The 57,671-nt window shown below is 70.5% G+C and carries 44 protein-coding genes and 1 tRNA gene (1 of these 45 only partly in view); 16 read left to right on the top strand and 29 right to left on the bottom strand.

The genetic code is table 11. The features are described from left to right. The first annotated feature begins 115 nt into the window (after window positions 1-115). Window positions 116-203: transfer RNA gene (locus tag ACF1DX_RS21020), tRNA-Leu, on the top strand. An 89-nt stretch (window positions 204-292) separates the two neighbouring features. Here the strand turns inward: ACF1DX_RS21020 and ACF1DX_RS21015 are convergent. The 9 genes from ACF1DX_RS21015 to ACF1DX_RS20975 all read right to left on the bottom strand — a co-directional run bounded on the left by ACF1DX_RS21015 (window position 293) and on the right by ACF1DX_RS20975 (window position 21,554). After that, on the bottom strand, window positions 293-844 hold the full coding sequence (locus ACF1DX_RS21015) for an HNH endonuclease (protein ID WP_391792672.1): 552 nt from the start codon (window positions 842-844) through the stop codon (window positions 293-295). Between the two features lie 191 nt (window positions 845-1,035). After that, window positions 1,036-2,412 (bottom strand): AAA family ATPase, encoded by a 1,377-nt coding sequence (locus tag ACF1DX_RS21010; RefSeq protein WP_391792671.1) that lies wholly within the window; start codon window positions 2,410-2,412, stop codon window positions 1,036-1,038. Between the two features lie 94 nt (window positions 2,413-2,506). Continuing rightward, window positions 2,507-4,651, bottom strand: coding sequence for a UvrD-helicase domain-containing protein (locus ACF1DX_RS21005; RefSeq protein ID WP_391792670.1), 2,145 nt, complete (start codon window positions 4,649-4,651; stop codon window positions 2,507-2,509). Beyond that, the gene (locus ACF1DX_RS21000; RefSeq protein ID WP_391792669.1) at window positions 4,651-11,295 is read right to left on the bottom strand and encodes a DEAD/DEAH box helicase; all 6,645 of its coding nucleotides are present in this window, start codon (window positions 11,293-11,295) and stop codon (window positions 4,651-4,653) included. The genes ACF1DX_RS21005 and ACF1DX_RS21000 overlap by 1 nt, the downstream gene beginning before the upstream one ends. 8 nt (window positions 11,296-11,303) lie before the next feature. After that, complete coding sequence (locus ACF1DX_RS20995) at window positions 11,304-16,217, bottom strand: Eco57I restriction-modification methylase domain-containing protein (protein ID WP_391792668.1); 4,914 nt, start codon at window positions 16,215-16,217, stop codon at window positions 11,304-11,306. A 4-nt stretch (window positions 16,218-16,221) separates the two neighbouring features. Next, entirely contained in the window at window positions 16,222-19,203 is a 2,982-nt protein-coding gene (locus ACF1DX_RS20990; protein ID WP_391792667.1) for a DEAD/DEAH box helicase, read from the bottom strand. 94 nt (window positions 19,204-19,297) lie between these two features. Beyond that, window positions 19,298-20,383, bottom strand: a complete 1,086-nt coding sequence (locus ACF1DX_RS20985; RefSeq protein ID WP_391792666.1) for a protein kinase — start codon at window positions 20,381-20,383, stop codon at window positions 19,298-19,300. 143 nt (window positions 20,384-20,526) lie between these two features. Then, the gene (locus ACF1DX_RS20980) at window positions 20,527-20,721 is read right to left on the bottom strand and encodes a DUF397 domain-containing protein (protein WP_391792665.1); all 195 of its coding nucleotides are present in this window, start codon (window positions 20,719-20,721) and stop codon (window positions 20,527-20,529) included. Window positions 20,722-20,741: 20 nt separating this feature from the next. Beyond that, window positions 20,742-21,554, bottom strand: a complete 813-nt coding sequence (locus ACF1DX_RS20975) for a helix-turn-helix domain-containing protein (RefSeq protein WP_391792905.1) — start codon at window positions 21,552-21,554, stop codon at window positions 20,742-20,744. 245 nt (window positions 21,555-21,799) lie between these two features. On the opposite strand from ACF1DX_RS20975, the gene ACF1DX_RS20970 reads away from it, so the two are divergent. Further along, entirely contained in the window at window positions 21,800-22,315 is a 516-nt protein-coding gene (locus ACF1DX_RS20970) for an ATP-binding protein (RefSeq protein ID WP_391792664.1), read from the top strand. On the opposite strand, the gene ACF1DX_RS20965 is transcribed toward ACF1DX_RS20970, so the two are convergent. The 6 genes from ACF1DX_RS20965 to ACF1DX_RS20940 form a co-directional block, all read right to left on the bottom strand. Then, the gene (locus ACF1DX_RS20965; RefSeq protein WP_391792663.1) at window positions 22,275-24,773 is read right to left on the bottom strand and encodes an Hsp70 family protein; all 2,499 of its coding nucleotides are present in this window, start codon (window positions 24,771-24,773) and stop codon (window positions 22,275-22,277) included. The genes ACF1DX_RS20970 and ACF1DX_RS20965 overlap by 41 nt on opposite strands. Before the next feature lie 56 nt (window positions 24,774-24,829). Further along, the gene (grpE, locus tag ACF1DX_RS20960; protein ID WP_391792662.1) at window positions 24,830-25,444 is read right to left on the bottom strand and encodes a nucleotide exchange factor GrpE; all 615 of its coding nucleotides are present in this window, start codon (window positions 25,442-25,444) and stop codon (window positions 24,830-24,832) included. A 47-nt stretch (window positions 25,445-25,491) separates the two neighbouring features. Next, the gene (locus tag ACF1DX_RS20955) at window positions 25,492-25,803 is read right to left on the bottom strand and encodes a hypothetical protein (RefSeq protein WP_391792661.1); all 312 of its coding nucleotides are present in this window, start codon (window positions 25,801-25,803) and stop codon (window positions 25,492-25,494) included. Between the two features lie 26 nt (window positions 25,804-25,829). Continuing rightward, window positions 25,830-28,355: a hypothetical protein gene (locus ACF1DX_RS20950; protein ID WP_391792660.1), complete on the bottom strand. Its 2,526-nt coding sequence runs from the start codon at window positions 28,353-28,355 to the stop codon at window positions 25,830-25,832. Window positions 28,356-28,451: 96 nt separating this feature from the next. Further along, window positions 28,452-31,118 (bottom strand): hypothetical protein, encoded by a 2,667-nt coding sequence (locus ACF1DX_RS20945; RefSeq protein WP_391792659.1) that lies wholly within the window; start codon window positions 31,116-31,118, stop codon window positions 28,452-28,454. Continuing rightward, window positions 31,115-32,581, bottom strand: a complete 1,467-nt coding sequence (locus ACF1DX_RS20940) for a hypothetical protein (protein WP_391792904.1) — start codon at window positions 32,579-32,581, stop codon at window positions 31,115-31,117. Before ACF1DX_RS20940 ends, ACF1DX_RS20945 begins: the two co-directional genes overlap by 4 nt. A 280-nt stretch (window positions 32,582-32,861) precedes the next feature. On the opposite strand from ACF1DX_RS20940, the gene ACF1DX_RS20935 reads away from it, so the two are divergent. Next, window positions 32,862-33,245 (top strand): YchJ family protein, encoded by a 384-nt coding sequence (locus tag ACF1DX_RS20935; RefSeq protein ID WP_391792658.1) that lies wholly within the window; start codon window positions 32,862-32,864, stop codon window positions 33,243-33,245. 20 nt (window positions 33,246-33,265) lie between these two features. Here the strand turns inward: ACF1DX_RS20935 and ACF1DX_RS20930 are convergent, their stop codons facing one another. Together ACF1DX_RS20930 and ACF1DX_RS20925 are read right to left on the bottom strand one after the other, a co-directional pair. Further along, entirely contained in the window at window positions 33,266-34,087 is an 822-nt protein-coding gene (locus ACF1DX_RS20930; protein WP_391792657.1) for a DUF1963 domain-containing protein, read from the bottom strand. Window positions 34,088-34,126: 39 nt separating this feature from the next. Then, window positions 34,127-34,828: a FadR/GntR family transcriptional regulator gene (locus ACF1DX_RS20925; protein WP_391792656.1), complete on the bottom strand. Its 702-nt coding sequence runs from the start codon at window positions 34,826-34,828 to the stop codon at window positions 34,127-34,129. 137 nt (window positions 34,829-34,965) lie between these two features. Between ACF1DX_RS20925 and ACF1DX_RS20920 the strand changes: the two genes are divergently transcribed. Both ACF1DX_RS20920 and ACF1DX_RS20915 read left to right on the top strand, forming a co-directional pair. Next, entirely contained in the window at window positions 34,966-35,484 is a 519-nt protein-coding gene (locus tag ACF1DX_RS20920) for a gluconokinase (protein WP_391792655.1), read from the top strand. Between the two features lie 83 nt (window positions 35,485-35,567). Beyond that, a complete protein-coding gene (locus tag ACF1DX_RS20915) occupies window positions 35,568-36,965 on the top strand; it encodes a gluconate:H+ symporter (RefSeq protein ID WP_391792654.1) in 1,398 nt (465 codons plus the stop codon). 99 nt (window positions 36,966-37,064) lie between these two features. Here ACF1DX_RS20915 and ACF1DX_RS20910 read toward each other — a convergent pair whose 3' ends face one another. The 4 genes from ACF1DX_RS20910 to ACF1DX_RS20895 form a co-directional block, all read right to left on the bottom strand. Beyond that, window positions 37,065-37,688, bottom strand: a complete 624-nt coding sequence (locus tag ACF1DX_RS20910) for a cytochrome b/b6 domain-containing protein (RefSeq protein ID WP_391792653.1) — start codon at window positions 37,686-37,688, stop codon at window positions 37,065-37,067. Next, window positions 37,672-38,418, bottom strand: a complete 747-nt coding sequence (locus ACF1DX_RS20905; protein WP_391792652.1) for a molybdopterin-dependent oxidoreductase — start codon at window positions 38,416-38,418, stop codon at window positions 37,672-37,674. Before ACF1DX_RS20905 ends, ACF1DX_RS20910 begins: the two co-directional genes overlap by 17 nt. 75 nt (window positions 38,419-38,493) lie before the next feature. Further along, window positions 38,494-40,044, bottom strand: a complete 1,551-nt coding sequence (locus ACF1DX_RS20900; RefSeq protein ID WP_391792651.1) for an APC family permease — start codon at window positions 40,042-40,044, stop codon at window positions 38,494-38,496. 55 nt (window positions 40,045-40,099) lie between these two features. After that, a complete protein-coding gene (locus ACF1DX_RS20895; RefSeq protein WP_391792650.1) occupies window positions 40,100-41,050 on the bottom strand; it encodes a hypothetical protein in 951 nt (316 codons plus the stop codon). A gap of 255 nt (window positions 41,051-41,305) precedes the next feature. Between ACF1DX_RS20895 and ACF1DX_RS20890 the strand changes: the two genes are divergently transcribed. The 3 genes from ACF1DX_RS20890 to ACF1DX_RS20880 all read left to right on the top strand — a co-directional run bounded on the left by ACF1DX_RS20890 (window position 41,306) and on the right by ACF1DX_RS20880 (window position 42,622). Further along, a complete protein-coding gene (locus ACF1DX_RS20890) occupies window positions 41,306-41,827 on the top strand; it encodes an NUDIX hydrolase (RefSeq protein WP_391792649.1) in 522 nt (173 codons plus the stop codon). Between the two features lie 64 nt (window positions 41,828-41,891). After that, window positions 41,892-42,284, top strand: a complete 393-nt coding sequence (locus ACF1DX_RS20885) for a YidH family protein (protein WP_391792648.1) — start codon at window positions 41,892-41,894, stop codon at window positions 42,282-42,284. Continuing rightward, window positions 42,281-42,622: a DUF202 domain-containing protein gene (locus ACF1DX_RS20880; RefSeq protein ID WP_391792647.1), complete on the top strand. Its 342-nt coding sequence runs from the start codon at window positions 42,281-42,283 to the stop codon at window positions 42,620-42,622. The genes ACF1DX_RS20885 and ACF1DX_RS20880 overlap by 4 nt, the downstream gene beginning before the upstream one ends. 122 nt (window positions 42,623-42,744) lie before the next feature. Here ACF1DX_RS20880 and ACF1DX_RS20875 read toward each other — a convergent pair whose 3' ends face one another. Beyond that, window positions 42,745-43,671: an NADP-dependent oxidoreductase gene (locus tag ACF1DX_RS20875; RefSeq protein WP_391792646.1), complete on the bottom strand. Its 927-nt coding sequence runs from the start codon at window positions 43,669-43,671 to the stop codon at window positions 42,745-42,747. 198 nt (window positions 43,672-43,869) lie between these two features. On the opposite strand from ACF1DX_RS20875, the gene ACF1DX_RS20870 reads away from it, so the two are divergent. Both ACF1DX_RS20870 and ACF1DX_RS20865 read left to right on the top strand, forming a co-directional pair. Continuing rightward, window positions 43,870-44,892 carry a phosphotransferase family protein gene (locus tag ACF1DX_RS20870; RefSeq protein WP_391792645.1) on the top strand — a complete coding sequence of 341 codons (1,023 nt, stop codon included), beginning with the start codon at window positions 43,870-43,872 and terminating at the stop codon, window positions 44,890-44,892. Between the two features lie 6 nt (window positions 44,893-44,898). Then, the gene (locus tag ACF1DX_RS20865) at window positions 44,899-46,113 is read left to right on the top strand and encodes an acyl-CoA dehydrogenase family protein (RefSeq protein ID WP_391792644.1); all 1,215 of its coding nucleotides are present in this window, start codon (window positions 44,899-44,901) and stop codon (window positions 46,111-46,113) included. 60 nt (window positions 46,114-46,173) lie between these two features. On the opposite strand, the gene ACF1DX_RS20860 is transcribed toward ACF1DX_RS20865, so the two are convergent. Genes ACF1DX_RS20860 through ACF1DX_RS20850 form a run of 3 tightly spaced genes read right to left on the bottom strand, consistent with a single transcriptional unit; the run spans window position 46,174 to window position 49,230 of the window. After that, window positions 46,174-46,767: a TetR/AcrR family transcriptional regulator gene (locus tag ACF1DX_RS20860; RefSeq protein ID WP_391792643.1), complete on the bottom strand. Its 594-nt coding sequence runs from the start codon at window positions 46,765-46,767 to the stop codon at window positions 46,174-46,176. Window positions 46,768-46,795: 28 nt separating this feature from the next. Then, window positions 46,796-48,460 carry a class I adenylate-forming enzyme family protein gene (locus ACF1DX_RS20855; protein ID WP_391792642.1) on the bottom strand — a complete coding sequence of 555 codons (1,665 nt, stop codon included), beginning with the start codon at window positions 48,458-48,460 and terminating at the stop codon, window positions 46,796-46,798. Continuing rightward, window positions 48,457-49,230 carry an SDR family oxidoreductase gene (locus ACF1DX_RS20850; protein WP_391792641.1) on the bottom strand — a complete coding sequence of 258 codons (774 nt, stop codon included), beginning with the start codon at window positions 49,228-49,230 and terminating at the stop codon, window positions 48,457-48,459. Before ACF1DX_RS20850 ends, ACF1DX_RS20855 begins: the two co-directional genes overlap by 4 nt. A gap of 167 nt (window positions 49,231-49,397) precedes the next feature. On the opposite strand from ACF1DX_RS20850, the gene ACF1DX_RS20845 reads away from it, so the two are divergent. Both ACF1DX_RS20845 and ACF1DX_RS20840 read left to right on the top strand, forming a co-directional pair. Then, entirely contained in the window at window positions 49,398-50,648 is a 1,251-nt protein-coding gene (locus tag ACF1DX_RS20845; RefSeq protein ID WP_391792640.1) for an exo-beta-N-acetylmuramidase NamZ domain-containing protein, read from the top strand. Between the two features lie 356 nt (window positions 50,649-51,004). Beyond that, window positions 51,005-51,607 (top strand): hypothetical protein, encoded by a 603-nt coding sequence (locus tag ACF1DX_RS20840; protein ID WP_030867158.1) that lies wholly within the window; start codon window positions 51,005-51,007, stop codon window positions 51,605-51,607. Between the two features lie 300 nt (window positions 51,608-51,907). Here ACF1DX_RS20840 and soxR read toward each other — a convergent pair whose 3' ends face one another. Continuing rightward, window positions 51,908-52,390 (bottom strand): redox-sensitive transcriptional activator SoxR, encoded by a 483-nt coding sequence (gene soxR, locus ACF1DX_RS20835; protein WP_391792639.1) that lies wholly within the window; start codon window positions 52,388-52,390, stop codon window positions 51,908-51,910. Window positions 52,391-52,521: 131 nt separating this feature from the next. On the opposite strand from soxR, the gene ACF1DX_RS20830 reads away from it, so the two are divergent. After that, on the top strand, window positions 52,522-52,983 hold the full coding sequence (locus ACF1DX_RS20830; protein ID WP_030867150.1) for a MaoC family dehydratase: 462 nt from the start codon (window positions 52,522-52,524) through the stop codon (window positions 52,981-52,983). Here the strand turns inward: ACF1DX_RS20830 and ACF1DX_RS20825 are convergent. The 3 genes from ACF1DX_RS20825 to ACF1DX_RS20815 form a co-directional block, all read right to left on the bottom strand. Beyond that, a complete protein-coding gene (locus ACF1DX_RS20825) occupies window positions 52,974-53,618 on the bottom strand; it encodes a TetR/AcrR family transcriptional regulator (protein WP_344560463.1) in 645 nt (214 codons plus the stop codon). The genes ACF1DX_RS20830 and ACF1DX_RS20825 overlap by 10 nt on opposite strands. A gap of 71 nt (window positions 53,619-53,689) precedes the next feature. Beyond that, window positions 53,690-53,977, bottom strand: coding sequence for a YiaA/YiaB family inner membrane protein (locus ACF1DX_RS20820; RefSeq protein WP_391792638.1), 288 nt, complete (start codon window positions 53,975-53,977; stop codon window positions 53,690-53,692). A gap of 60 nt (window positions 53,978-54,037) precedes the next feature. Beyond that, a complete protein-coding gene (locus ACF1DX_RS20815) occupies window positions 54,038-55,189 on the bottom strand; it encodes an acyl-CoA dehydrogenase family protein (protein ID WP_391792637.1) in 1,152 nt (383 codons plus the stop codon). A gap of 88 nt (window positions 55,190-55,277) precedes the next feature. Between ACF1DX_RS20815 and ACF1DX_RS20810 the strand changes: the two genes are divergently transcribed. The 3 genes from ACF1DX_RS20810 to ACF1DX_RS20800 all read left to right on the top strand — a co-directional run. Beyond that, the gene (locus tag ACF1DX_RS20810; RefSeq protein WP_030867137.1) at window positions 55,278-55,919 is read left to right on the top strand and encodes a TetR/AcrR family transcriptional regulator; all 642 of its coding nucleotides are present in this window, start codon (window positions 55,278-55,280) and stop codon (window positions 55,917-55,919) included. A 224-nt stretch (window positions 55,920-56,143) separates the two neighbouring features. Beyond that, window positions 56,144-56,854, top strand: a complete 711-nt coding sequence (locus tag ACF1DX_RS20805) for an ArsR/SmtB family transcription factor (protein WP_391792636.1) — start codon at window positions 56,144-56,146, stop codon at window positions 56,852-56,854. A 63-nt stretch (window positions 56,855-56,917) separates the two neighbouring features. Then, window positions 56,918-57,671: the 5' portion of a DMT family transporter gene (locus tag ACF1DX_RS20800; RefSeq protein WP_391792635.1), read on the top strand. 194 nt of this gene lie beyond the right edge of the window; the window shows 754 of its 948 coding nt (coding positions 1-754); it begins with the start codon at window positions 56,918-56,920; the stop codon falls past the right edge of the window.

The raw sequence follows: 57,671 nt of genomic DNA, 5'->3' as shown, positions 1-57,671 counted from the left end.
CCGTCACACGCCGTTCACGCGACGGCGCGGCCGGGCGGGGGTGATCGGCCACCCCGGAACACCTGGTAATGTTTACGTCGTCGCCACGGGGGAAACCCCGCGCGACAGACACCTTGTCCGGGTGGCGGAATGGCAGACGCGCTAGCTTGAGGTGCTAGTGCCCTTTATCGGGCGTGGGGGTTCAAGTCCCCCCTCGGACACCAGCGAGATTGATGAAGGACCCTTGGTCACCAAGGGTCCTTCATCATTTCCCGTCGAGTCGACAGCTTCCCGCAAGCCGACGTGGCCCAGGTCAGGCCCCGGACAGAAGAGCTGTACGAACGTCCGGGTCCTGCAGCAGAGTAAGGGCTTCGGACTCGTCCACGAAGATGTCTTCGGCACCAGGGGCGAGCGCCTGGTGGAACATGGCATGGACGACGTCGGCGGTCGGCTGCTCCCAGATGGTGGCCGCGCAGTCCGCAGCGTCCTCAAGATCACCCTTGTCGACGGCGGCGCGCCATTCCCTCAGCAGGAGCGGGGTGATCCGGTAGGCGTTGAGACGTCCTCGGACAAGAATGCCTCGGTTGAGGCCGAAAACTTTGATCGTCTCCTCACCCTTGTCCGTGAGGTGCACGTACACGCCGGCGGCAAGCGAGAGGTGCAGGTGTGCGGCGGGGTCCTCGCTGCTCGGGTCGATGAGCAGGGGCGTGCCGTCGGCGGCGAGCGGGAAGACGTCGCGCTTCAGGTGGCTGTTGCACAGGGAGCAGGCCAGGAGGTGGTTGCTCCAGTCGAAGGTCCGTAACGGGTTCTCGCGGACGGGCTCGAAGTGGTCGATGTCCGTGCCCTGGTTGTCTCCGCAGTACATGCAGCGTTCCAGGCCCGGCGCCATCTCCGCCAGGGCTGTGCGCAGGGCCGGGTGTACGTGCCTCCGTACAGTCGTGTGCTTCCATAACTGCTTCGCCCGCTGCCGTGGGACGGGGGCCTGCCTGATGTCGTCCGTGTGACCGGACATGGCCGTCAGGGTCTGCTGCGGGAGGGCCCCTCGGGTGATGCGGATCACGAATCACCCCGCGTGCGGCCCGAGTGGCGCCGGACTGTGATCTCGTCGACGCGAGTCGCCGGGGAGCTGGTCAGCTTGCGCTGCAGAGCCCTGTAACGGGCCTTCTCCTGCTCATTGGCGCGGCCGCGCACCACGTCCAGTTCCAGGGCGATGAGCTCCTCCCGCTTCTGCTCGGCCTTCTCCGAGTAAGGAGTGTCGAGCCCGAACAGGTCGGAGAGGACCGCGTCGTCCCCGCTGCCGAAGATGATGCGGTCGTAGAGGTGCTCGGGCACGACTTCCACCGGGCTGTCCTCGTCCGGGCCCGGGAGCCGGATCAGACCGCCCGGGTCGGCCGCCTGGCAGATGTACGGGCTGTGCGTGGTGACGATGAACTGGATGTTCGGGAAGTGGGCCTTCAGCCAGCCGCCGATCCGCTTCTGCCAGGAGACGTGCAGATGGGCGTCGATCTCGTCGATGATGACGACTCCCGAACTCGGCACGTTCGGCACACCGTCCGTCGTGTCGAGGACGAGTTCGCCATAGGCGTCGTGAAGCTGTTTGAGGATGTCCACGACCAGGGCGGCCACCGTACGGTAACCGTCGCTCATCTCCCTCAGCGGAAACTTGTGGTTCCGGTTGATGACCCAGAGGCCTTCGGAGTCGACGCTGTCGACGCGGTAGTCGTCGGGGAGCAGATCGTCACCGAGGATGGCCAGCGCGGCAGCCTTCAGGTCCCGGGCACCCTCGCGGTCCTCGAAGGCGCGCAGATGCTGCTCGATGAGCCAGCTCACGCCCTCCGCCAGGGAGGCGTCCTCGTGGAAGAGACTGGTCAGCCGGGCGACCGGGCCCGAGGTGGACATCAGCCGCTGGATGTCGCTGGAGCCGCCGGCCAGCCTGCGGAAGGGGCCGTACCCCGCGCAGAACCATCCCACGGGGTTGTCGGCCCACGGGCCGCGCAGGGCGACGGGGCGTTCCTTCTGGTAGCCGATGGGCATCAGTGACGGCTGGCCGGTCCTGCTGGAGCCCGGTTTGCCGGACAGCGACCCTTCATTGGAGGCGGTCCACCGCAGCCCGGCCCAGACGGGCAGGGCCGGGCGCCTCCCCGCCGTGAACTCGTCGTCCTCGGCGTCGTGTACCAGGCACACCTCCGCCTTCGCCACCCGTTCGTCCCGGGCGACCCAGGTCTCGAACCCGGGAACGAGACTTCGGGCGACCCCTGGCCCGCTGACCGCGAGAGCGAGTGCGCGCAGCAGCGTCGTCTTCCCCGAGCCGTTACGGCCCGCCAGCACCGTCCAGCCGGCGTACGAGCCGTCGGGCCGGGTCAGGTCCAGGTCGACCGTGCGCGCACCGTGGAACGACCTGATGTTCCGTAGGCGCAGATTCTTGAGGTACATATCTCGTCCGCCCGCATCCCGTTCTGAGGTGAGAGCCGCACAGCAGTCGGCTCCGCGGCGACTGTAACGTGCTGCTCCGACAAATCACCCCAGGTCAGTGGCTGCCCTCCAGGAAAGGGCTGGGTTTACCCGCCCAGGTGATGGCGAGTTGTTCGCGCGCCCTGGTGGCTGCCACGAACAGCAGGGAGCGCTCGCGCTGCAGGTCACGCTCGTGCTGCAGACGGTCCTCGGACACGGGAGTCATCGCACCGGGCTGGGGCACGTGGTCCGCGCCCACGCCGATGATCGCGACCGCTCGGTACTCCAGCCCCTTGATCCGGTGCATCGTCATCACGTGCACTCCGGCACCGATCTCCGGGGTCTGCCGTGACATCACCTGGACGGCCTTGATGCCCGCGCCGTTCAGCGCTTCCACCGCCGCCTTGACGAGCTTGTTGGTCCGGGCGGTGACGACGATCTCGTCCTCCTTCAGCCCTTCGCCCAGCCAGCCCTCGATCCGGGTGATCAGGCCGGCGAGCTCGGCGGCCGTGGAGGAGTGCTCGACGAGCTCCGGCCTGGCTCCCCCGAGGACGGAGCGGTAGCCCGCCAGGTCCTCGGTCGAGTCGTCGAGGTCGTCGAACTTCGCGTCACCCAGCAGGCTCAGGGAGGTGCCGAGGATCTGCCGGGTCGTGCGGTAGTTCAGGGTGAGCCGCTTGGAGCGTCCGCCTCGCACGTTGATGCCGTGGGCGCTCAGCGGGGTCTGGTTGCCGTAGATCCTCTGGTGGGCGTCGCCGACGATGAACAGGTCGTCCTCGCCGTCCGGGACCAGTGCCCGCAGCAGCTTCCAGTGCGCGGCGTGCAGGTCCTGGGCCTCGTCCACGACGATGTGCCGGTACGGGCGCGTCTCGTCGTTCCAGCCGGAGGCGATCCGGGCGGCCTGGGCGGCGAGCTGGGTGACGCCGACCTCGCCGGCCGCGTCCAGGCGGTGTTCGAAGGCTTCGATCAGCCCCCACACCTGGGCGCGTTCGGGGCGGTTGAGGCGTCGGCCGCGGCCGGCCCGGCTGGCGGCGAAGTACTCGTCGCGGCTGCGTACGTCCTGGGCCAGGACGACCTGCTTCCATTCCGCTTCGAGGAAGCGTGCGTCCCAGCGGTGTGACTGCTGCTCGTCGGCGACTTCCTCCCAGCGCTTGCGGATCTCGTCGTCACCGAGCGGCTTCGGGGTCTTGGTGCCGAAGATGTCCTTGGCTATGCCGTAGGAGACCTTGTCGATGTTGCGGACGTCGACCTTCGCCGTGAGCTGTGCGCCGCCGAGGTCCTCCAGCAGGGAGCGCAGCAGTTCGGCGAGGGTGGTGGTGTAGGTGGTGAGCAGGATCGCCTGGCCCGGCGGCATCCGTTCGGCGAGGGCCTTGACCCGGTGGAGGGCCACGACGGTCTTGCCCGTGCCGGGGCCGCCGGTGACGCGCACGGACCCCTTGTTGGGGGTCTTGCGCTCGGCCAGGGCGCGCTGTGCCGGGTGCAGGAAGATCCGCCAGGCCGACAGCGGCTCGGACATGATCTGCTTGAACTCGGCGACGTCGCCGGTGATGACGAACGACTCCTTGGTCGCGGGGCGTTCGTTGGCGGCCTCGTAGTCCTCCGGGTCGACGGTGTCGCTGGTGGCGGCCACCGAGCTGACCTGTTCCCAGACCTGCTCGACGGTCATGCCGTCGGCGAGGCAGAGGATCACGTCCCGGGCGAGTTTCGGCAGGTGCTCGACGAAGCCGAGGATGGCGTCGACGCTGCGGATCTCCCGCAGGGCGGGGACGACCGAGGGGTGGACGCCGAGCCGGTCGAAGTCCGCGTCGGAGACCTCGGCGAAGACCGACGGCTCGGTCTGCTCGGTGGTGGTCTTGGCGGACTGTCCGGTGAGGGTGCCCTCGACGCTCGCCAGGTTGATCAGCTCGACGCCGCCGGTGACCTTGTTGATGTCGAAGATGATGTGGGAGGCGAGGGTGTAGGCGTCGTCGTGCGGCAGTACCGCGACCAGGTAGTAGATCCGGTCGGCGTAGTGCATGAGCACGGCCCGGAAGTTGTCGTTGATCCTGGCCGTGCGGACCCGCTTGTCCCGGCCGCCCTTCGGCGGCTTGAGGTTGAGGCCGTTGGCGTCCGGGTCGCGCTGCATCTTCATGATGAACTGCAGCACCTGCGCCTGGACGGCCCCGTCCAGGGCGTCGTAGTACTTGCCGAAGACGTCAGCCATGACGACCTGGGCCTTGGACATCAGCGGTTCTCCAAACGCTCGGCCAGCTCGGCCACATCAACAGTTTCCGCGTGGGCGACGTGCCAGCCGGCCGCCGCGAACGCCGCGTCCCGGTCCTCGTTCGTGTCGAGGAAGACCGCCACCCTGGCGTCGGGCCAGGCGAGTTCCGCCTGGTCCGGCATCCGCTCGTCGAGCTCGAAGCCGACCTCCGGAGCGCCGTAGCGGCGCGTGTGCGCTTCCTTGACCAGGGCGAACAGCAGCTCCTCGACCTGCGGGGCGGCCCACTCGACCGCTTCCGCCCAGGGCTGCGGCAGTTGCTCGGGTACACCGCTCGTGGTGGGCAGCGCGCCCGCGAGCAGGGCGACCGCGTGCGCGTCCACCTGTGCGGCCGTGGACACGGCCACCTGGTGGAACGAGCGCGGGAGTGCGGGGCCGTGGGCGCCGGTCAGCAGTTGCAGCAGGTTGGACCAGCGCAGCCAGTCGGCCCAGCGCCGGCGATGGGCGGGTTCAGCCATGGCCTCGTCGCGGTCGTCCAGGACGGTGAAGGCCGACCAGGCGGACATGCCGGGCTGTCCGGTCGAGGGCTCGGCCCGCCGGTCGAGCAGGCCGATGACACGCAGCCCGCCCGGTGTGCGGGCGTCCAGTGCCATGGCGTCGGGGGCTGCCTGGCCGGCAGGGGTGGGCAGGGGGTCGCCGACCAGTATCTGCGGCAGTCGTTCGCCTGCGGCCTGCCGGTCGACCGGCTGCCTCGACGCCCCGCCCCCGGCGAAGCCGCCGATGAGGGCGGCGGCCTTGCGGGACCACTTCTCCGCGTCGGGGTCGGCGAGTACCGCCAGCAGGGTCTCGATCGGGTTGCGCAGCACCGGGTCCAGGGTGTCCTCCGAGCGCGGACCGCCGATCAGGGACTGGTGGATCTGCCGGGCCGTCTTCAGCGCGTTGTCACCGAGGAGCGGCTCCGCGGGCGTGCGCACCTCGCGGTCGGCCGAGGTCCCCTCCACGGCCGTCTTCCAGGCCATGACGTCGGCGTGGGTGAACTGCCACACCTGCGTGCCGTCGGCGCGCAGCGCCTCGCGCTTGGCCGCGTCGTCGGCGATCCGGTTGATGCCGACGCTGGCGTGGTAGGCGTAGCCGTCGAGGAAGACCGCGATGCGGGTGGAGGGCCCGTCGATCCGGGTCAGCAGGTAGTCCGGTTCGCTGGGCGCGGACGTCAGCTGGCGTACGTGGTCCTGGAAGAGCCAGCGGGTGGTGCCGCCGTCGGGCCGGGTGAAGCGCAGCTCGTACTCCATGCCGCGTTCACCGGCGCGGGGCGTCACCGTGCCGGTCTCCTGCGGGCGGCTGCCCCACTCGACGAGGGTGCGGACGAACTGGGCCTCCAGTTCGCTGTCGGCGAGCTGGTCGATGCGCACGCCGGACAGGGTGTCGACGTCCTCGGTGTCCCAGTCGGTGAGGATCTCGTCCAGGAGTTCCCTGGCGACGCGCAGCGACGCGTGGGGGTGCTCGTCGCTTCTGACGTGCGGGAGCAGGCACCGGTGACAGGGGGTGCGGACATTCTCCTTGCCGCAGGGGCAGTCCCGCAGCGCGGTCTGGGCGAGGGTCAGCACCCGGTGCAGCACGGTGCGGTCGGCGAGGTGTTCCAGGTAGCCCGTGCCGCCGGGCATGGAGTCGTGCAGGACGAGGAACCGGCGGCGCAGTTCCTGCGTGCCGCCCGGCATGGTGGCGGTGACGACCCGCAGGTGGTCGGGGGCGCCTCCGAAGTGCTTGGTGATGCCCAGCAGCAGCGCCGCCTTGAACGACACCAGCCGGGTCTCCAGGTGCAGGGTCGAGAAGGGCAGCAGGATGCGCAGCGCCTGGGTCGTCAGCTCGTGGGCGAGGACGAGCCGCTGTACCGGTTCGGCGTCGATCCCGTCGTCCTTGTGTCCGCACCAGTACGCGTGCCGGGTGCCGATCCGCTGGGCGTTGCGGTCCCACGCCTGCGGGTGCACGCCGCGTACGGCCCCGCACTCCAGGCAGGTCTCGAAGCCGGGGACCTGGACCTGCTCCCCCGCGATCTGGTGCTCGGGTCCCGCGACGGCGGCCGGACCAAGGTTCAGAGTGCGGATGGTCGCCTCCCGCGCAAACTCCACACCGAACGGCAGGTCCCCCTTCCGCTTCCAGGCTCGCAGCCCCTGCGGCTGGTCCGGGTCGATGTCCACCAACGTGAGGTCGGCGAACCGGCGCCGCTCGCGCTCGTCGCGCTCGTCGGTGAGCCGCGCGTCCTCGCGGCGCTCGCGGGCGGTGACGCGTTCGGGCACGAGGACGGTGTGGAGGGCGCCCGGGTCGCCGATCTGCGCGGCCTGGCAGCGCGGGCAGGCGGTCAGGTCGGATCCGGTCTCGGCGGTGGCGACGTAGCCGCACTCCGGGCACAGCCGCCACTGGGCGTAAGCGGTGTCGCCCTCGCCGGCGCCCAGGTCCACGCCGTTGACGATGTACTTGTAGCCGTCGCTGTGGAAGGTGTTGCCGGGCGCGAGTTCCAGCAGGCCGGTGCGCGAGCCTCGCCCGTACTCGGTGAGTTTCTCCTGGAACTCGCCGTCGGCGTCCTTCCACCACAGGGTGGCGTCCAGGAGCGTGGCGTCGTCGTGGAGCGTGTAGTTGGGCAGCAGGCCGAGCCGGACCATGGCGTTGACCGAGTTCTCGCCGACCAGGGCGTCCCGGCGCTTGTTGACGGACCTGCGCTCCGCGTAGAGCTGGCGGCGCTGTTCGTCGCGTTCGCGGTCGCCGGAGGCGGTGGACAGGGCGTCGAAGGCGCGGCCGATCTGCCGGGAGCGGGAGCGCAGTGCCTCCAGACGCTTACGCCAGGCGGTGGCAGCCTTGCCCACCGACTCCTCCAGCTTCAGCGCGGCGAACTGCCGCAGCCCCTGTTCGGCCTCCGGCGACATGGCGGGGAAGAGCGCGATGAAGGCGGAGGCGAGTTCGGCGTGGCGGGCCTGGGCGACGTCCAGGAAGCGGCGGAACCAGCCGCCTTCGGCCAGCCCGCGGGTGAAGAGCGCGCCGATGCGGTGCGGCATGGGCTCCTCGGGCATCGCCGTCCCCTGCCACAGGCTGCGGTCCGCGGCCCGGTCCAGCAGGTACGCCAGGTACTGGCGGTGCAGGATCTCGGAGGCGTCGAGGTAGCAGTCCGGAGGGATGATCCGCCCGGCGAGCATCTGCTCGGGTGCGTGCAGGTAGTACTGGTTGCGGGCGCCGCGGGGGACGAAGGTGACGGTGAGCGAGTTGCCTGTGCTGCGTCCAGCGCGGCCGATGCGCTGCGCGTAGTTGGCGGGCGCGGGAGGCAGGGAGGCCAGCAGTACGGCGGACAGGTCGCCGATGTCGATGCCAAGTTCGAGGGTGGGCGTGCAGGTCAGCACGTTCGGGTCGAAGGGCGCGCGGCGCAGTTTGAAGGCCTGCTCGACCTCCTCGCGGCGGGCCCGGCTCAGGGCGCCCGTGTGCTCGGCGGTGAGGACGTCCCCGGGCCGGTCGACGGTGTAGAGGCGGCGGTAGTAGTCGTCGCGGTAGTCGCGGTCGTCGGTGGTGAAGGTGCCGGTGCACTGGAAGCGCAGGCAGGGGGTGCCGAGCCAGTCGTCGCGCCGACCGGGCGGCACGGTGTGGCGCCATGTGCAGCTGTCGCAGCGGACGCCGTAGTCGTTGACGGCGGCGCCGTAGGCGTCGTCGGGCGACGACGGGTCGGTGGCGAGGCTGTGCACCATGATGGTGCGCGGCCGGAGCGCGAAGACGGTCGAGCCGCCGTCGCCGGGGTAGGTGGCCAGGACCTCGCGCTGGGCCAGCAACTTCATCGCCTGCTCGGCGACGGCGCGGGCCTCGTGTCGCGTGCAGCCGAGAGTCCGGTGGCCCCAGTCGGCGAACCAGGTGTTGTCGCGGTTGAGCGAGTCGAAGTCGGACGTCCCGAGTTTTCCGAGGATCGGGAAGGCCGGTGCGGCGAGGCCGCGCGGGAAGGCGGGCATCCCGGTGGGCCGTCCGCCCCAGATCGGCCAGCGGCGGGCGCCGGCCTGCGCGATGTACTCCTTCAGCCAGGGGTGGAACAGCGCGCCGCGCAGCCGCATCCGCTCAAGGAGCCCGCGCAGGTAGACCTGGTACGCGGTGTCGTCGGCGGGGAGCATGATCTGTCCGGGGAGACGCTGGTGGGCCTCCCGCAGCAGCGCGGCGACGGTGGCGGCGTCGGGCAGTTCCACCTCGACGGCGGTGGTGCGGGTCAGTTCGAGGGTGCGGCCGAGGCGGGAGCGCAGGCCGAACTCCATCAGGGTCTGGAAGACCATGCGGTCCTGCAGCATGTACGCGCCCGCGTCGCTGAACCCCTCGCCGGTGAGGAGGGTGCGGATCTCCGGGTTGTCCCGCAGGTCGGGCGGGACGATCGAGGCGAGCTTGCTCCGCTCGCCCTTCTCGGCGGCCGTCACGACGGCTTCGGCCGCGTCGGTGGCGAGGTCGTGCACGGCAACGGGGACGCCCGGCTTGAGCTGCTCGGCGAGCAGCCCGCGGAAGGTGAAGCCGAAGCTGCGGTTCGCGATGAACGCGGCCCGGTGCGTGGCGTCCTGCACGGAGTCGGTGAAGACGAGCAGTTTGCGTTCGTCGTCGGTCAGGCCCCGGTCGGAGAAGAGCTGGGTGGTGGTGACGGAGGCGAGGGTGGCGGTGCCCGCGCCGAGGAAGCGCATGCCGTCGGCGAGGTCGCAGGACGGGCACCGGTCGCCCGCGCCGGCGGGGATCGGCCCGGGGACGGTGAGCACGGGCACGGTCTCGCTGCCGGCCACGGTCCGCAGCTCGCCTTCCTCGGCGTGCAGGAAGACGGGGGTGTGCTCGCCGGGCCTGGCGCGGATCATCCAGCGCACGGCACGGTTGTTCTGGGCGGAGGCCCGGTAGATCTCCAGCGGCTTGGTCTTGAGCTGCTGCCACTCCAGGTCCGTGGAGAGCGCCGCCCAGCCCGAACGTCCGCAGTGGCGGCAGTACACGGCGGGGAGGTGGGCCCGGTAGGCCGGGCCGACGGGCCGGACGAACGGGGCCGGGGCGCCGGGGCCGGTGTCCTTCTCCGCTTCGGCGTCGGCGGTGCCGTCCACCTCGGCGGCGGGGTAGACGGCGAGGTTGGCCGGGTTGGGCTGGGTGTCCCCGGTGGGGCCGTCGTCGTCGAACCAGCGGAAGTGCGGGGTCGCCGTCGCGGCGCGGATGACACGGCGTACCTCGCGCACCCAGAGCTGCGCCTCGACGCGCAGGAACGGGCCGATGCGGCCGGTGTCCGGGTCCTCGGCGCGGGCGGTCGACACGAGGGCGAGCAGCCGGGCGAGGCCGGTCGCGACCAGGTCGACGTCCGCACGGGCCGCCTCGTCCCAGGCCGCGCCACCGCCGCGCTTGGCGAACTCCCGGGCGATGTCGGGGACGGTGACGGGGAGGTCTCCGGCGACGTCGAGGAGGGCCCGGATGAGGTTGTGCTGGCGGAGTTTCCTGCCGAGTCCGATGGGGTCGGCGAAGTCCATGCCGACGACGAGTTCCGCCAGTCGGTGGATGGCGGTGGGGTCGTCGAGGGGGTCGGGGACCGCGGCGAGGGCGGCCGGTGAGGGGACGGGGAGGAGGAAGTCCGGTTCGGCGACGAAGTCGGCGGGTGACTGGCGGTCCTCGCCGATGAGGGCGGTGTCGGGGAAGGGCGTTCCGAAGACCTTCTCGGCGAATTCGAGGAGGAGTTCGCGGTCCGACTTCTGCGGGCCGTCGGCGTCCGGGGCGACCTCGTCGGCGGGGGCGCCGCCGCCGAGGGTGGCGGAGGTGGCGACGGGGGTGATCGTGCCGAGCGGGCGGCCCGGTTCCGCCTTGCCGGTGGCCGCGCCGAGGCGGCGCAGCAGCATGGCGACGTCGGTGCCCTGGGCGCCGTCGTAGGTGTGGAACTCGTCCAGGACGACGTAGGTCAGCCCGCCGTCCTTCCAGAGCGGGACGTCCGGGACACGCTGGAGGAGGAGGTCCAGCATCTTGTAGTTGGTGAGGAGGAGGTCCGGCGGGTTGGCCCGGATCGCCTCGCGGTCGGTGATCAGGCGGCTGTCGGGCGACAGCTGGGCGGGGGTGATCGTGCTCGCGCCGGCCTCGCGGGCGTAGGAGCCGGGCGCGTCCTCGTCCTCGTCCTCCGGGGGGCGGTTGCCGGCGGTTCCCCCGATGTAGACGCCGGCGGTGACGGAGGAGAGAGCGGGGTTCTTGGCGAGCAGGTCGTCGATACGGCGGGCCTGGTCGTCGGCCAGCGCGTTCATCGGGTACAGCAGGAGCGCCTTGACGCCCTTCACTCCGGCGGCTCGGGCGCGGGCGCAGTGGTCCAGGATCGGGATGAGGAACGACTCCGTCTTGCCGGAGCCGGTGCCGGTGGTGACGATTGTCGGCTCGGGGGCGTGGCCCGACTTGCTGGAGAGGCGTTGCCAGGCGGTGGCCTGGTGGGTATAGGGGCGGAAGCCGTCGGGGTACCAGTCGAGGGCCTGCTCCCAGCCCCGGGGGGCCTCCCGGAAGGGGGTGCGAACACGGAGGTACGGGCCCCGGAAGAGCCTGCTCTCCGGCCGCTCCAGGAACGCCTCGAGCTCCTCGCGGACGTCGTCGTCGGCGAGCGCGAAGCTCGTCGTCAGGTACGCGGCGAGGGCACGACGCAGATCCTCGGCGGCCAGAGAGGGAAGCATGGCGGTGACTACTTGCCTTCCGGGGCGGGGGTGGGCGTGGGCGTGGTGAGGGGGTGCTCGGCGAGGTAGGCGGCGTAGTCGCCGTATTCGCCGGCGTGGAGGCGGGCGGTGAAGTCCGCGTGGGCGCGGGTCATCTCGGCCTCGCGGTTCGGCTTTACCCAGCCCTCGGGGATGGCGGGGGTGGGGTCGCCGGCGCGGGCGGCCTTGGCCCAGGCTTTTACGAAGGCGGTCTCTTCGGGGGTTTGACGGATGCCGACGTTGTGCGTCGCCGCGCCGATCTTGTGACCGTCGGGGGCGAAGAACATCTCCCACTCGTACTTCCGGAGCACGGCGAACTGGGAGCGGTACATCGCGCAGAGCTGCTCGGCGGTGAGGCCGAGCATGACGGCTACGAGGGCGTCGATCTCGACCAGGGCCATGCGGCGGTCATACTCCGTGCGGAGGGGGGTTGCCATCGACCAGGTGGGCTCGACGGCCTGAATCGGCGGGCGGGGAGAATTGCGGTCAGTCCAGCGGTCGGTGAGCCATGCAGGCTCAAAGAGCTCTTCCCAGATAGGGGCGTAGTCGCGGGTGAGGCAGTTGAGGCGAAGAGTACGAAGGAGAAGCGGTGTCGCGACTGGATGATTTAGCGGAGCAGGGAACCTGTAAATCGCCTCACCTTGAACATCCGCTTTCCCGGAAATTTTCACCAAGTAGTCAAATGGCAACCCAACCCATAGGCCACTCAGCACCGCAGTCTGATGGGTGGTAGACATAGCCATCGTATGCACGGTATTTACATGAGTAGGACCAGGAGGAAGGAGCGCAGCCTGGAGGGTCCTCTCTGTGATTGGGTCAACCATGCGACGCCACGCGACGCGATAGTAGGAACTGGGAGCACGCCCGGACCAGTCCCCTTGAGCACCGGCAAATTCGACGATCGAACACACGCGCTGATAATTCGTGCGCGGCAAGACAGAGGCAGCAAGAGATTCTAGCGATTGAGCCGAGTAGTCTTTATTCGACTTGCACCCCGGATTGGGCTCCTTAGAAAATGGCGTTGCAACCGAAAAATGAGGACCTTGCAGAACTACATCAGACCAGCTTGAGGGAGTCTCTGTTCGGCGCTCAATAATCCCGTCCTCCTTCGCCCCCTTTTCATGCAGAGCAGAAGTCCACCAGAACTCATAGTCCCCTAGACGCAGAGGAAAAGAAGAGAGCGCAATCGATGCTTCATTGTCCCTCTTCGTCAAAGTACGAAGCATCCTGGCCTCCACCTCCGGTGTCCCCTCAGGGTCTACCAGCGCCGCCCATGCACCTAGAGTCAGGACATCAACGTTAATTAGGCGATTACGGTGCGGCCGAAGATCCCAGCCGCCAGACTCAAACTGCCTTCCAGGCTCCTCCCCGAACCCATTATGCGCGATCGATTCGTCAACAGTAGACGGATGGAGAAGACCTGAAGAATTAATGAAGGAAACATCCCTAGCTTCACCGTAAACGTGAATCGCGTAATCTCTCGTATTGCCGATCTCGAACAGCTTTAGTTCATTTCGAAACTGGAAATGTCGCCTTAGCCTCCGATATGCCGCACTACGCAGTGCGCCACCCTTCGGATCGGTGAAGTGCGTATCTGGATGAACGAGGCCAGAAATTCCTGAACTGCCCAAATTCCGCCACACTTGAGAAACGAAATTAGTGTAAAAGTTTGTCTGCAACCCAGCCAAGACAGGGTTCTCGATTGCGGACCCAAGGTGCGCACTCGCACCAGCCCATGAATTAAGTTCCGTCAAGTAACCACGAAGGTTCGACGAATCCCTTAGGACTACATCACGATGCGTAGATTTCACCTTCTCGCTTGCAGTGCCCGCTAGACCGAACCACGGATCATATTCGGCGAGAGTCAGGTCATCGTCCCATGTAGGCCTATGCCAAGGCGGATTCCCCACTTGCAAATCAAAACCACCACGCTCGAACAGGTGAGCAAATTCCAGCTCCCAGTGGAAGAACCCCTCCCTCCGAGTGATCGAGTCCACCTCACTCAGCCATAGGAATTGAGCCGTCACCAACGGCAATTCCACGCACTGGCTCATAACTCGGTCGAACTCATCATCCATTGCTAGCTTCTCGAACTCGCCGGTATCGGCGAACAGACCGAATTCATCGTCTAGTCCTGCCGCACCGCCGCCAATACGGCTGGACGACCTAGCCTTGGCCTTGGCAGCAGGAACGCCCAGCACCGCCTCGCAGAATGACAGCCACTCCTCCATGGTTGGCGGCGTCGGCGTGTCCGGCTGGCCCACCGGCCAGAACCACAAGGCGCACCAGGCGTCCATGACCAGCTTCAGCCGGCCGCGCGGCGAGCCCGGCTCGTTGAGGGCGCTTTCGATCTGCTCGCGGGTCACATCCCCCGATGCCTTAGGCAGCGGCTTGTCAGGGTCGACCTCCCAGACGTCGATCTGGCGCCGTACCTCCCGCTCACTCACGATCAGGCGGCGCTTCGCCAGCTCCCACAGCCGCTCGACCCGGGTCGCCAGCGCGAGCAGCCGCTTGCCCTGGGCCGCGGACAGGGTCGCGGTGACGGCCTTGCGCCACTCCGCAAGTGCGTCGCGCTCGTCCTTCGCTAGTTCTTTCGCCTGCTTGGCGTCGGCGACTGCGCCCCAGCCCTTGGCCGGCAGCAGGAAGTGATGGATCTCCTCGCCCGCCCGGAACTGTCCCTCCTCGGCCCCAGCCCGCAGCGGCCGGTCCGTCGGGACCGTCGTCAGCCAAGCCTTCTTCTTCAGGGCCTCCGACGCGTACACCGCCCGCCGCGCACCGATCAGCGAGTTGCCGCGCCGCAGGTGCAGGCCGAACCAGGGGGCCTTCAGGCCCTCGTGCATCGAGTTGAGCCAGAGCGAGACCTCCGCCAGCTCCACGGCCGTCTGGTTGAGGTCGACGCCGTAGCAGTTGTGCAGCGCGAGGTAGGCCTTGACCTTCTGGAGTTCCGCCTCGTAGCGGTCCGGCGGCAGCTGCTCGCCGCCGAGTTCGGCCATCCGTCGTCGCAGGTACTCCGCCGCGAGCTGGTTGATGGCCTCGTTGAGGAACGCGCCGGAGCCCAGGGCGGGCTCGCACACCGTGAGGTCGAGAATGTCCCGTGCGGGTGTCGTCTTCCCGTCCTGATCCAGCAGCTCGGCCAGCGCGTGCTTGACGGTGCTCCGGGTCAGAACCTCCGGCGTGTAGTACGACGCCGAGCGCTGCCGCTCACGCCCGGACAGCCGGTAGACGAACGTGCCCTTCTTGTGCAGGACCCGCTTCTTGGCGCCCGTCAGCTCGTCGGTCCGCTTGACGAAGACTTCCTCGTCGTAGTTGTCCGCGTCCTTCAGCGGTACGACCCAGGTGCCGCTCAGTCCGTCGGAGTCCGGCTTGGCGACCTCGTACAGGTCGTCCCAGGCGAAGAAGCCGGTGTAGGACATCAGGCCCTCGTACACCGCGCCCAACTGGTTGATGCCGAGCTGCGCGTAGGAGATAAAGCCCTTGCCGGTGCCGCCGCCGGCCTTGCCGCGGCCGCTGCGGCGGCCCTGGGTGAGCATCAGCAGGTTGAGGACCCGCCACAGGACTTTGTTCCGAAGCCGCGTGTCGATCCGCTGGCCGTCGATCGAGACCGTGCCGATCAACGGAGTCGCGTCGGCCTTGAACAAGTCGCTGCGCAGCGCCTCGAAGCGCAGGCCGTCCGCATCGAGGACGGTGACGTTGTCGTCGGAGGGCTTCTTCTCCGTGCCCAGCGGGCGGTGGCCCTGGTCGACCAGGCGGAACAGCAGGTCCAGGGATTCGGCGAAGTGGGTGCCGTCCTGGGCCTCCTCCGGAAGGTCGTAGGAGACCAGTTCGCCGAGCCGGGCGAGGCCGTAGCCGTCCTGGTAAGCCTCGTCCTTGCTGGGCAGGATGCCGAGTTCGGGGCGGGCCTCCGCGTAGAGCAGGAACAGGATCCGGTAGAGGTAGCGCAGCGACTCGCGAGTGAGTCGGCTCGCGAGGTCGGAGGGGTCGCCCAGCTCCGCCGGGTCCGCACCGCCACACTTGATGCGGTCCAGGATCTCCTGGGCGATGAGCTCGACGGACTGGCGCAGGCCTTCTCGGAGTTCCTTCGATACTCCGACCGCGTGCTTGCGGCCCTTGTCGACCAGGTTGTCCAGGTAGCCGGCGACACCGCCCTCGGTGAGCAGCGACTCGGCGCCGAAGAGCGCGGCCACCGCTTCCAGTTCCTCGCCGTCCGCGCTGAGGTTGCGGTCCAGGGCCTCGTCCACGCTCACCGCGAGGAACCTGCCCTCGTGCCAGGCTGTGCGGTCGGCGAGCAGGACGACGCCACCCGCGAGGAGCAGGACATAGCGCGGGGCGTAGCCGTCGTCGCAGCCGAAGAGGAAGGTGACGGCCTCGTGCGCACCCGTGACGCGGTCCTTGCCGTCGAGCTGGATCGGGTCGAGCAGGCGGGCGCCGCCGTCCTCGACATCCGCGACGACGAGCTCGCCGTCCACCTCCCAGGTGACGTCCAGGGCGACGAGTTCCACACCCCCGGGGCCCGTGACGGCCAGCGCCACCGGCACCGACCGTTCCTTGTCGCCCTGCATCACGTCGAAGTCGCCGCGGTGCAGCCGGGTGTGGGTGGAACCCTCGGGTTCCGAAGTCTCCTCGGAGCCCTCGCCCTTCGGCGCGATGTACGCCAGCGCCGCCAGCAGGCGGTCGTTGAGGTCCCGCACCTCGGGGCCGTCGACGGCGTCGTTCTCGGTGATGCGGACCTTGGCCTTGAAGTACTCGCGGCGCAGGTTCTTCACGCCCGACCGGGACGACGGCGCGCCGGCCCGGTCCGCCGAGGTCCAGCGCTTGCGCAGGTCGGTGAGGTCGCGGGCGAACAGCTCGGCCAGGTAGTGGGCGGAGATGTACTCACCGCGGTTGGTGATCGCTTCGAATGCCACGGTGTCACACGCCCTTCTGCTGCTGAACTGCTGCGCCGCCGAAGGCGGCGGCCGGTGCGAGGACCCCGATCACCCGCACCATGGATTCGCCCTGGGTGGCCAGCTGCTCGATGAGCTGCTCGACCTCCACCGCGGTCTTCTGCACGCGGTTCTCCTCGTGCTGCCGCCGGATGCCGCTGAAGCTGAGCTGTTCGAAGGCCGAGAAGCTCTCCCTCTTCCAGGCTTCCAGTCGCTTCTCGTACTCCACGAGCTGTTCGATCAACGGAGTCTCCTGCTCCGCGCGCAGCTCCGCCAGGTGCTCGCGGGTCGCCCGGACCGCCGCCGGGACCAGCGCCTGCAAGGCGTCCTTGTCCCCGGTGAAGGGACGGTTGAGCATCCCCGGCTCGACCCCGGCCCGCCGGAGCACGCCCACCAGGTCGTCGTCGAACTTCGGTGTGCCGCTCTCCAGGCCCGTCACGCAGGTCCAGGCCAGCACCGTCGGGTGGCCCTTGGCGTTGGAGTACATGCCTTGGGTGAGGAACACCGGCTCGCTGACGTCCGCGGTGATGAGGGGCGCCGTGTTGCGGGTGAGCTTGACGAGGACCTTGTCCGTCAGCCACTCCACCACCGGGTGCTGGTCCGTGAGGTAGCTGACGTCGGGCCAGCCGGACGTCTCGGCGCGTTCCTGCTTGGTGAGCGCGCCCTTGCGGCGGTTGCCGCTGCGTTCGCGGGCGCGGTCCAGGCGGTCCTGGCCGAACTCCTTGTCGAAGGTGACCCGGAGCTGCTCCAGGACGCCCCGCTCATCGAGGTACGACTTGGGCAGGACCAGCAGGCGGCGCTGGAGCTCCCGGTCCGGGGTGAAGACCATCATCTTGGGGTGGTCGTCGCTCCAGTGCTTGCCGATGCGCTGCTCCGGGTTGTCGTAGACCTCGTCCAGGGCCTCCTCGACGAAGGCGCGGGTGGAAGCGAAGAGCTGCGGCACCTGGTATCCCGTGGAGTCGCTCTCGGGGGTGTGGTCGCTCAGGAATGCCTCGAAGGGGTCCAGCGGGGCCGGCGGGACGACCGTGTCGAAGGGCTCGTCCCCGGCCAGGAGCCGCTCCACGATGACCTTCTCCTCAGCATCCTCGTCGCGCAGCCCGAGGATGGAGGCGGCCTCACCGAACGCGCGGTGGACCTCGTCCTCGCGCTCCAGCAGGCGCTGCGAGACGGCTCGGTCGGCCGAGGGGCGGTCGGGGTCCTCGTCGTCGGTGAGCAGCAGCAGGGCGCGGATCTCCGGGGGGTGCTGCTGTCCGTAGCGGTCGATGCGGCCGTTGCGCTGCTCGATGGTGATCAGCGACCACGGCAGGTCGTAGTGGATCATCTGGTGGCACTGGCGGTGCAGGTTGACGCCCTCGGCGGCGATGTCGCCGGTGAGCAGCACCCGTACGTCACTGTCGGCGAGGCCGAAGTCCTTGACGGTGCGCTGCTGCTCGTCGTCGGAGAGGCCGCCGTGGAGCTGGCGGACGGCGCCGCCGGTCTTGCCCTTGCCCGGAGCGAATCCGAGGGCCGAGGGCAGGGTGTCCTGCAGTATCTGGAGCGTGGCGCGGCGCTCGGAGAAGATCACGACCCGCTTGTCGGACTTGGGGCCGACCTTGATCTCGTCCTTGAGGACCCGCACCAGCTCCCGGAACTTGGCGGACTCCTCGATGTCGATGGCCTCGGCGAGCGTGCCGAGGCTGACCAGGGCGTCGCGCTCGGCCTGGCGCTCCTGTGCCTCCTTGCTCTCGTCGATGCGGTTGATCCGGTTGGTGACCGTCTCGACGAGTGCCGAGTGGGAGGAGAGGAAGGACTTCAGCAGGGTGTAGGGAAAGAGCCGCGCGCCCTTGCCGGTGACGGGGGCCGGGCGACCGTCCTTCGGGTGGATCCAGACGTCGTACAGCTCGTCGAAGACCTGCTGTTCGGCCGGGGTCGCCGTGCAGTCGATGGCGATCGGCTCCTCGCGGGTGGCCCATTTGTGGCCGATCTCGGCGGAGACGTCGGGGGACATCTTGTGCCGCCGGATGTAGAGGTGATCGAGCTGCGTCTCGTCGTAGTCGCTGGTGTTGGGGATGGCCGTCGGGTCGAGCAGGCTCAGCAGTTCGCCGAAGGACTCTCGCTGACCGTTGTGCGGGGTGGCGCTGGCCAGGATCAGGGCGTCGGTCTTCGGTGCGAGGAGCTGGGCGAGGCGGTTGTTCTTCGTGCCCGTGTTGATCAGCTTGTGCGACTCGTCGATGACGACGGCGTCCCAGGTGACCTGCATGAGGTGGCTGCGCCAGCGGTCGGACCGCAGGGTGTCGATCGAGATGATCGCCCGCTTGTAGTAGGAGAAGGGGTTGCGGCCGGCCGGGATGTCGTTCTTGATCCGCTCGATGCCGGCCGAGTCGAGCCGTACGACCGGGATCGCGAAGCGGGTCCACAGCTCGTGCTGGAACTGCTCCAGGATGTGCTTCGGCGTGACCACGAGGATGCGCTCACCCCGCCCGCGCCTGATCAGCTCGGACAGCAGCAGACCGACCTCGAGGGTCTTGCCGAGGCCCACCGCGTCCGCGATCAGCAGCCGGGGGCGCAGGGCGCGCAGGGCCGCCTTGGCGGGCTCGCGCTGGTAGGCGAGGTCGTCGACCAGGTGGGTGCCGACGGTGGCGAGGCGTTGCTCGGACAGGGGCAGCGGGGTCTTGCGGATCAGCGCGTCGATGAACAGGCGCGAGCGACGGCACTCGGGCGAGGGGTCGGGTTCGAGCTCGGTGTCCTCGGGGCGCAGCGGGGTCACCCGGTCGAGGTCGTCGTGGGCGAAGAAGACCGCCCGCTGGTCGCGGACCAGGGCGGAGATGCCGCGCACGTCCAGGCGGGTGCCGTCGTGCTCGGTCTCGGCGACCTCCACGACCAGCCAGTCCTCGTTACGGGCCCGGACCTGCATGCCGGGGGCGAACCGGGTACCGCCGGATGTGTCGCCCGGAGCGTTGCCCGGGGCGTTGTCGGCAACGGTGGCCATCGGCGGGTCTCCTTCGACTGCTGCACTGCTTGCTGCTGCGTTGTTTCGGGTGTGGTGGGTCCCGTCGGCGCGGGGAGGGCTTCCGAGCGAGGGCTCAGCCGCCGTAGTCGCCGCGACGGTCCTCGATACGGCTGCGCCACCGGGCCGCCCAGCGGTCCGGCACGGCCTCCGGTTCCGGTTCGGCGACCGGTGTGGTCACCACCGGCTGCGGGTGCGGCACGGCATCGGGCTCCGCCTGCGGGACGTCGTCCGGTTCGATGTCCGGCAGCGGCTCCGGAGCCGGTGCCCGTACCGGCTCCGCCTGGTGCTGGAGGACGTCCGCGAGGAAGACCTCCGGCAACGGCGGGTAGGCCTGCGCGTCCATCGGCACACCGGAGTCGAGCAGGCGGCCCATGGCCTCCTCCAGCACGCTCTGCGCCGTCGGCCGGTCCTCCACGTCGTAGGACAGGGTACGGGTGACCAGGTCGACTAAAGCGGTCGGGAGGCCGGTCAGGTCCGGCTCCAGGTCCAGCGTCCGCTGCACGGGCATCTGCGCGTAGAAGGGGACGTGGCCGGTCGCGGCGTGCACCAGCGTCGCGCCGAGGCTGTAGACGTCGGCCGCCTCGCTGGCCCTGCGGGAGTCCTTGGCCTGCTCGGGCGCCATGTAGGCGAGGGTGCCGAGCGCCGCGCTCGCCGTGGTCAGGCCGGTGCCGCCGTGGACGTGGGAGATGCCGAAGTCGATGACCCGGACCCCGTCCGCCGCGACCAGGACGTTGGCGGGCTTGAGGTCTCGGTGCAGCAGCCGTACGGAGTGGATGTGCATCAGGGCGTCCGCCAGGCCGGCGGCCAGCCACCACGCGCCGACCTCGCTGACCGCTCCGTGCTGGTCCAGCAGCTCCAGCAGCGACGGGGCGTGTATGTACTGGGTGGCGATCCACGGTGTGTCCGCGTGCGGGTCGGCGGCGACCAGGGCGGCGGTGTGGAAGCCGCCCACGCGCCGGATCGCCTCCAGCTCCAGGGCGAAGCGCCTGCGGAAGTACTCGTCCTCCGCGAGCTGCGGCCGGACGACCTTGACGGCCACGGGGCGGGTCGAGCGGTACCCGAGGTACACCACGCCCATCGCGCCCTGGCCCAGTCGGCCATCCAGCCGGAAGCCGCCGATCCGCTTGGGATCGCCCGCCCTGAGCGGCTGCAGCACCATTCCCCCCACCGTGTCCCGTCCTGAGCGGACAAGGACGAGATTATCAGCGGCTCGATTCACCGTTCCTGCACATCCGGAGACTGATCCTTCTCCGCGGACACAGTGGTCACGGGGGACTGCAGGATGCCTTCAGGCGGACCGGGTCAGACCTCGCCACCGGGGCGCGCAGCGAAGCCGGTGAAGGCCGCCCATGCGGTGGGGGTCACGGTGAGCGCAGGACCAGTGACGATCTTCGAGTCACGGACGTGAACGGCTTGCCGCGAAGCGGCCACTTCTACGCACTGGCCACCCTCGGCACCGCTGTAGCTGCTCTTGAACCACCGCAGGTCCTGAGTCATGGTCGTGATCCCTCGGGCGTTCATAGCTCCCTCAGCAACTTCTCGATGTAGGCCAGAGACTCACACGGGGTGAGGGCCTGCGCACGGATGATCCCATAGCGCGCAGCGAGCGCGCGGACCTCTTCGCGAGAAGTCACCAGTGTGCTACGTCCCTGCGCTTCTGTGTAGCCGATCTGCTCTCCTCCCTCACGGGAAAACACCGTGAAGCCGCCGTCCACACCAGCGTTGTCCTCCCGATCGAGGGGCATCAGTTGCACCTCGACGTTGCGCTTCTCTCCGATCAGAAGGATCTGCTCCAACTGCCCCCGTACCACCGTGGTTCCGCCGAGCCGCCGCAACAGTACGGACTCCTCCATGACGAAACTGAACAGAGGCGCGGGCCACTTGTTGAGGATCTCCTGGCGAGCCAGACGCGCCGCTACCCGCTCTTCAATCGTCTCCTCCTTCAGGAGCGGTCGGCGCATGCGCAGAACCCCTCGCGTGTACTCCTCCGTCTGCAGCAGGCCGTTGACCATGTGGGTGTCGTACACCTGCAACTCGACCGCCTCCGCCTCCAACCGCGCCGCATCCCGAAAGAACGCCGGATACCGCGCCCGTGCGACCTCTTCCTTCATCGCCCGCAGAACGCCCCCGGCGTCCAGTACCTCGTCCGCCTTGTCGATCAGCTCCGGTTTGGGGATGCGTCGGCCGAGTTCGACCGACGTGATCTGGTCCTCCCCGTAACCGAGCCGGGACCCCAGCTCCCTCCGCGTCAGCCCGGCCCGCTCCCGCAGGAGTCTCATCTGCCGCCCGAAGCACCGCAGGAAGCTCGCCCCGTCGTCCTGTTCCACCATGCCCGCCGCCTCCGGCACCTCATCACCCACGGTTCTGGTACGCGGCCGTACAGGCTGAGGCCGTGCACGCAGCGCGAGGCGTCACGCTACGCGCAGTGATGAAGGGCCGGCCCCGAACGCCCACAAGTTCCCTCGTACGAGGACTCGCCTCCGCATGTACGCACGTGGCAGCCACCTGTACAGCCCCAGCCAGTACAGGCGTTTCCGCTGGTCAGCGCCGCATTGCCTTCGGCAGGCTCACCGCCATGAAAACCTCGGACACCACCACCGCACAGGCACCGGAAGGCCCGGCCGCCCCGCACGAGTTCGCCATGCAGTTCACCTCCACCCCGCGCGGTGCCCGTCTCGCCCGGCGTCTCGTCTCGCACCGGCTCGACCAGTGGGGGCACCCGTACGACTCCCCCGTCAACGAGACCCTGACCCTGATCGCGGCCGAACTCACCTCCAACGCCGTGCGGCACGGTCACGTCCCCGGCCGGGACTTCCACCTCCGGCTGACCGCGACCCGGGACGTACTCCGCATCGAGGTGACGGACACCCGCACCGAGCAGGTGCCGCCCTCGTCCGTCCAAGAGGCACCCAACGACGCGGAGTCGGGCCGGGGACTGCTCCTGGTAACCCGACTGGCCGCCCGTTGGGGCGCCGCCCCACGGCCCTCCGCACCCGGCAAGACCGTCTGGGCGGAGCTTTCTCCAGCGGCCACCTGCCCGACCGCCCGGTTCAGCGCACCGTCTTCTCCGGACGCACGGTCCGGCGGGTAGGAGCACGGAACTCCGCCTGGTCCCGCCGCATTTCACGGTAGAGGTCCGAGATGCGGGACTTGGCGGCGTCGGTGCGGGAGAAGTCGCCCTGCCGGACGGCCTCGGTCAGTCCCTCGCCGGCCTGGCGAATGCGTTGCTGCAACGCCGGGTTCACACCGTTCTGCGAAGCGAAGGCCAAGGCACTCATCACCTGGTACACGTCCTCCCCGAGGCGGCTTCGCACGGCCAGCACCTCAAGGGCGATCTTGTGTCCCCGGTCGAAGTCTCCGGCCTTGCGCGTCGTCCGCAGCTCGTTGCGGTGGTGCCGCATGGCCTCCAGGTCCTCCGGCGGCATCAGATCCGCCACGTGCTGCGGGTAGAGGAACGCGAGGGCGGATGCCCAACGTACGGTCTTCTGCTGCTCCAGCAGGTTGTCCGCCTCTTCCAGGAGTGTGTCCAGGGACCGTCCGGGTGCCTCACCCCGGACGATCTGCTCCAGCGAACCCGCCGTCTCCTTCAGCACGGCGGATTCAGCCGGGGTGAGCTCGTGGTCCCACTCGGCGAGGAACGTCTGGAATCGCTGGTTGACGTCCTTCGCCCGCCTGCGGAACTCGGGAGTCAGCAGGTTGCGCCGGAAGACGGCAGGGACGAACTCCGCTCCGTCGAGCCGGGTCTCCAAGCGGATCGTGCGGTCCTTGTCGAGGTGTACGGCGAGGGTGAGGGGTTTCGTGCCCGTGATGCCCTCGGGCAGCGGGTACATCACGACGCCACACAGATCGTTGCGCTCCGCAGGCTGGAGGTCGCCTTCGTACAGCGCGATCTCGAGCAGGTCACCCGCGTTGCCGGTGATGTGGAAATCGTGCCGGGCCGCCTGCTGCGTGGGGTAGGGGTCGCCGGCCGTGATCAAAGGAGTCAGCAGCCCGTCGGCGGTGTGGACGCCGATGGGCAGAGGAATCACCCCGGACGGGTCCGCGACGGGCAGTTCTTCTTCACAGAACGAGCATGTGACGAGGCCCGGCAGGTTCACCAGCGAGCAGTTCGGGCACTTCAGACCGCCGCTGTCGTGCAGTCCGGCCCCACACAGGTCGCATTCCGAGGCCTCCGGGTCGTTCTCCTCCCCGCACTTGTCGCAGACTGCGGGGGACGGCGTCAGCCGTTCGGCCGTGAGCCCGGTGAGGTCGGATGCGCAGACGGGACACGCCTGCGTGTCCTCAGGAGCGGGTACGTGGCACGTCGGGCACTCCACCGTCGGGGAGCCCACCAGCGAGGTGGCGCATTCGGGGCACGCGTCGGCGTCCAGCGGACAGTCCGCACGGCATTCGGGACACTCAAGTTCCTCGACGAGTGCCGACTGAACGGCCGCACCCAGCGCGACGCACGTCATGGGGTTCACGTCCGTGCGCAGTTTCTCGCGGCCGAAGACGTCCGCCAGCCGTTCCCGCACCAGCGGGATGGCGCTCGAGCCGCCCACCAGGAGAACCTGGTCCATGTCTTCCGGACGCAGCAAGGCATCGGTCACGGTCTTCAGTGTCAGACGGACGGTCTCCTCGATCCTGTCGGAGATGAGGTCCTCGAACTCCTCGCGGTCCACGGTCTCCGAGAGGCTCTCGCCGGAAGCGCCGAGTGTTGGGGTGATCACCTCGGTCGAGGCCGCCGTCGACAGGTCGATCTTGGCGCGCTCCGCGGCCTCGCGGATCCTCATGGCGGCGCCCGGCAGCGGTTCGTATCCGGGGTTGCGTGCGTCGAGGAGTCCCTGGAGGCGGTCGGCCAGGCTGCCGTCGAAGTCCGTACCGCCGAGCAGGTTGTTCCCGCCCGTGCCGAGCTCGTCCGTCACGCCCGGCATCAGGGTGAAGACGGAGACGTCGAAGGTGCCGCCTCCCAGGTCATAGACGAGAACGGTCGCGTCGTCCTTGTCCTGCGCGCGTCCGAGACCGTGGGCGAGCATCGCCGACATGGGTTCCGACAGCACCCGGACGACGTGGAAGCCGGCCAGTCTGCCCGCTTCGCGGGTGGCGGCGATCTGCCGTTCGCCGAAGTAGGCCGGTGCGGTGATCACCGCACGGCCGAACTCCGTTCCGAGACGGACCTCGGCGTTCCGCTTGAGCCGCCGGAGGATGATCGCGGAGATGTGGACGGGGGTGTAGCGGTGTTCTCCCAGCTGGATCAGAACGCCACCGTCAGGCCCTTCGGTGATCTTCGGGCCGCCGTCTCCCATGCGGCGGAGGGCCTGCTGCACCTTCTCGTCCTTGAACTGGCGTCCCATGAGGCGCTTGACGGTGGTGATCACGCGCGCGGCGTCCCGCTCCACCCAGTTCAGCGCCTCGTGCCCGATGAGAAGCCCGTCGTCCGCGGTGAGACCCACGGCCGAGGGGGTCCCGCCGTCCTCCGGGCCCTCGGACACCACTTCCGGTTCACCGTCCTTGAGCCAGGCCACGACCGAGTTGGTGGTGCCGAGGTCGATTCCGAGAGTTCTGCGCACGTCGGGGTTCCTGTTCTGCGAGTGGAGAGTGCGGGGCAAGAGCACGTGGAGAGGGGTCAGGAGCGGCGACGGCTGCGGCGCCTGTGCCGCGGCAGCCGACGAGGCTGCCTTCGAGAAGTGGCCGGACCGGACCGCTTCGGCTCCTTCGCGAGCTCCACGGGCTCCTCGGGCGCTCCCGGGTCGGGTCCGGGGACGGCGACCACGACCTCGGCGGTCCGCAGCACCCGCTGCCCCAGATAGAAGCCCGCCACCCGCTCCTCCAGCACCGTGTCGGCGGGACACCTGGACGTGGGGCGTGTGTCCACGACCCGGGCGACGTCGGGCACAGCCTGCCGGTGGGTAAGGTCCATCGGCCGGACGTCGGCTTTCAGCAACCGGAGACGCAGCAGTCTGTGTGCCGCGGAGACCTGTTCGATCAGCCTCTCCACAGTCACGGCCGCGCGGTTCGGGTCCTGGCGGACCGACCACCGCACGGACTCCGCGAGCACGTCGTCGACATCGAGCAGGCCGGTGAGCAGGCGGTGCAGGGAAGCCTCCGACTCGGCTCTCTGCCGCGCCAGTTCGTCCTCGTCCCGGGCACGCCGCCGTTCCAGGGCTTCGCAACGGGTGCGCAACTGTGCGATCAGGCGTTCGGTGTCGGAATCGGGCCGGGCGGAGGACGGTACGGTCAACGCAAGCTCCAGAGGAGGTGAGAGGGCTGCCAGGTGGCCTCGGGCCTTCAGTCGGGCCGTACGCCCAGGCTCGCGGGGTCGGGAAACAGGGGAGAGACCTCCGCCATACGCTGACGTGCCTCGGCCAGCAGGGCGGCACCGCTCTCATCGGGCGGCAGTCGGACGGGCAGCGGCGTCAGAAGATCCGCCTCGTGGCGTCCGGCGGGACGCCTGAGGGCCTTGTGTGCCCGGGAGATATGGTCGCGCAGATCACGATCGCCCTGGGCCGACCTCATCGCCCGATGGTAGGCGGCACGGATGTCGGCATCGGAGGCGCCGACATCCAGCCCCAGCACGTCGTAGGGGGAATCACCGAACATGCTCCTGGACACTTCTCGTCCTTCTCTCACCACAACGGATCGGCCTTGTCCACCTGGAACAGGGAAAGCTGGTGTGCCGAGGCGTACGTGCGTGCCGACCGGGTGTCCGAGCGCGCAGCCGCGTTGTCACCCCTGTCGAGATGCCGACGCGCACGTCGGTCGTACGCCTCGGCGACCGCCATGTCGAGCCTGCTGCGGTCCTCGACGTCCCTCGGGCACCGGCGGACGAGAGCGATGGCTTCGTCGTATTTCTCGTTCGCGCTGAGCAGTTCCACCAGGTCGGCCAGTACCGAGACCTGTGTGTCGGAGATCTCCGGTTGAACTTCGTAACTGCGGGCGACCGCCAGTATGTCGAGCGTTTCCCGTAGATCGTCCTCGTCGAGTTCGTCGTAGGGCAACGCACGTTCGTACAACCCTGTCGCGATGTCGTGCTTCGGGCCTCGCCCGGGGCGCCAGTGGCCGGAATCCGGATCCGAAAGAGAACGGGCCTCCCGCATCAGGCTCAGGGCCTTTGCACGGTCGTCGTTCATCGCCGTGTTCAGAGCATGCTCGTACAGGGCGTCGGCCAGGGCTCGGCGAGCGGACTGGGAAGTTTCGTCACGCTCGAGGACGCCGCGCAGTATCTCGATGGCCTCCTGCAGCCGGAAGACGATCTGTCTCCCGAGGAGGCGTTCGGCGCTCCGTGTCTCGGCCGCGTTCAGCGCTGCGACGGCCAACTCGTTCGAGGGGTCCAGTTCGTGGGCGCGGGCGAAGCGGACACGGGCCTCGTCGTGTGCGTCCCGCTGCTGAACCTGCTCGCCCAGGTGCACGCACCCGACCGCCAGGTCCCGTTTCAGTTGCTCATGATGCGGGGCCATGGCGAGGGCGCGCTCCAGGAGGCCGACATACGCCTGCCAGTCGACCTCGGCGCGGTTCTTGTACAGGGCGAATCCCGCGTGCACGCCCGCCCGGCCTATCTCTTCCTCATGGCCGGTGAGGGAGACACCGTTGGCCGCCGCGTCCTCGAAGTCCCGTATCGCAGCCGCCCAACGTCTGGCCTCCACATGGGCACGCGCCCGGGCGAACAGCGCGGCGCCGAGGACTCTCCGAGGACCTCGAAGGGACTCGTCGTTCTCCTGAGCACCGTGTCGCGCGGTGCCTTCGGCTTCGATACCTGTGATGACGTCGTCGAACCTGCCGAACTCCAGCAGCGTCAGATAGTGCCCCTCAGGGGACAACAGACCCTCGAGTCGACCGCCGACCTCGTCACCCTCGCCGCTTGCCTCCGACACCGCACTGTGGACATCCGCGACCAGGTCTTTCCACCGCCCGCCGGCCGACGACAGAAGGTCGAGGAAGCCCGGACCGAAGGAGAAGTCGTATCCGCGGTCCGGGGGCGTCAGGGCGTCTTCCATGACCTGGGGCAGTCTCCGGGCAACGGCCAGTTCGACCTCCCAGGCCAGTTCCAGGCTGTCCGCCGTCGGCCGTTCCGCGGTTCTGTCGTCGTCCCGCAGTGCTTGGCGGATGCGCTCGGTGAGGGCGTCCGCAGCGGCCTTCCGCTCGTCGGCCGTCAACGAGCGCCCGGAGTGTCGCTCAAGCTCCCACCAGTACGAGACGGAGTGCAGAACCATCGCCCAGCAGGCGATGGCCTGCCGCGCGGCCTCCTCACGCACCTGGTCGTCCGTCTCGGCGTCACCGGCGAAGACGCGCAGAGCCGTGAGCGCCAGGGCGTGCACCGCGGCGGTGTCGACCGGCCTCGCCAGCCACTCCTCGTACCGGACCCGCCACGCCTCGGTGTGACGGCCCGTACGGCTCAGCCGGAGTGCCGCCCATGGACGCAGCCACTCGTGCGTCTCGGGCAACGGCGAGTCCGAGGCTCCGGACTCCGGTACACAGGCCCATTCCAGATCCGTGGGCTGGAGGGTCCTGGACGCGCGGTACAGCAGAAGGGCCGCACGCCGGTCGGGCGCGAAGGAATCGAGAACGTCGGCCTGCTCGCCGAGGTTCGCGGCCTCCTCCGGAGCGAGGCAGGCAAGCAGTGCCTTCGCCGTGCCCCAGTTCGTCGTGCGGGCCCAGGACGCGAGCGTTTCCACGGCGGTCCCGACGCGGTCGGCCAGGACCGCCGCCTGCACCAGGTTGTGCAACGCCACGTCGAGACACGGACCGCAGCGGGCCACACCGTCTTCGCGCTCCGCGCCGTGCTCGGGGCAGAACCAGCGGTCGCACTGACCGCACAGGCCGCCGGCAGAGCCCGTGCAGTCCTCGTCGAAGCAGAAGAGGGTCTGTTGGCACGCCTGGTCCCCGGGAAGCGAGAAGGCCAGCGCCCGCTCGTACCAGTCACAGCACTCGGTCCAGTTCTGCGCGCGGGCCGCGAGCGTTCCCCGCAGGGCGGCGTGACGGGCATCGACCACTGCGTCGCCGACCGCCGCTGCGCGTTCCAGCCGCCGCAGATGGCTGATGGTTATCGCGAAACGACCTTGAACGTAGGCGGTGACAGCCTGTTCGAACAGGGCGGACGGGTCACCGACCGTCGCACCGTCGTCCTCGGCACCTCCCCATACGGTGTGCGACACCACCGTTCCCCTTCGGTCTGCCCGCGGCACGGAAGCAGGCATCGGCCGACGCCCCCTCCGGCCGATCTTCCGCATATGCCTGTGCAGCATAAAGTCTCAGGTGGCGTCCTCGAACAGTCGTCGCATCAACTCCGGGTACGGCAGATCCACTCCGGCCAAAGTTGTCCTCAATGCTTCGGGCGGTCCCGTCCTGAGCGGGGTCGGAGCGCCGATGAGGCCGGGGACGGCGGAGAGGTCACCGCCGCTGAACCGTGACTCCGGTGTGGCCGGGGAGCGCACCTCGTACGTGCGCCACACGCGTGCAGGGGGATTCAGCAGGACCAGCCGCGGCTTCGCCCAGGCGGCGAACGCCCAGCGTCTCCTGCCGCGGGCTCGGACGAGCACCCCGTCGGCGTGATGCCGGCCAAGCCTGTCGGCGGCTCTGGCGACGACGGGGACCGGGTTCCCGAAGGAGCCCGTGATGTCCCAGATCCCGTCCTCGTACCTGACCGACCAGCCCGCCTTGGAGAGTTCCTCGATCACCTCGGCGTGCGGATCGTCCTCCTTGGCCAGGCCCACGAGTCGTTCCACTTCACTCCAGGGCGCGACGCGGGCGAGCGCCTGCTCCGGCGGCAGCATCAGGTCCTCGGCCTCGGCGGGGTCGGCGCGCGCGATCATGCTCCTGTGGTTCTGCCACGCGCGGGCGGCCAGCACGTCGTACTCGCCGCCGCCGGTGAAGGTGGCGTCCTGGCTGAGCAGGGTCATCAGTACGGCCGCCACCGCGTCCACGCGTCGACCGGTCTCGGGCGGGGGCTGCTGTTCCGCCGTTTCGTCGTCCGGTCCGTCCTGGGGATCGAGAGCCCCGAGAAGACCGCTCAGACCCTCGCGCCAGCTGTGATCGTCGTCGTCCCAGACCCCTGCGGCCAGGAGCTGGACGTACAAACCGGCCACCAGGAGCCGCACGGGGAGCGGCTGCGCCGGCGATCCGTCAGGGTCGACGAGCGTGTCGGCCCAGCGCTGCGCCCAGACGCGGCAGCGGGCTCGCTGCTCAAGGGGGACGTAGGGCACGGCAACCGCACCGTCGACGACGGGGTCCTCGTCCTCCGTTCCCTCGTCGTACGCCCCGTCCTCCTCTGCGGACGCGGCAAAGGTGACCGTCGACACGATCCACCGGGAGGCTGACGGCTCGGGGAGATCGATCTGCGCGGTACCGAACGCCAGACCGGCCAGTGGAAGTCCGATCATCCGACGGCAGTCGGCGAGGTAGGCGTCCCAGCGGTCGACGCCGCTCGTGACCGCCGTGCTCGTCGCGCTTTCCGTCGCGGGGCTCACCCGGGCAGCGGACATGCCGGCGGTGAGCTCGCGCAGGCGCAGCAAGTCAGTCTCGAAGCGCCGCGCCGCACCTTCGTCGGTGAACAACGCCTGTGTGGTGTAGTCGTGGCTCAGTCGAGGCCCACTGTCGTGGGTATGACGGCGTGCGCTGTGTACGGGGCTGTAGACGAAGACCACCGCTGATTCGACGCTGCTGCCGTCCGGTCGGCGGCAGGTCGCGCGTACGGCCGCGCCGGGCATTTCGGGCATCGGGAAGGAGAAGGCCGACCTTCCGGCAGGGATGGAGCCGATGGCGGTCCAGGAGCCCGGTGATCCGTCCGGGGAGGTACTGATCACGACGGGGGTCGGCTCGCTGCGGGCCAGGGAAACGTGAAGGCCTTCACTGTCCGTCTTGGCGCCCAGCAGGACGAGCGCACGCCCGGCGCCGGTGGTGAAAGGCCGGAGAGTGTGGCCCTTCAGACTGGTGAGCGCGGTGGTGGGTCCCTCTTCGGGAAGCAGGGGTGAGGTGTCGGCGGAGAGCACGGCGAGTTCGCAGTTGCCCCCTTCCCCGGTGCTCGTGCACAGAGCGGCGCGGGTGAGGTTGGGACTTCCGGTGAGTGCGTGCCAGCGCTCGCCGATGCGCCACTCGACGAACTTGCCGTGCCGCATCCGCGTCTCTTCGAGAAGCCGGATCCCGGTGGAACGGCCGTCGAGCGCCCTCTTGACCGTCTCGGCGTCGTAGCTCGACCAGCGGGGCTGGAGACCGAGCGTGACCTGGCCCGGCATCAGGCGGTCGACGAGTGCTCGCAGGGCGTGGGCCTGCGGATCGATGAACGGGGCGTACGCCTGGACCTCGTCCACGGGCCCCGGTGTCAGCTGTTCCACCAGGCTCCGGTGGAGATTGTGCAGGAGCCGCGGGCCGGTTTCCGGCCCGGCGGGGGCGTTGACGTGCCTTTCGGTCAGAAGGGTCGCCACTTCTCCGAGGTGGCTCGCCGTCCAGGGCGCCATGTCCACGACGGCGGGCAGTTCCTCCAGCCACTCCGCGAGATCGGCGAGCAGGGCGTGGGAGGCGTCGTCCTCGGTCTCCACCACGGTCCACAGCTCATCATTGGCTCCCCAGCCGGACAGCGTCGAGTTTCCCGATCCCACGGCCAGTCGACAGGCGTGTTCGCCGATCAGCAGGACCACTTTGGGGTGGAAGGCGCCCCGGCAGCCGGCGAGGCCGTGCAGGTAACCGCGGCCCGCCATGCGTACGTCGACCGGGTCGTACAGTCCCTGGGCCGCGTCACCGATCACCGCGGTGCGTGCGCCCAGGGCGCGTGCGACCGGGATCGCGACCCGTTCCAGGAACGGGAGATCGACGGTGAATCCGAGGAGGAGCACTTCGTGCAGCGGTTGCTTGTCGCCGCGTTTGGCCCATTCATGCAGCAGCGTGACAGGGGACGCGAAGCGGGTGTGCTGCGCCGCGCTCATCGTTCCGTCTCCAGGATCATCCGGCCGGAGGCCGTGACGACGTGGCAGCCGTCCCGGACGTCGAAGAGCCCGAGTTGCCGCCCGAAGGAGCCCAGTTGGGGAATGCGCGTACCGATGTCGGAGTCTCCCTCGTCGCCGGTCTTGAAGTAACGCTCGTTGCGCACGTGCAGACGGGAGAAGATCTTCAGTCCGCCCGTCGCCGGATCGGGGCTCAGCTTGGCGAGCGCCACCCGGCTGGACTGGGCCAGCATGTCGTCCACCAGCCGGGCCGCCAGGTCGTGGACCGGCCGGTCGGAGTAGTCGCGGATGAGGCCGTCGACCCATGTCGGGTCGAGGAACTCCGCGGAGCGTCGCTGCCGGCCCAGGAAGACGGCACGTACGTCGTCGGGCAGGTGCCCCTCCCTGGACCTCAGGGCGCCCACGAGCAGCAACCGGACGTTGGTCATGGGGGCGTCACCGCCCTTCTCGAGAACTTCTCGTTCGGCCGGCAGCAGCAGCCCGTCCGGACCCTTGAGCGGCGGCAGACCCTCCAGGAGCCCTCGCACACTTCCCTCCGGAGCCTGCTGCGCCAGCCAGTCGCGCAGTTCCTGTGCCGTCCGGTCGGCCTCGCCCTCCTTGGACCCGATGTCGGCCACGAGAGCGGCCCACAGCCTGCGCCAGGCACCCACGGAGTAATGCCGCAGCAGCAGCCCTCGCCAGCCCGCTGTCTCCGGAATGGCCGCCAGGACGGGATCGGTGGTCATGTCCTCACCGAAGGCGACGGCTGAGCGCAGCGTCTCCTCGTACCCGGCCCCCTCCTGGCCGTGCAGGTGGATCGCCCGGCCGAGAATGCGGAAGGTGGCTCTCCTGGTACGGTCGGACGCCTCCCAGTCCTGAGGGGTGTGGATTCCCCCGGCATCCGTGGCCGTCAGCACTTGCGTCAGCCAGTCCTGCTCGACCGAGGACGGGATACCGAGACCGGCCTGGCCGGCCTGCTCCAGCTCGACGAAGGACACCACGTCCCGCTCCACAAGTGAGAGCAGCGGGGCGAACAGTTCCCGCAGGGGCGCAGGGCAGGCGTGCCGACCGGGTCGAAGCGCTCCGTCCCGGGCCTCCACGGTGCCGAGAACCGTGGCCGACCCTCCGTACTGGTCCCAGAAGCCCCACCGGCGGGGCGAGTACGACTGACTCAGGTGTTCCTGGTCCGCCGCGCGAGCCAAGTCCAACTCCTGTGCGCAGAAACGTCGTACCCGATCGATTCCATGAGGGAACCATGCCTCGTCGGCAGCCTCCGCGTCATGCTGGAGCGCGGCCATCAGCACCTCGCAGCGACGGACCAGTCGGCGGCAGGCGGTCAGGTCCAGCGCCTTCCGCTCGGCATGCGCGGCGATCGCCGCGTACAACGAGTGGTAGCGGATGTAGCGGGTCACTGTGGAGACACCCGGCACCAACCGGTCGATCGCCCGCATCACCGGGCCCTCCACGGCCAACGGATACCTCCCCGACCGCACTCCGAGCCCTTCCAGCGCCCATGCCGGTCCTTGAACATCCGTGGTCACTACGCCGTTTCCCTCCCAGCAGGCCTGATGAAGCAGCACATCAGCCGTCACTCTGTGATCCACTCGTCAGACTAGGTGTCGGGTTTCATGCGTGAGGCCGGTTTCGCCGGACTCGTGGATGATCACAGTGCGGCATGGGACAGCGCCCGGCACGGACCACTGATCCACAGCTCCCGTATCCCGGCCTTGAGAACGATCGGACAGAATGGTCGCCATGACCACACGTTCCTGCCCCTGCGGGCTCCCCGAGCCGTACGAGGCATGCTGCGGCCGGTTCCACAGCGGGGCCGCCGCCGCGCCCACCGCCGAGCGGCTGATGCGGTCGCGGTACTGCGCGTTCGTGCGGCGGGACGGGGCGTATCTGCTGCGGACCTGGCATCCGGGGACGCGGCCGGAGCGGGTCGACTTCGATCCCGGGATGCGGTGGACCGGGCTGGAGATCCTGGACACCGACGGCGGGTCCGCCTTCCACTCCACCGGGACGGTGACCTTCCGGGCCTCCTACCGGGGCGGCTCACTGCACGAGCGCAGCCGGTTCGAGCGGGTCGACGGGGCGTGGGTGTACGTCGACGGGGAGTTCCTGGAGTAGTCCCCGTGCCGGGGTGGGGTTCACCCCGGTCCTTCGAAGAATCCCAGGACCGTCGCCTCGTCGAAACGCCGCTCCGCCGCGTTCTGCCGGGTGATCGTCCAGTAGACGTCACCGGCGATGTACGCGCCTCCGTACCACTGGGCCAGGAGGGCCCAGGCCTCGAGGCGGGGAGGCTTCCCCGTCCTGTCGGCTTCCCTCCACGCGGCGTAGGTGACGAGGTCGGTCTCACCGTAGGGGTCGGTGGAGTAGCCGTCGAGCTGGAGGCGCGAGGCGCCGAGGAGGTGCCGGTCCTCGTGCCGCACATCGTTCCAGGCGCCGCGCAGGGCCGGGGCGTGGGGATGTTCGGCGGGGTCGAAGAGGGATTCGTTGTCGGGCAGGGAGACGTTGTACCGCAGCCGCAGTTCCCCCGCCGTGCGCAGGCCCGAGTCCAGGCCCTCCCACGCGTCGCCCGGCGCGTAGCCGGAATCCAGCGGGCGTTCCTCGACGGGTGTCCCGGCCGGGACGTGCACCGCCTCGCCGCCCGCGTCCAGGCCCTCGTCGTGGGAACGGGCGAACAGCAGGAGCGCGCCGTCGCGCGGCAGGGGCAGCGTCGTCGCGTCCGCGGGCAGCGCCGCGAGGTCCAGGGACGCGATCAGGTAGGTGCGCTTGGGGAGGCCGGGGAAGTCGGCGGGGAGCAGTGCCGGTCCGCCGAAACGGCCCACGACCGGTCCGTCCCCGTGCGGGGCGAGGGTCGCGCACGGGCGGGCGGCGTCCAGCCACCTCTCCACCTCGCCGGACGGTACGCCGCGCGCGAGTGCCTTCTCACGGACGCGGTCCAGCTTCCGGAGTCTCTCGGGGTTCATGCGGGAAACCTAGCGCCGGGGTCCGACACCGTACGGCCGTCAGGGCGCCAGGATGTCCAGTTCCTGGAGGGCGCCCTCGGTGATCTCGCGGGTCAGTTTCTCCGCGCGGGCGGCGTCGCGTTCGCGGACCGCCTCGGCGAGCTGGACGTGCAGGGTGACGGCGGCGGGGTCGGGGTCCTCGAACATCACGTCGTGGTGGGTGCGGCCGGACAGCACCTCCGCGACGACGTCACCGAGGCGGGCGAACATCTCGTTGCCGGAGGCGGTCAGGATCACGCGGTGGAACGCCACGTCGTGGAAGAGGTAGCCCTCCAGGCGGTGACCGCTGGAGTTGGCGACCATGCCGAGGGCGCACTCGGTGAGTTCGGCGCACTGCTCCGGGGTGGCGTGGCGGGCGGCCAGGCCGGCCGCGACGGGCTCGATCGCCGAGCGCAGCACCGTGAGGGAGCGGAGCTGGCGGGGGCGGTCCGCGCCGGCCAGGCGCCAGCGGATGACCTGGGGGTCGTACACGTTCCACTCGTGGGCCGGCAGGACCGTCACGCCCACGCGGCGCCGGGACTCGACCAGGTGCATGGACTCCAGGACGCGGACGACCTCGCGCATCACGGAGCGCGACACGTCGAAGCGCTGTGCGAGTTCGTCGGTGCGCAGGACGCTGCCGGGCGGGCACTCGCCGGCGGTGATCTCGGGGCCGAGGGTGTCCAGTACGCGGCCGTGCAGCCCCCGGCCCGTGGTGCTCATGCACTCAGAGTACGGGGCGGGTCACGGGAACAAAAAGTCAGACTTATATGTCACAGACTCTTGAATTCGTCGTACCTAATGAGCTTCAGTTGCGTCGACATCAGGTGTCGACGAAGACAGCGGACAGTGAGGCAGCGATGAACACCCCCCATGTCGTCGTGGTCATGGGCGTCGCGGGCACCGGGAAGACCACCATCGGTCCCCTGCTCGCGGCCCGGTTCGGCGTTCCGTACGCCGAGGGCGACGACTTCCACCCGCCGGCCAACATCGCCAAGATGTCGGCCGGTACCCCGCTCACCGACGACGACCGGTGGCCCTGGCTGGACGCCATCGGCGACTGGGCGCACGGCCGGGACGGTCTCGGCGGGGTGGTCAGCTGCTCGGCGCTGAAGCGGTCGTACCGCGACCGGCTGCGGGCCGCCGCGCCCGGCGTGGTCTTCGTGCACCTCAGCGGTGACCGCGCGCTCATCGAGGACCGGATGTCGCACCGGCAGGGCCATTTCATGCCCACGGCACTGCTCGACTCCCAGTTCGCCACGCTCCAGCCGCTGGAGCCGGACGAGGCCGGAGTCGCCGTGGACGTGGCGGGCAGCCCCGAGGAGATCACCGCCCGGGCGGCCACCGCCCTGGACGCCCTCTCCGAGCCGGCCCCGTAGGTCCCTGACCGGACCCCCAGTTCCCGGGGCGCCCCCACCTCCCCGGTTTCCTCCCCGACCCCCGTAGAAACAAGGGAACCACCGTGACCAGACTCAGCGTTGAGATGCTGGCAGCGGACGCACCCGAGCCGATCACCTCAGCCGGCCACGCCCAGCTGGGCATCGCCGTGCTCCTGGGCATCGCCGTCATCGTCCTGCTCATCACCAAGTTCAAGCTGCACGCCTTCCTGTCGCTGACCATCGGGACGCTGGCGCTCGGCGCGTTCGCCGGCGCGCCGCTCGACAAGGTGATCACCAGCTTCAGTGCCGGACTCGGCTCCACCGTCGCCGGTGTGGGCGTGCTGATCGCCCTCGGTGCGATCCTCGGCAAGATGCTCGCCGACTCCGGCGGCGCCGACCAGATCGTCGACACCATCCTCGCCAAGGCGAGCGGCCGTTCCATGCCGTGGGCGATGGTGCTGATCGCCTCGGTGATCGGTCTGCCGCTGTTCTTCGAGGTCGGCGTGGTGCTGCTGATCCCGGTGGTGCTGATGGTCGCCAAGCGCGGCAACTACTCCCTGATGCGCATCGGCATCCCGGCGCTCGCCGGTCTGTCCGTGATGCACGGTCTGGTGCCGCCGCACCCCGGTCCGCTGGTCGCGATCGACGCCGTCGGCGCCAACCTCGGTGTGACGCTGGCGCTGGGCGTGCTCGTCGCCATACCGACGGTCGTCATCGCCGGTCCGCTGTTCTCGAAGTACGCCGCCCGCTGGGTGGACGTCCCGGCTCCGGAGCGGATGATCCCGCAGCGGCCCTCCGAGGACCTGGAGAAGCGTCCGAGCTTCGGCGCGACGCTGGCCACGATCCTGCTGCCGGTCGTGCTGATGCTGGCCAAGGCGCTGGTCGACATCGTCATCGACGACCCCGAGCACCACGTGCAGCGTGTGTTCGACGTGGTCGGCTCCCCGCTGATCGCGCTGCTCGCGGCCGTGCTGGTCGGCATCTTCACCCTGGGGATGCCCGCCGGGTTCAGCAAGGAGCGGATCTCGTCCCTGGTCGAGAAGGGGCTCGCGCCGATCGCGGGCATCCTGCTGATCGTCGGCGCGGGCGGTGGTTTCAAGCAGACGCTGATCGACACCGGTGTGGGCCGGATGATCCTGGAGATCTCCGAGGACTGGTCGATCCCGGCGCTGCTGCTGGCCTGGCTGATCGCGGTGGCGATCCGGCTGGCGACCGGTTCGGCGACGGTGGCGACCGTCTCGGCGGCCGGTCTGGTGGCGCCGCTGGCGGCCGACATGTCGACCACGCACGCGGCCCTGCTGGTGCTGGCGATCGGTGCGGGTTCGCTGTTCTTCAGCCATGTCAACGACGCCGGGTTCTGGCTGGTGAAGGAGTACTTCGGGCTGAACGTCGGGCAGACGATCAAGACCTGGTCGATCATGGAGACGATCATCTCGGTGGTCGCCGGTGCTCTGGTGCTGCTGCTGTCGTTGATCATTTAGCTGTTCGTTCAGCTGATCATTCGGTTGCTCGTCCGGCTGAAGGCCGGACGCGTACGGCCCACCCGCTCCCCCTCGGGGCGCGGGTGGGCCCGTGTCGTCTCAGGGGCGCCACAGCGGGTGTTCGCGCTCCGCCCAGTCGCGGTCGACCGAGCCCGTGCGCATGCCGCGCCGGGCCTCGGGGTCCGCCAGGGCCATGCCGATGTGCCCGGCGAGGACGATGCCGATGGTCAGCGCCAGCCAGTCGTGGACGAAGGTCGCGCTGGTGCGCCACACCAGCGGGGTGAGGTGGGTGAACCACATCAGCAGTCCGGTGCCGAGCATCACCAGGGTGGCACCCGCGATCCAGGCCGCGTAGACCTTCTGGCCGGCGTTGAACTTGCCGGCCGGGCGGGACGAGGGGCGCTTGTCGCGGCGCAGGGCGGCCCGCAGCCAGACGCGGTCGTGCGGGCCGAAGCGGTTGAGGCGGCCCAGGTCGGCGCGGAAGGCGCGGGAGGCGAGAGCGGCGAGGACGGGGACGGGCAGGGCGAGCCCGGACCACTGGTGGAGGGTGACGACGAGGGCGCGGCGGCCCACGAGCTGGGCGAGCTGGGGGAGGTAGAGGCAGGCGGCCGTGGCCACGCAGACGCCCATCAGGACGGCCGTGGCGCGGTGCGCCCACCGCTGGGCGCGGCCGAAGCGCCGTACGGCGGTGGCGGCGGGCGGGGCGTCAGCTCGTAGGCTCATCGTCGCGTCCGTTCGAGCGGCCGACCCAGGCGTCGATGTCGTAGCCGCGCTCCTCCCAGTAGCCGGGTTCGACGTCCTCGGTGACGGTGATGCCGGAGAGCCACTTGGCCGACTTGTAGAAGTACATCGGGGCCACGTAGAGGCGGACCGGACCGCCGTGGGCGTGGCCGAGGTCCTCGTCCCGCATGCGCAGTGCGACCAGGACGTCGGCGCGGCGGGCCTGGTCGAGGGTGAGGCTCTCGGAGTACGCGCCGTCGAAGCAGGTGAAGCGCACCGCCCCGGCCGAGGAGCGTACGCCCGCGGCGTCCAGGAGCCGGGACAGGCGCACCCCCTCGAACGGCGTGTCCGGCACCCGCCAGCCGGTGACGCACTGGACGTCGCGGACCATGCGGGTCTGCGGCAGGGCCTTCAGCTCGGCCAGGGTGTAGGAGGCGGGGCGGTCGACGAGGCCGTCGACCGTGAGGCGGTAGGTGCCAGCGTTCTTCCGCGGGACGGAGGAGGTGACCGAGTAGTAGCGGAAGCCGCCGCCGTTGGGGAGCAGTCCGGTCAGGCCGGTGGGGTCCTTGTCGGAGGCTCCGGCGAGGAAGGATTCCAGGCCGCGTTGCAGGGTGGGCGCGGTGGCCACGCCGAGGGCGCCCAGGCCGAGGGTGCCGAGGAAGACACGGCGGCCGATGGGCCTGCCCCGCGCGTCCCCCTCGTCGGGGGGCGGTGGCGGCTGTTCGGAGTTCACTCCTCCATTCGAGCACCCGCGTCCCCGTCGGGCCAGGGAGCGCGGGTGCCCGTCAGACTTCCGTAATCAGCTCTCCTACGAGGTGCGCTCGGCCTCCTTCTCGAGCTGGAACGCCTCGTTGCCGAGCCCGATGCGGGCGTGCTTCTCGGGGGCGCGGGCGCGCAGGACCGCGCCCTGGACCAGGCCGACGACCAGGGCGAGTCCGATGATGCCGGGCAGGAGCAGGCTCAGCGAGGAGTCGGGGCCCGCGCCGACCAGGACGTCGAAGTCCTTGACCGTGTAGCCCGCGATGACGACCAGGGCGATGCCCGCCAGCGCGGAGGTGGCCAGCCGCCAGCCCTGCGCGCCCGCGGCGCCGCGCCGGACGAAGAAGACGACGACGGACAGGGAGGCGATGGCCATCAGCACGATCACGCCGAGCGCGCCGACGTTGCCGCCCCAGGTGAACAGGTGCAGGACCGGCGCGGTCGGGTCGCCGGTGGGCTTGTCGTCGGTGAGCGCGAAGGCGAGGACGAGCACGGTGGCGATGACGGTCTGGAGCAGGGAGCCGGTGCCGGGGGCGCCGCTGGTGCCGGTGGTGCGGCCGAAGGCGGCGGGCAGCAGGCCCTCGCGGCCCATGGCGAAGGCGTACCGGGCGACGACGTTGTGGAAGCTGAGCATGGCCGCGAACATGCCGGTCACGAAGAGGACGTGCAGGACGTCGGTGAAGGTGCCGCCCAGTCGGTCCTCGGTGAGGAAGAACAGCAGGCCGGCGCTCTGTTCCCGGGAGGCGCCGACGATCCCTGCGGGGCCGGTGGCGACGGTGAGCGCCCAGCTGCTGAGGGCGAAGAAGACGGCGACGCCGGTGACCGCGAGGAACATCACGCGCGGTACGAGGACGTGCGGCCTGCTGGTCTCCTCGGCGTAGACGGGGGCCTGTTCGAAGCCGAGGAAGGCGGCGATGCAGAAGCACAGGGCGGTGCCGACGCCGGCGCCGGTGAGCGTGTCCGGGTCGAAGGCGTGCAGCGACAGGCCCTCCGTGCCGGGGTCGGCGACGGCGGCGATGTCGAAGACGACGACCAGCAGCACCTCGATGACCAGCAGCACGCCGAGCACGCGCGCGTTGACGTCGATCTTCAGCCAGCCCAGCGCGCCGACGGCGAGGACGGCCACGAGCGCCGGTATCCACCAGGCGACCTCGAGGTCGGCGTAGGTGGCGAAGAGACCGGAGACCTCGAAGCCGAAGATGCCGTAGATGCCGATCTGGAGGGCGTTGTAGGCGACGAGCGCGACCAGGGCGGCGCCCGCTCCGGCGGTGCCGCCGAGGCCGCGGGAGATGTAGGCGTAGAAGGCGCCGGCGTTGTGGACGTGCCGGCTCATCTCGGCGTAGCCGAGGCTGAAGAGGACCAGTACGACGCCGAGGATCACGAAGAGCAGCGGCTGGCCGACGATGCCCATCACCGCGAATGTGGTGGGCATGACACCTGCGACCACCATGAGGGGGGCGGTCGCGGCGAGGACGGAGAGCAGCAGGCCCCCCGTGCCGAGGCGGTCGGCGCGCAGGGCGCGCTCCTGCCCCTTGAAGGTGCTGATGCCGTCGGCTGTCGCTCTGCTCCTGCTCGAAGTGCTCGAACTGTCCGTCGTCATCTCGAGACCGTCCTTGGTCGGTGGTGGTTGCGGTGGGCGGGGGGTGGGGTCGGGGTCAGACCGTGCCCAGGGCTGCGGCGCGGGCGGTGCGGAAGGCGGTCAGGGCGTCACGGTCGGGGTACGACCAAGGGGTGGGTGTGGCGTGGTCTCCGATGCGGTGGAAGAGGGCGGCGGCCTCGGCGCCCCGGCCCTCGCAGACCTTGGCGTGGGCAAGGAAGTTGAGGTCGACCAGGCGGCGCGGGTGGCCTTCGTGCTCCCACTCCAGCCACCAGTCGAAGGCGGCCTTCATCACCTGCCGGGCGCGGCGGCCGACCCAGTGGCCGGAGGCGACCGGGTCGGCGGGTTCGTGTCCGGCGGCGGCCAGGGCGCGGTAGCGCTCGGCGTGCGCGATGACCGGCAGGACCGCCAGCGGGGAGTCCGCGGGCGCCTGTTCGGCGGCCCAGTTGGCGAAGTCGTACACCTCGTGCAGCGGGTCCGGGCCCGCCTCCACGCGGCGTTCGGCGAGCCAGGAGACCACCAGGTGGTGGGCGTGGTGGTGGTCCGCGTACCGGGTGCGGATCCGCTCGAAGAGCCGGACCACGTCCCCCTCGGCCCCCCGGGCGCACTCCAGCAGGAGCAGCCCGAGCCAGGGGGTGGGGTCGGCGGGCACCAGCTCCGCCGCCCGGTGGCAGGCCTCGCGGGCGCGGGCCGGCTTCTCCTTGCCGCGCAGCGCGCGCCGCACCTGGGCCAGGGCGAGCAGCACGGACGCGTCACCGGAGTCTGGTTCGGCGAGCAGCCACTCGCGGGCCCAGGCGGCGCAGTACGTCTCCCGTGCGAGCACCGTGATCCGGTGGCCCCGGCGGTCCCAGTCCTCCCCCGTGCGGACCAGCAGCGAGCGGGTGTTCTGCCAGCGGCCCTGTGCCAGCGCGGTCCGCGCGGTGACGAGTTCGGCGTCGTCGAGGGCCTCGTCGAAGGCCTGTGCCGCCCGTCTGCGGGCGCGGCCGAGGGGAGGCGGGGGTGGGGGCACCGCGGGACTTCCTCACGCGCTCTTCTTGTGGTCGCCGGCTCACGGCGGGTGGTCGGTGCGGCAGTGGTCGGCTGCCGATTGCCATGAGCTGATCACAGACAGCAAACCGTCAGCCAACAGATCACGTCAAGGGCGTCCCGGGTGTTACTCGCGTCAACTGTGGTCACGAACGGGCTACTTGTGACATCCGGGGCCGGAAGGCCACCCGGATGGAGTATGCGGCCGGGCACGGGCCGCCGCTGCTTGGATGGCCGTATGAGTGCTGAGGAAATCATCGACATCGTCGACGAGGACGACCGGGTGGTCGGACGGTCCCCGCGCGGGGAGGCCTACGCGCGGGGGCTGCGCCACCGCTGCGCCTTCGTCCTCGTCCGGGACGCCGAGGGGCGGATCTTCGTCCACCGCCGCACCGCGGCCAAGCAGGTCTTCCCCTCCCTGTACGACATGTTCGTCGGCGGGGTCGTCGGCGCGGGCGAGAGCTACGACGAGGCGGCGCTGCGGGAGGCCGAGGAGGAGCTGGGCGTGAACGGGCTGCCGCGCCCCGGGCACGTCCTCACGTTCCTGTACGACGACGGGGCGGGCCGGAGCTGGTGGTCGGCGGTGTACGAGGTGCGCTGCGACCGGCCCGTACGGCCGCAGCCGGAGGAGGTGGCCTGGGGGGACTTCCTGCCGGAGGCGGAGCTGGAGCGGCGGCTCGGGGAGTGGGAGTGGACTCCGGACGGGCTGGCGGCGTACCGGCGGCTCAAGGCGTACCGGGCGGGACGGGCCGAGGGCTGAGCAGGGGCTTCGTCCCCGGCCGTCGGCCCGGTGCGGGAGGGGGTGGCCCCGGTAAGGTCGCGGCGTGATCGATTTTGCGCGGAACGTTCGGTTGTGGTTCGCGCCCGGCGAGGTGCGGCAGGAGGGCGACACGCCCGACTACCGGTTCTCGCTGGCGAACGAGCGGACGTTCCTGGCCTGGCTGCGCACCGCGCTCGCGTTGATCGGGGGCGGGTTCGCCGTGGACCAGTTCCTGCCGGATCTGCGGTGGGGGTGGCGGGTCGGGCTGGCGCTGGCGCTGCTGGCCGCGGGGGCGCTGTGCGCGTTGCGGGCGGTCAATCACTGGGTGCGGTGCGAGCGGGCGATGCGGCGGGGGGAGGATCTGCCGGTGTCGCGGTTCCCGGCGCTGCTGAGTCTTGTGGTGGCGGTGGTGGCCGGGGCGATGGTCGCCGTCGTGCTCTTCGGGTGGGACGGGTGAGCGGGGTGACGGCGGCGGGCCGGGCCGCGGAGCGGGATCCGGGGCTGCAGCCCGAGCGGACGCGGCTCGCGTGGCGGCGTACGACGCTGTCGGCGACGGTCGCGGCGATGCTCGCCGTGAAGACGGCGCTGGCGGGTGGGGTGTCGGCGGCCGGGGTTGTGGCGTGTGTGTTGTGTTGTGGTTTTTGGGTGGGATTTCTGTGGGTTGCCCATCGGCGGATTCGGGGACTGGCGGCTGTGAGCGAGCCGGGGGCGCTCGGTTCGCCGTCTGCGGCGGTTGTGGTGGTCTGCACCGTGGCCATGGCCGGGTGCGGGGCGGTGCTCGTCGGTTCGGGGTGAGGTGGGGTGCTCAGTGGGTTTTCGCCCCCGCCGCCCCTTCCCGTCCCGTCCCCGGGGGCTGTGCCCCCGGACCCCCCTTCGGCCCTGGACGGGCCTTGTCCTCAAACGCCGGACGGGCTGGATTAGCTGATCGTCACCACGATCTTGCCCCTGGTGCGGCCTTCCTGGTTCAGGCGGTGGGCGTCCGCCGCGCGGTCCAGGGGGAAGGTCTCCGAGACGTGGACGGTGACCGTGCCCTGGTCCGCCAGGTCGGAGAGGTGCTGGAGGTCCTGGGGGTCGGGGCGGACGAACCAGTAGCGTCCGCCGTAGCTCACCACCTCGGGGTCGGTGATCGAGGCCAGGCGGCCCTCGGGGGCCAGCAGGTTCGCGGAGGTCCTGAGGGCGTCGCCACCGATCGTGTCGAACACCGCGTCCACGCCCTCGGGCGCCAGTCCCCGTACCCGTTCGGCCAGGCCCTCGCCGTGGCTCACCGGTTCCCCGCCCAGCCCGCGTACGAAGTCGTGGTTGCGCTCGCTCGCCGTGCCGATGACCCGGGCGCCGAGGTGGGTGGCGAGCTGGACGGCGATGGACCCGACACCGCCGGCCGCGGCGTGCACCAGGACGGTCTCGCCCCGCTTGACCTCGAGGACGCGGTGCAGCACCTGATAGGCGGTGAGCCCCGCGAGCGGGAGGCCGGCCGCCTCCTCGAAGGACAGGGCGCGCGGCTTGCGCGCGAGGGCGCGTACCGGGGCGGCCACGTACTCGGCGAAGGTGCCGCGCGAGAGGACGTCCTCGCGCACATAGCCGATGACCTCGTCGCCGACGGCGAACTCCGGTACGGCGGGACCGGGCTGGACGACCACGCCCGAGACGTCCCAGCCGGGGACGACCGGGAACACCGGCTGGAGGACCGGATCGAGATAGCCCTCGCGGCACTTCCAGTCGACCGGGTTGACGGCCGCCGCCCGCACCCGGACCAGTACCGAGTCGGGGCCGACCCTGGGGTCGTCGACCTCCCCGAGTCCGAGCACCTCGGGGCCGCCGTACCGTGAGTAGCTGATCGCCTTCATGGGTCCGACCCTCCGGTGTCCGCGCGCGCGGTGCAAGCCGAATGGCCCGATATACGCCATTCGCGTGGCGGCCGGACGGCGCCGCGGGCGCGACGAACGCCTATCGTGGCCCCGATCACGTTCGATCGCCGCTCTGGACGGCATACCGACCGGTCGGCATCATAAGGCGGGTACTGTTTCCTGCCCGTAGGAGCGACGATGAGCCCCGACCACCCGCCCGGACTCGATCTCGACCGGCTGCGCGGCCTGCTCGAACGGGAGCGGCCCGGCCTGGTGAACGGCCCGCTCACCGGCCGGCTGATCGAGGGCGGCAGGTCGAACCTCACGTACGCGGTCTCCGACGGCACCTCGAAGTGGGTCGTACGGCGTCCCCCGCTCGGCCATGTGCTGGCCACCGCGCACGACATGAAGCGCGAGCACCGGGTGATCAGCGCGCTGCACCCGACCGCCGTGCCGGTGCCGCGCACCGTGCTGCTGTGCGAGGACGAGGAGGTGCTCGGGGCGCCGTTCTACGTCATGGACTTCGTCGAGGGCACTCCGTACCGGACGGCCGGCCAGCTCGCCCCGCTCGGCGCCGAGCGCACCCGGGACGCGGTGCTGAACCTGGTCGACACGCTGGTCGAGCTGCACGCCGTGGAGCCCGGCGAGGTGGGGCTCACGGACTTCGGCCGCCCCGAGGGCTTCCTGGACCGGCAGCTGCGGCGCTGGGGCAAGCAGCTCGACGCCTCCCGCAACCGGGAGCTGGCCGGGATCGACGAGCTGCACGCGGCGCTCGGGCGCGAGCTGCCCGACTCCCCCGCACCCGCCGTGGTGCACGGCGACTACCGCCTCGACAACGTGCTGATCGGCGAGCACGACGAGATCAAGGCCGTCCTCGACTGGGAGATGTCCACGCTCGGCGATCCGCTGACGGACCTGGGGCTGCTGGTGATGTACAGCATGCCGCTGGGCATGCCGGACTCCCCCGTCTCCACGACCGCCGAGGCGCCCGGGCACCCCACGCCGGCCGAGCTGATCGAGCGGTACGCCGCGCGGTCGGGGCGCGACGTCTCCGCGGTGTCCTGGTACACGGCGTTCGCCTGGTTCAAGCTCGCCGTGATCCTGGAGGGCATCCACTACCGCTACACCCTGGGCCGGACGGTCGGGCGCGGCTTCGACCGCATCGGCGATCTGGTCCCGGTCTTCATCCGGCACGGACTGACCACTCTTCAGGAAGGCTGACGGACCATGGACTTCGCGTTCGACGCGCGCACCGAGGAGCTGCGCGCCAGGCTGCTCGCCTTCATGGACGAGTACGTGTACCCGGCCGAGGCGGTCGCCCACGAGCAGCGGGCCGGGCTGGACTCGCCGTGGGAGAACGTGCCCGTGGTGGAGGAGCTGAAGGCCGAGGCCCGCCGGCAGGGGCTGTGGAACCTGTTCCTGCCCGACTCCGAGCACGGTGCCGGGCTCACCAATCTCCAGTACGCGCCGCTCGCCGAGATCATGGGCCGCTCCCCGCAGATCGCGCCGACCGTCACCAACTGCGCGGCGCCCGACACCGGGAACATGGAGGTGCTGGCGCAGTTCGGCGACGAGGCGCAGAAGAAGCAGTGGCTCCGGCCGCTGCTGGCCGGTGAGATCCGTTCGGCGTTCGCGATGACCGAGCCGGAGGTGGCCTCCTCGGACGCCACCAACATCACCACGCACATCGAGCGGGACGGCGACGAGTACGTCATCACGGGCCGCAAGTGGTACATCTCCGGGGCGATGCATCCGGACTGCGCGATCTTCATCGTGATGGGCAAGACCGACCCGGACGGGGCGGACATCCGCCGGCAGCAGTCCATGGTGCTCGTCCCGCGCGACACGCCGGGCGTCACCATCACCCGCGCGATGCAGGTGTTCGGTTACGAGGACCACTACCACGGCGGGCACGCCGAGGTGGTCTTCGACCACGCGCGCGTGCCGGTGTCGAACCTGATCGGTGAGGAGGGCGGTGGCTTCGCCATCGCGCAGGCCCGGCTCGGTCCCGGCCGGATCCACCACTGCATGCGGCTGATCGGCATGGCCGAGCGGGCCGTCGAGCTGATGTGCCGCCGCGCGGTGTCGCGGGACGCCTTCGGCAAGGCGCTGGCGCGGCAGGGCGTGGTGCAGAACTGGATCGCCGACGCGCGCGTGGCCGTCGAGCAGCTGCGGCTGCTGGTGCTGAAGACGGCCTGGATGATGGACACCGTCGGCAACCGGGGTGCCCACACGGAGATCCAGGCCATCAAGATCGCCACCCCGCGCACGGTCGTCGGCATCCTCGACCGGGCGATCCAGCTCTACGGCGCGGGCGGCGTCAGCCAGGACTTCCCGCTGGCCGAGCTGTACGCCGGCGCCCGCACGCTGATGATCGCCGACGGCCCGGACGAGGTGCACCAGCGGTCGCTGGCCCGCCGGGAGCTGAAGAAGTACCTGTAGTCCCCGAACGTCCTGTGGCCCGCCGGCAGCACCGGCGGGTCACAGGACGTGAGGGTGTTCTCAGGCGCGCAGGGCCCGCAGCAGCAGGTCCGCCAGGTGGTCGGCGACCTCCTGGGGGCTGAGCGGGCCGTCGGGGCGGTACCAGGTGGACAGGTGGTGCACGGAGCCGAAGTGGTAGTCGACCACCAGGTCGGCCGGGGTCGCCGTGGAGAAGACGCCCTCGCGCTGGCCCTCCTCGATCAGCGCGCGGAAGCGTTCGTGGTAGCGGCGGCGCTCGGCGCGCACCTGCTTGTTCTTCTCGGGGCTGAGGTGGTGCATGGAGCGGAAGAAGATCGACGCGTCGTCGAGGTTCTCGATCGTGGTGACGACGACGTCCGCCGCCGCGCCGCGCAGCCGCTTCTCGACCGGCTCGTCGGCGTCCGCGTACCGGTCGAGGCGTTCCTGCTGGAGGCGCAGCACGCGCGCGTACACCTCGTGCAGCAGGTCGTCCTTGGAGCCGAAGTAGTGGTAGAGCGCCCCCTTGGTGACGCCTGCCGCCTCGACGATCTCCTGCACCGAGGTGCGGTCGTAGCCCCGCTCGGCGAAGAGCCGGGTGGCGGCGGCCAGGAGCCGCTGCGGCACAGGAGTCCCGTCACCGTCCGTCGTCCTGGGCACTGCCGCCACCCGCCTTTCCGTGTCGCTGCTAGTCGTCGTGGGTCAGGGAACGCAGTTCCCGCCGGAGGATCTTCCCACTGGCCGTTTTCGGCAGGTCCGGCAGGATCTCCACCTGGCGCGGATACTTGTAGGCGGCCAGTCTCTCCTTGCAGTACGCGGCGAGCGCGGCCGGGTCCGCCTCGGCGCCGGGGCGCAGGCTGATGAAGGCCTTGACGGTCTCCCCGCGGTACCCGTCGGGCACCCCGACGACGGCGGCCTCGCGCACCGCCGGATGCGTGTAGAGGACGTCCTCGACCTCGCGCGGCCACACCTTGAAGCCGGACGCGTTGATCATGTCCTTCTTGCGGTCGACGACGTACAGCCAGCCCTCGGGGTCCATGAAGCCGATGTCGCCGGTGCGCAGCTCGCCGTCGGGGAAGGTCTCGGCGGTGGCGTCGGGCCGCTGCCAGTAGCCGGGCACGACCTGCGGTCCGCGCACGACGATCTCGCCCTGCTCGCCGAAGGGCACCTCCTCGCCCCGGTCGTCGACGATCCGTACGACGGTGTCGGGGCCCGGTACGCCGACGGCCAGCGTGCCGGAGGCCTCGTCGACGGGCGCCTGAAGGTGCGGCGGGACGGAGGCGCAGGGGGCGGTGCACTCGGTCAGCCCGTAGCCGTTGCGGATGTAGGGCCCGAAGCCGGCCCGGAACTTCTCCACCAGGGCGGGCGGCAGCGGGGCGCCGCCGGAGGAGATCACCCGGAAGGAGGAGAAGTGGTCGCGGCCGGCGTCGGGGTGGGCGGCCAGCGCCATGAAGGCGGTGGACGGGCCGACGGTGTAGTGCGGCCGGTGCTCGGCGAAGGCGTCGAGGACGACGCCGGCCTCGAAGCGGTAGGCCAGGACGAGGGTGCCCGCGCTGTTGAGGCAGGCGCCGAGCTGGCAGACCATCCCGGTGATGTGGAACAGGGGCGCGAGCGCGAAGTAGACGGGCGCCTCGGGCAGGCCGAGCCCGGTGCGCTGCCGCTCGGCGTTGTACATGATGTTGCGGTGGGTGTTGGTGGCGCCCTTGGGGGTGCCGCTGGTGCCCGAGGTGTAGCTGATCAGCGCGGTGTCGCCGGGGGCGGGGTCGCGGTCCTCCGGGGCCGGGTGTCCCTGGCGGGCGACGGTGGTGAGGTCGTCGGCGTCCGGGGCCTGCGGGAGCCGTTCGAAGGTGAGCACGCGCGTGTCGCCGCGGGTCTGGAAGTCCAGCTCGCAGCCGGTGAGGACGATCCGCACGGGCGAGTTCGCGGCCGTGTCGCGCAGGTACGACTCCCAGGCCCGGTCGGAGCAGATCAGCGCGGCCACGCCGGCGTCCCGCAGGACGTGCGTCACCTCGCCCGACTTGTACATGGGGTTGACGGGCACGACGACCGCGCCCGCCTTCCAGGCGCCGAGCAGGGCGAGGACGAAGTGCGGGGAGTTCTGCAGCAGGATCGCCACCCGGTCGCCGCGTTCCAGGCCGCGTGCGGCGAGGTGGCCGGCGACGGAGTCGCTGAGCTCGTCGGCCTCGCGGTAGGTGAGGCGGCCGTCGAAGTAGGCGAGGAAGGCGCGGTCGGGGGTCTCGGCGACCGCGCGGCGCAGGGCGTGCACCAGGGAGGCGGCGGGGTCGACCGGGGCGCGCTGGACGTCGGTGAGGAGGGCCAGCCAGGGCTTGGCGGCGTAGCGGGAGGCGGTCACCGGTTCGCCTCCCACTGCTGCTGGAGGCGGTTCATGCCGGCCAGCCAGCGGTCCGGCTCGGCGGCGCGGGCCCGGTAGTACTCGGCGACCTCGGGGTGCGGCAGGATCAGGAAGCGGTCCTCGTCCATGCCGCGGAAGAGGGCGTCGGCCACGTCCTCCGGCTCGATCGCGGTCGGCTTGAGGACCAGGTCGCCCGCGCTGCCGCTGGCGTCGAGCATGTCGGTGCGCACGCCCTGCGGGCAGATCGCGTGGACCTTCACCCCGCGGTGGCGGTACGTCAGCGACAACCACTCGGCGAAGGCGTAGGCGCCGTGCTTGGTGACGCTGTAGGGGGCGGTGCCGATCATGGTGAGCAGTCCGGCGGCGGAGACGGTGGAGACGAAGCGGCCGCTGCCGCGCTCCAGCCAGTCCGGAAGCAGCGCGTGCGCCGCGCGGACGTGCGCCATGACGTTGACGTCCCAGGAGAGCGCCCAGCCCTGCTCGTCGAGCGGCGCGCCGGGCTCCCCGCCGTCGCGGCCGACGCCCGCGTTGGCGCAGTACACGTCGACCGTCCCGCCGAGCGCGTCGCGGGCCTCGGCGACGGTCGAGGAGGCGTCGCCCACGACAGCCAGGCCGCCGATCTCCTGGGCGACGGCCTTCGCGCGGTCGGCGTCCAGGTCGTTGACGACGACCTTCGCCCCCTGAGCGGCGAAGCGGCGGGCGAGTGCCGCCCCGATGCCGCCCCCGGCTCCCGTGACGACCACCTTCGCACCCTGCACGGCTTGCACCATCGGTCTCCTTCGACGCGGCTCCCAGCGGTTCCGGCGTCAGACTAACCGGTCGGTATGCCCGGTGGAAGGGGTGTTCCGCGCGGGGCCGGTCCGGTTCGTTCCCCGGGACGGCCGGGCGCGCTAGCGTGCGTGCGCATGACACCCGCCACGATCACGGAGGTCACCGCATGAAGCTGTCCAGACGGAGCCTGCTGGCCACCACCACGACCGCGGTCGCGGCCTGTGCCGCGCCGGCCGCCGCCGCTTCCGGGCCGGGGCGCGGGAGCGGCCGGGCGCTGCGCACCGGGTTCGAACGGCTCGCCGCGGACGGCTACGGGCTGCTCGACGGGCGGCGTGTGGGCGTGGTCACCAACCCGACGGGCGTCACCCGGCACGCGCGGCACATCGTCGACGTGATGCACGCCGACGACCGGGTGGACCTGACCGCCGTCTTCGGCCCCGAGCACGGCTTCCGGGGCACCGCCCAGGCGGGCGGCTCGGAAGGCCGCTACGACGACCCGGCGACCGGCCTGCCGGTCTACGACACGTACCTGAAGAGCGGGCAGGCGCTCGCCGACGTCTTCACGGCGTCCGGTGTGGACACGGTCGTCTTCGACATCCAGGACGTGGGCGCGCGGTTCTACACGTACATCTGGACGCTGTTCGACTGCATGGAGGCCGCCGCGCTCGCGGGCAGGCGGTTCGTCGTCCTGGACCGGCCGAACCCGGTGACCGGGCGGGCCGCGCTGGGCCCGGTGCTGCACAAGGAGTTCGCGACGTTCGTCGGGCGGCAGCCCGTCTCGCAGGCGCACGGGATGACGGTCGCGGAGCTGGCGCTGCTGTTCAACGGGGAGTTCCTGACGGTGCCGGTGCCGCTGGAGACCGTGCCGATGTCGGGCTGGCGGCGGTCGGACTTCTACGACGCCTCCGGATTGCCGTGGGTGCCGCCGAGCCCGAACATGCCGACGCCCGAGACGGCGCTGGTGTACGCGGGGACGTGCCTGTTCGAGGGGACGAACCTGTCGGAGGGGCGCGGGACCACCCGGCCGTTCGAACTGCTGGGGGCGGAGGGGGTCGACGGTCGCTGGGCGGAGGAGGCGAACGCGCTGGGGCTCGCGGGCGTCCGCTTCCGGGAGGCGTACTTCGCGCCGGCCTTCTCCAAGTTCCAGGGGAGGACCGTCGGGGGCGTCCAGGTGCACGTGCACGACCGGGATGCGTTCGACCCGGTGCGGACGGGGATCGGGCTGCTGATCACCGCCAAGCGGTCGTGGAGCGGTTTCGCCTGGCGCCCGGACCACTGGATCGACAAGCTCACCGGCTCCGCGCGCGTGCGCACCATGATCGACGCGGGCGCGGACACGGACGAGGTGGTGGCCGGCTGGCAGGAGGAGCTGGCGGGGTTCCGGAGGATGCGGCGGGAGTACCTGCTGTACCGCTGAGAGCGGGTGGTACGGGACGGCGGCGGGCGGCGGCCCGCCGCCGTTTTGCGCCAGGCGTGCATAGAGGCGGGGTCTTCAGGAACCCGTGGAAGCTCCCGGGAGTTCTCAGGCCGACGAGGAGTGGCCGCTCCCCGCGGGGAGGGCACGGAGCGGGTTACCGTCGGTATCCCCGTGAACGACCACAACTGAAGCAGGGATCACGGGAGTTGCCCCGTGAGTCCCCGCGGCCGGCTGATGGGGGCCATCGAAAAAAGGATGGAGCCGATTCGCGTGTCGATACGTCTATTCGGCGACGTCCGTTCGACGACGCCGAAGTGACCGGATTACAGGTGCAGGTGTGACGGAGGTGCAGGACGATGGCCGGTTTCCGGAGTCTGGCGAGACAGGTCCGAGATCCCCGGTGCGATCTGGCGCTGCGGCGCTATTCGCTGCGCAAGTGCCTTGAGCGGTTCGCTCCCTACGGGCACCGGGCGACCTGGGACCATCTGTGCGCGCGGGCCGGGTTCGATCCCGAGGACCGCTCCGTCGACCCGGCGCGGCTCGTGGCCGCACTGGACGAGCTGGAGGAGGCCCGGGCGGTCTGGCTGGCCTATGAGGTGGAGTTCGCCGACCGCCGCAGGAAGGAGAAGCACGACGGGCTGCGCAGGCCGGGCAGTGTGGACGACTGGCACCGGCTGACCTGGGGCGGTTTCGGTGTGGCCTGGTGCGACGATCCGCGGGTGCATCCGCGCGAGCCGCTGGCCGAGGTGCTGCGGCGGCTGATAGCCGCGCTGGAGCGCGAGCCGGGTACGGTCTGCCCCGTGTGCCGGGGGGAACGGCTCATGTGGCGCTTCGACCTGGATCACGAGCCGTCGACGGGACCGGTCTGCACGGACTGCGGGATCCTGGTGCCGCGCCCCGTGCTCACCCCGGCGGCCCTGGCGGACGCCCGTCGGGCGAGGCTGCTGGTGTCGGCCTGAGGGACGGCGACGCGCCGCGGCTGCGGGCGGATGTGCCCCAGGGGCACCCGGCAACGCACCGCAGCTGCGGCAGTCGCGCCTCCCCCGGTGCCTTGAAGGCCTGGGAGGCGCCCCCAGGGCGGTGGGGGTCACCCGGCCAAGCGCAGCGGGGTGGGCGCCGGCCGGGAGGGACGTCGCGCAGCCCGGCGCTGGCGGGGTGCCTCCCCCACTCTCGACTTCGCTCGAGCGGGAGGTACCCCCATCGCCCACCCGTGCCGCCCTGCGGCACGATTGCCCGCGGATGGGCGGGGGCGGCGCGAGTCAGGGGGTGCCGGGTCGGGGGTGTGGGGGGTTTTCGGGGAGCAGGCGGGAGCCTGTCAGGTGGTCGCCCGAGATGTCGTTCGGGTTGGACAGGACGCAGCTCTCCAGTGAGAGGCAGCCGCAGCCGATGCAGTCCGTGAGGTGGTCGCGCAGGCGGTTGAGCTGCCTGATGCGTTCGTCCAGCTCCGAGCGCCACGCCTCGGAGAGGTGCGCCCAGTCGTCCCGGGTGGGCGTGCGCCCCTCGGGCAGCTCGGCGAGCGCCTCGCGGATCGTGGCGAGCGGGATGCCGACGCGCTGGGCGGCACGGATGAAGGCGACCCGGCGCAGGGTGTCACGGCTGTAGCGGCGCTGATTGCCCGAGGTGCGGCGACTGCCGATCAGGCCCTTGGCCTCGTAGAAGCGCAGGGCCGAGACGGCGGCGCCGCTGCGGGCGGAGAGCTGGCCGACCGTGAGCTCGTGGATCTTCTCGGGTATCTGGGGCACTCCCCGAACCCTACCCACCCGTCCGGCGGCCGGCCGTCGTTGACAGGGAACGTCCGGCACACCATGCTAAGCAGTTGCTTAGGCATGCGCACACCGATGCGCTGCGACTCCGTGACGCGAGAGGCCGGGACATGGCAGAGCCGAGGATCTTCACGTCCGTCGACGACCTGAAGGCGGCGGTGGGCGAGCAGTTGGGGTACACCGACTGGCTGGAGGTCGACCAGAAGCGGATCGACCTGTTCGCCGAGGCCACCGGGGACCACCAGTGGATCCACGTCGACCCGGAGAAGGCCGCGGCGGGACCGTTCGGGACGACCATCGCGCACGGCTATCTGACGCTGTCGCTGCTGCCGCTGTTCGGCCCGCAGCTGATCTCCGTCGAGGGCGTGAAGATGGGCGTCAACTACGGCACCAACAAGGTGCGCTTCCCCGCCCCGGTCCCGGTCGGCTCGCGGGTGCGCGCGACCGCGACGATCACCGCCGTCGACGAGGTGCCGGGCGGCGTCCAGGTGGCCACGGCGTTCACCGTGGAGCGCGAGGGAGGCGACAAGCCGGTGTGCGTCGCCGAGTCGGTGGCCCGCTACTACCTCTGAGCGGGGCCGGCCCCCCGGGCCCCGACCATCCTGAGCACGAGGTCGGCGTAGAGCGCGCCGACCTCCTCGGGGGTGCGGGGACCGTCGACGTTGAACCAGCGGGCCACGTCGATGCACAGGGAGAGCACGGCGAGCGTGGTCCCTTGTACGTCGATGACGTCGAACTCGCCGGAGCGCACACCCTCCTCGATGATCCCGCGCACCTCGGCGTCGACCTGCCGGCGCAGTCCGAGGATCTCGGCGCGGGCGTCGGGGCCGAGCGAGTCGAGTTCGTACTGCACGACCCTGGCGGTGGTCCGGCCGCCCGCGTGCCAGCGGACGAAGGAGCTGACCGCTTCGGCGAGCCGCTCGCCGGGGCCGCCCTCGGCGCGGGCCGCCGTGCGCAGGATCTCGACGGCCTTCTGGTGGCCGATCCTGCTGATGCGGTGGAGCAGCTCTTCCTTGGTCTTGTAGTGGATGTAGAGCGCGGCCGGGCTCATCCCGGCGCGGCCCGCGATGTCGCGGGTCGTCGTGGCGTGGTAGCCGCGCTCCGCGAACGCCTCCACTGCGGCGAGCAGCAATCGCCGGGCCGCGTCGGGCGTGACCTCACCCCACGGTTGCGCCTCGGCACCGGCCGGCTCCTCCGCCGTACTCATCGCTCACCTCATTCGCTGGCAGGGACAACACCATACCGGCAAGGGTGAGCGCTCGCTTAGCGCGCCCGTCGTCACAGCTTCTGCAGCGGGTCGTACTCGGAGAGCATCCTCTCCAGGCGGGCCTGGTCGACCCGGTTGACGATCTGCCCGGCCTCCTGGCGGTCGCGGATGACCTTGGCCAGGGTGAAGGCGGAGGTGACGAGGTACAGGACCGCGATGCCCAGGAAGGCGCGGACCCAGGCGTCGGCCTCGAGGTTGAAGATGCCGACCGCGGTGGCGCCCATGGCCACTCCGAAGGACGCGACGGCCTGGCCGTAGAAGGCGGCCGTGCTCTGCTGCTTGACCGGTGTGTCGCTCATGGGGAAAAGGATCGGCGGATGTGGCCGCGGCCACATCCGCTCAGCTACTCAGGCACGTACTCAGAACGCCGAAACCCCGGTCAGGGCACGGCCGATGACCAGCTTCTGGATCTGGCTGGTGCCCTCGTAGAGGGTCATCACACGGGCGTCGCGCAGGAGCTTTCCGGCCGGGTACTCGTCGATGTAGCCGTAGCCGCCGAAGACCTGCAGGGCGTTGTTGGCGGCGCGGACGGCGGCCTCCGAGGCGAAGAGCTTGGCCTTGGAGGACTCGACGGCGAAGGGCTTCCCCCGGTCGATCAGGTCGGCGACCCGCCAGGTGAGCAGCCGGGCCGCGTCGACGTCCACGGCGATGTCGCTGATCAGTTCCTGGACGAGCTGGTGACGGGCGATGGGCTTGCCGAACTGCTCCCGCTCCCCCGCGTAGCGCACGGCCGCGTCCAGGGCGGCCTGCGCTATGCCGACGCAGCCGGCCGCGACCGACATGCGGCCCTTGGCGAGGGCGGACATGGCGACCGAGAAGCCCTTGCCCTCGGGGGCCAGCATCGCGGAGGCGGGCACGCGCACGTCCTGAAGGACCAGTTCGGCGGTGGCCTGGCCGCGCAGGCCCAGCTTGCCGTGGACGGCGCGGCGGGTCAGGCCGGGGGTGTCGGTGGGGACGAGGAAGGCGGAGACGCCCTTGTGGCCGGGGGCGTCGGTGGAGCGGGCGAAGAGCAGGACGACGTCGGCCCAGGTGCCGTTGGTGATGAACATCTTGGTGCCGTTGACGACGTAGTCGTCGCCGTCGCGGACCGCCCGCGTGGCGAGGTTCCCGGCGTCCGACCCCGTGCCGGGCTCGGTGAGGCCGAAGCAGCCGACGTACTCCCCGGAGGTGAGCCCCGGCAGCCAGGCGCGCTTCTGCTCCTCGTTCCCCCAGGCGGCGATCGTCTTGGCGACCAGGCCGAGGGAGACGGAGACGATGCCGCGCACGGAGGAGTCGCCGCGGCCCAGCTCCTCGGTGACCAGGCAGTACGCGAGATGGTCGCCGCCGCTGCCGCCGTACTCCTCGTCGATCGTCAGCCCCAGGAAGCCGACCTCGCCGAGCTTCTTCACGATGCCGCGGTCGACCTCCTCGGCGCGGTCCCAGGCGGTGGCGTGGGGCACGACCTCGCGCTCCACGAAGTCCCGGGCGAGCCGGCGGACGGCCTCCTGCTCCTCGCTGAGCTCCAGGTTCATACCGAGTCACCCCACGTGAGATCCATGTGAAACGTGCACATTTAAATTAGCACTGCTAGTTTCAAGGCGCAGCCCTACTATGTGCGCCATGGCCCGACCGCGCAAGCCCTTGCTGAGCACCGACCGGATCGTCGGCACGGCCCGTGCGCTGGTGGACGCGGAGGGCCTCGCGGCCGTCTCCACGCGCCGGCTCGCCGCGGAACTGGGGGTGAGCGGGCCCTCGCTCTACAACCACTTCCGTACCAAGGACGAGATCCTGGAGGCGGTCGCCGACTCGGTGAGCGCGCTGGTCGACCTGTCGATGTTCGAGGACGGCCGGGAGTGGCGGACCGCGCTGCACGACTGGGCGGTCTCCTACCGGGCCGCGCTGCGCGACCACCCGAACATCGTGCCGGTCCTGGCCCGCGGTCCGGGCCGCCGTCCGGCGGCGCTGCGGCTGGCCGACGCGGTCTACGGCGCGATGGTCGAGGCCGGCTGGCCGCCCGCGCAGGCCACCTCCATCGGCGCGCTGATGCGGTACTTCATCATGGGCTCCGCGCTCGGCTCGTTCGCCGGCGGCTTCGTGGACGACGCCAGCGCCTACGACCCCGCCGACTACCCGCACCTCGGGCAGGCCCATCTCCTCGCCGAGCAGCAGGAGAAGATCGACGAGCGGGCCTTCGAGGCCGGGCTGAGGGCGCTGCTGGACGGGCTGGCGCTGCAGTACGAGCAGGTGCGGGCCGGCGCCTGAGCGCTCCGCTGGGGGTGCGGTGATGTGCCGTCGATCATCCGCGGCGCCGTCGTGGCCGGTCGCGCCCACGCGGCGGTAGCCGCACGAAGGCACGGTCCCGCGCCCCTTCGGGGCGCTGTCGTGGCCACGCGGCGGTAGGCGCACGGTCGGCACGGTCCCGTCCTCCTTCGGGGGACCGGACGCTTCGGTGAGGGCCGAAGTGTCCGTGCCGCATGCTGGGGGACATGACCACCAAGGACCCCCGGGCGGCCGGTCTCGCGCGGCTCGCCGCGCTGGCCGCCGACGAGACGCGGGCCGCGTGTCTGCTGGCGCTGCTGGACGGGCGGGCCTGGACCGCGGGCGAGCTGGCCCGGCACGCCGGGGTCGCCGCGTCCACGCTGAGCGAGCACCTGGGCAAGCTGGTCGCGGGCGGGCTGCTGGCCGAGGAACGGCAGGGGCGGCACCGGTACGTACGGCTGGCCGACGCGCGGGTCGCGCACCTGGTGGAGGACCTGGCCGCGCAGGTGACTCCGGACGCCGCCGAACGCCCGCGCACGCTGCGGCAGGCGGGCGCCGGGTCGGCCATGGCCCGCGGACGCACCTGCTACGACCATCTCGCCGGGCGGCTCGGCATCGCCGTCACGGACGCCTTCACCGCGCGGGGACTGCTGGTCCAGGAGACCGGGTTCGCGCTCACCGACGCGGGACTTCGCTGGTTCGGTGCGGCGGGCATCGGCCTCGGCCGCCGTGGCCGGCGCCCGCTGGCCCGCGCCTGCCTCGACTGGACCGAACGCCGCCCCCACCTCGCCGGAGTGGCGGGCGCCGCCCTGTGCCGGCACGCCCTGGAGACGGGGTGGTGCGTGCGCATCGGCTCCGAGCGGGCGGTGAAGGTGACGGAGGCGGGCGAACGCGCGCTGTCCGAACTGCTGGGGATCGACGCGGAAGCCCTCCGCTGACCAGTAGGCCCCCGTCCGAAACCCGCGAGCGTCCCACCCTGACCTCCTCCTAGCCTCGGGAGCATGATGCACGCCCCCACCCCCCGTTCCGACCGGATGCTCGCGGCCTGCGCCGCCGGTGTCACCGTCGTGCTGTGGGCCTCCGCCTTCGTGTCCATCCGCAGTGCGGGAGCCGCGTACTCACCGGGGGCGCTCGCGCTCGGCCGGCTGCTGGCCGGGGCGCTGACGCTGGGCGTGTTCTGTCTGCTGCGACGGGAAGGGCTCCCGCCCCGGGCGGCCTGGCGGGGGATCCTGATATCGGGACTGCTCTGGTTCGGGTTCTACATGGTGGCCCTCAACTGGGGCGAGCAGCAGGTCGACGCCGGTACGGCCGCGCTGGTGGTGAACATCGGGCCGGTCCTCATCGCCCTGCTCGGCGCCCGGCTGCTCGGGGACTCGATGCCGCCGAGGCTGCTGGCGGGGATGGCCGTGTCGTTCGCCGGCGCGGTGACCGTGGGGCTGTCGATGTCCGGCGGGGGCGGGTCCTCGGTGCTCGGCGTGGTGCTGTGCCTGCTGGCGGCCGTGGCGTACGCGGCCGGGGTGGTCGCGCAGAAGCCGGCGCTGGGCGCGGCGAGCCCGCTGCAGGTGACGACGTACGGGTGTCTGGTGGGGGCGGTGGCCTGTCTGCCGTTCGCCGGGCAGCTCGTACGGGAGGCCGCCGAGGCTCCGGTCACCGCCACGCTCAACATGGTCTACCTGGGCGTCTTCCCGACCGCCCTCGCCTTCACCACCTGGGCCTACGCCCTGGCCCGTACGACCGCGAGCCGGATGGGCGCGA

Origin of the sequence: Streptomyces sp. NPDC014676, from assembly GCF_043084105.1 — a bacterium.
GTDB lineage: Bacteria > Actinomycetota > Actinomycetes > Streptomycetales > Streptomycetaceae > Streptomyces.
The sequence above is the reverse complement of the archived record's forward strand: the minus strand, read 5'-3'. Positions and strand labels throughout refer to the sequence as shown.

Coding starts and splice junctions, on each gene's coding strand:
- ACF1DX_RS20865 (WP_391792644.1), top strand. CDS start 44,899: ATGGACTTCGCGTTCGACGCGCGCACCGAGGAGCTGCGCGCCAGGCTG.
- ACF1DX_RS20815 (WP_391792637.1), bottom strand. CDS start 55,189: ATGAACCTGGAGCTCAGCGAGGAGCAGGAGGCCGTCCGCCGGCTCGCC.
- ACF1DX_RS20805 (WP_391792636.1), top strand. CDS start 56,144: ATGACCACCAAGGACCCCCGGGCGGCCGGTCTCGCGCGGCTCGCCGCG.
- ACF1DX_RS21005 (WP_391792670.1), bottom strand. CDS start 4,651: ATGTCCAAGGCCCAGGTCGTCATGGCTGACGTCTTCGGCAAGTACTAC.
- ACF1DX_RS20980 (WP_391792665.1), bottom strand. CDS start 20,721: ATGACTCAGGACCTGCGGTGGTTCAAGAGCAGCTACAGCGGTGCCGAG.
- ACF1DX_RS20975 (WP_391792905.1), bottom strand. CDS start 21,554: ATGGTGGAACAGGACGACGGGGCGAGCTTCCTGCGGTGCTTCGGGCGG.
- ACF1DX_RS20870 (WP_391792645.1), top strand. CDS start 43,870: ATGAGCCCCGACCACCCGCCCGGACTCGATCTCGACCGGCTGCGCGGC.
- ACF1DX_RS20845 (WP_391792640.1), top strand. CDS start 49,398: ATGAAGCTGTCCAGACGGAGCCTGCTGGCCACCACCACGACCGCGGTC.
- ACF1DX_RS20875 (WP_391792646.1), bottom strand. CDS start 43,671: ATGAAGGCGATCAGCTACTCACGGTACGGCGGCCCCGAGGTGCTCGGA.
- ACF1DX_RS20850 (WP_391792641.1), bottom strand. CDS start 49,230: ATGGTGCAAGCCGTGCAGGGTGCGAAGGTGGTCGTCACGGGAGCCGGG.
- ACF1DX_RS20890 (WP_391792649.1), top strand. CDS start 41,306: ATGAGTGCTGAGGAAATCATCGACATCGTCGACGAGGACGACCGGGTG.
- ACF1DX_RS20990 (WP_391792667.1), bottom strand. CDS start 19,203: ATGGCCACCGTTGCCGACAACGCCCCGGGCAACGCTCCGGGCGACACA.
- ACF1DX_RS20985 (WP_391792666.1), bottom strand. CDS start 20,383: ATGGTGCTGCAGCCGCTCAGGGCGGGCGATCCCAAGCGGATCGGCGGC.
- ACF1DX_RS21010 (WP_391792671.1), bottom strand. CDS start 2,412: ATGTACCTCAAGAATCTGCGCCTACGGAACATCAGGTCGTTCCACGGT.
- ACF1DX_RS20920 (WP_391792655.1), top strand. CDS start 34,966: ATGAACACCCCCCATGTCGTCGTGGTCATGGGCGTCGCGGGCACCGGG.
- ACF1DX_RS20830 (WP_030867150.1), top strand. CDS start 52,522: ATGGCAGAGCCGAGGATCTTCACGTCCGTCGACGACCTGAAGGCGGCG.
- ACF1DX_RS20970 (WP_391792664.1), top strand. CDS start 21,800: ATGAAAACCTCGGACACCACCACCGCACAGGCACCGGAAGGCCCGGCC.
- ACF1DX_RS20825 (WP_344560463.1), bottom strand. CDS start 53,618: ATGAGTACGGCGGAGGAGCCGGCCGGTGCCGAGGCGCAACCGTGGGGT.
- ACF1DX_RS20840 (WP_030867158.1), top strand. CDS start 51,005: ATGGCCGGTTTCCGGAGTCTGGCGAGACAGGTCCGAGATCCCCGGTGC.
- ACF1DX_RS20955 (WP_391792661.1), bottom strand. CDS start 25,803: ATGTTCGGTGATTCCCCCTACGACGTGCTGGGGCTGGATGTCGGCGCC.
- ACF1DX_RS20910 (WP_391792653.1), bottom strand. CDS start 37,688: ATGAGCCTACGAGCTGACGCCCCGCCCGCCGCCACCGCCGTACGGCGC.
- ACF1DX_RS21015 (WP_391792672.1), bottom strand. CDS start 844: ATGTACTGCGGAGACAACCAGGGCACGGACATCGACCACTTCGAGCCC.
- ACF1DX_RS20930 (WP_391792657.1), bottom strand. CDS start 34,087: ATGAACCCCGAGAGACTCCGGAAGCTGGACCGCGTCCGTGAGAAGGCA.
- ACF1DX_RS20935 (WP_391792658.1), top strand. CDS start 32,862: ATGGTCGCCATGACCACACGTTCCTGCCCCTGCGGGCTCCCCGAGCCG.
- ACF1DX_RS20925 (WP_391792656.1), bottom strand. CDS start 34,828: ATGAGCACCACGGGCCGGGGGCTGCACGGCCGCGTACTGGACACCCTC.
- ACF1DX_RS20810 (WP_030867137.1), top strand. CDS start 55,278: ATGGCCCGACCGCGCAAGCCCTTGCTGAGCACCGACCGGATCGTCGGC.
- ACF1DX_RS20820 (WP_391792638.1), bottom strand. CDS start 53,977: ATGAGCGACACACCGGTCAAGCAGCAGAGCACGGCCGCCTTCTACGGC.
- ACF1DX_RS21000 (WP_391792669.1), bottom strand. CDS start 11,295: ATGCTTCCCTCTCTGGCCGCCGAGGATCTGCGTCGTGCCCTCGCCGCG.
- ACF1DX_RS20900 (WP_391792651.1), bottom strand. CDS start 40,044: ATGACGACGGACAGTTCGAGCACTTCGAGCAGGAGCAGAGCGACAGCC.
- ACF1DX_RS20945 (WP_391792659.1), bottom strand. CDS start 31,118: ATGAGCGCGGCGCAGCACACCCGCTTCGCGTCCCCTGTCACGCTGCTG.